Origin of the sequence: Amycolatopsis sp. NPDC051106, from assembly GCF_040682775.1 — a bacterium.
In the GTDB taxonomy this organism is placed as follows: domain Bacteria; phylum Actinomycetota; class Actinomycetes; order Mycobacteriales; family Pseudonocardiaceae; genus Amycolatopsis.
The window spans coordinates 1-56,242 of sequence record NZ_JBFBBQ010000003.1 but is presented as its reverse complement, the minus strand read 5'-3'; the positions used below and the strand labels follow the sequence as shown (position 1 = coordinate 56,242).

Sequence of the window (56,242 nt, the reverse complement as noted above, 5' to 3'; positions counted from 1 at the left end):
GTCGTCCCCGCTGCCCTCGCGGACGCCGGTGTTGCGGCCGAAGACGTCGAGGTCGCGCACGTCGGCAACCTCGCGGCGGAGCTGTTCACCGGCCAGGCCCAGCTCGGCGGGCTGCTCGTGGCCGCCGTCCCGGAGCTGGACGGCGTGCCGTCGACCCGGCACGAGGCCGCCTGCGCGTCCGGTAGCACCGCCGTCCTCGCCGCGTGCGCGGACATCGAGGCCGGCCGCTACGACCTGGCGCTCGTCGTCGGGGTCGAGCTGATGCGCACCGTCGACGGGCAGCGGGCCGCCGAACACCTCGGATCCGCCGCGTGGGCCGGGCACGAAGCCCTCGCCGCGAAGTTCCCGTGGCCCGCGCTCTTCGCCGACGTCGCTGCCGCGTACGACGAGCGGCACGGACTCGACCCCGAGCACCTCGGGCAGTTCGCTTCGCACGCTTTCGACCGCGCGACACGGAATCCGCTCGCCCAGGCCCGCGACTGGCGCTTCCCGGCCGGCGCGTTCGGGCCCGACGACGAGCTGAACCCGCCGATCGAAGGACGCCTGCGCAAGCAGGACTGCGGCCGGATCACCGACGGCGCCGCGGCTGTCCTGCTGGCCTCGCCCGCGTTCGCCGAGCGGCTCGGCGGCGGCTTCCCGCGCATCGCGGGTTTCGGGCACCGCACCGCGCACATCGGCCTCGCGGAGAAGCTTTCCGCAGGGGGTGAGTACCTGTTCCCGCACCTGCGCGGTGCGGTCGTCGACGCCTACGAGCGCGCGGGCGTGGCCGGGCCGGACGCGCTCGACGTCGTCGAACTGCACGACTGCTTCACGATCACCGGGCTGGTCGCGCTGGAGCACCTTGGCGCCGCGCCACCCGGGGGCGGGGGCAGGTTCATCGCCGACGGCGGCCTCGACACGGCCGGGATCAACCCCGGTGGCGGCCTGATCGGGCTCGGTCACCCGGTCGGCGCGACCGGCGTCCGGATGCTGCGCGACGCGGCCAGGCAGGTGAGTGGCGCCGCGGGCGAGACGCAGGTCGAAGGCGCGCGGACGGCGTTGACGCTCAACGTCGGCGGCTCGTTCACTACGGTGGTGACCATGATCGTGCAGGCGTCCGCATGAGGCTTTCGGTGTCGCTGGGGCTCTGGCAGGACCGCCCGCCGGAGGAGGCCCTCGAAACCGCGCGCGCCGCCGAGGCCGCCGGGTACCCGGAGCTGTGGATCGGCGAGATGGCGACGTGGGACGCGTTCGCTCTGGGGACCGCGATCGGTGCGGCGACGACGTCTCTTTCGCTGACCTTCGGGCCGCTGGCGGTGACCGTGCGGGACCCGGCGACGATCGCGATGGGCGTCGCGTCGGTGGCGGCGCTGACCGGCCGGACCACCGGCGTCGCGCTCGGCACGTCCAGCGACGTCGTGGTGCGCGGCTGGCACGGCCGGTCCCGTTCGCGCGCGGCGACCGCGTTGGCGGAGTCCGCGATCGCCGTCCGGCAGCTGGTCTCCGGCGAGAAGTCCACTGTGGACGGATCCGTGGTGGGTTCGCAGGGTTACCGGTTGCGGCTGGCAGCGCCGAAGTCGCCGCTGACGATCGCGGCGTTCGGCCCGCGTGCGCTCGACGTCGCCGCGCGGTACGCCGACCGGATGGTGGTGAACCTCGTCAGCCCGGCCGCGGCCGGAGATCTGGTGCGTGGTCTCCGTGCGGCCGCTTCGCGAGCCGGCACTACGCCACCGCCGGTCGCCGCGTGGGTGGTCGCCGCGGTGGATCCCGGTCCCGCGGAGATCGAGCAGCTGCGCCGCGGTGTCGTCGGTTACCTGGCGGCGCCCGGGTACGGCGAAATGTTCCGCGAGGCCGGGTTCGGCGATCTGGTGGACTTCGCGCGCACCCGTCCGCACCCGCGTGAGCTGCTGGCCGCGGTGCCGGTCGAGGCGATCGCGACAGTGGGTCTGCTGGGCTCGCGCGAGGACGTCGCCGCGAAGGCGCGGAAGTACGCGGAGGCCGGGATCGACGAGCTGGCGATCGTGCCCGCGACCAGCGACGACGATCCCGGCGGCGCGAAAACTCTCGTCGCGTGTCGATCCGCCGTCGTCCCGTTCGACGCGTAAGCATGAGCGAGCCGACGAACACCAAGAACCTCGACCGGAACGGGTCCGCGGCGCTGCCGTGGAGCAGGGCGCGCGATCTCCTCGCGACCCAGACCCCCAAGGAGGACCTGACGTTCTTCGTCGGGACCGTCCGCCCCGACGGCCGGCCGCACGCCGCCGGCGTCGGCGCGATCTGGGTGGACGACGCCCTCTACTTCGTCAGCGGGCCGGGCACCCGCCGGGCCCGCAACCTGGCGGCGAACCCGGCGTGCACCGTCTCGGTGCGCCTGAACGGCCTCGACCTGACCCTGGAGGGCGAGGCCGAGCACGTCGCCGATCCCGCCACCCTCGAGCGGGTCGCGGCCGTCTACCGCGAGGGCGGCTGGCCCGCGACGGTGACCGGCGGCGGGTACACGGCGCCGTTCATGGCGCCGAGCGCCGGGCCCGCGCCGTGGCTCCTGTACCGGCTCGTGCCCACCCGGGCGATCGGCGTCGCCTGTGCCGAGCCGTACGGCGCGAGCCGCTGGGACTTCACCCGCTGATCGCCGCCGCGACGAGCGCGCCGATGTGCCGCATGCCCGTGGCGTTGGGGTGCAGCGGGGCCGCGACCGCCGTCGGGATCACGCTCTCGAACCACTTGACGCCGGGCAGCTTGCAGACGTCGTGCCCGATCGACGCCGTCCGGACGTCGACGTACCGCGCGTCGTGCGCGGCGGCCTGCCGGGCGAGGGCGGCGTTCGTCTTGTCGATGCTGCCCTGGATGTAGTTCGCGTCGCGCGGGGTGAGCGGCGCGACCGGCCAGCACCCGTTGCGCGGCAGGTAGGTGCCGTAGCCGGCGACGAAGACGTCCGCGTTCGGCGCGTGCGCGTGGATCGCGTCCAGCAGCGCGCCCCACGTCGGTTCGAACGCGGCGATCCTCTCGGCCAGCTGGTCGTGCCCGCCGGCGGTGTAGCGGTCCACGCAGTCCGGGTTGAGGCCGGGGAGCAGGTTGATGCAGCTGGTCGCGGCGCCGACCAGGCCGACGTCGTTGCCGCCGATGGTCAGCGTGACCGTCTTCGTGGCCGCGCCGAGCGCGTCCACCTGCGGCGGGACCGGCCCGGTCTCCGTCGACTGCGGCGCGTACATGTCCGCCGTCGTCGCGCCGGAGCAGGTGACGTCCTCGAGCGGGACGCCGAGCTGCTTCGCGGCGACGTGCGGGTAGTCGGCCAGGGACCGCAGGCAGCCCGGGGACGAGAGGTCCGGGGGCAGGATCAGCGGGCCGGCCGCGGCCGAGTCCCCGAGCGCCACGTACTCCCCGGCGGTGCTCGCTTCCGCCGTACCCGCCGTCGTCGCCAGTGCCGCGACCAAGATCGTGATGAACGCCGTTGTCCTCACTCGCACGCCGTCCTCCTGACGTTGTGCCGATGGTTGGTCTCCGTGACACCATCGGCACCGAGGGTGCCGGGATTGACTGGGAATCCGGGCAGAGAACAAGGGGATCGGTTGTGACGGAGCACAAGGCCGGCGGGGACCTGGCCCTCGGCGGCCAGCGCGTCCACGAACGGCTCACCCGGGAAGAGCCGGAGCTGATCGCGCGGGTGCTGACGCGCATCCAGGCCGACGTCGCGGACTACCGGCGGCTGCCGGTGGAAGAGCTCGCCGGCGACATCGTGCGGATCACGCAGCAGGCCGTGCGCGCGTTCGCGCGGAGCCTGCGTGAAGACCGGCAGCTCAACGACGCCGAGCTGCGGCAGATCGGCGCGTCCGCGGTGCGGCGCGCCGAGGAAGGTTTCCCGCTGGAGGCCGTGCTGACCGCGTACCACGTCGGGGCGCGGGAGATCTTCGCCGTCGGCTCGGCCGAGGCGGGCAGCGCGGACGTCGCCGACCTGCTCGACGTCGCGGACCGCGTGCTCGCGTTCGTCGGCACCATCACCGGCGCCGTCACGCGGGAGTACTTGGAGGAGCTGCGCACGAAGGTCGGGCAGGAGCACACCGCGCGTCGCACGCTGCTTTCGGTGCTGGCCGACGGCGGCCCGGTCGACGTCGTCGCCCGCAGCGCCGGGATCACGCTGCCGGCGCGGTACCTGGTGCTGAGCGTCGAGCTGGGGCCGCACGCCGACGAGGCGTCCCCGGGCGTCGACGCGGACATCGCGATCCGCCGGAAGCTGCGGCGGTTCCTGGCGGCGTTCGAACAGTCCTGCGGCGACGGCGTTCTCGCGTCCCTGGACGGTCCCGGCGGGCTGGTGCTGCTGCCGCTGACCGGACGGCTGTCGGCCGTCTCGGAGTGGGGTGCGCTGCTGGACACGGCCGGGCGCGCGGCGGGGGTGGACGTGCTGGCGGCGGCCGACACGGCGACGCCGCCGGAGGTCCGGCTCGTGGCGGCGCGGACGGGTGAGGTGCTGGAGGTGCTGCGCTGGTTCGGGCGTCCGCCGGGGTTGTACCGCCTCGACGACGTCCTGGTGGAGTACCAGCTGACCCGCCCGGGCGAGGCCCGCGACCGGCTCGCGGCGGCGCTCGCCCCGCTGGACGCGCACCCGGAGCTGGTCGAGACGCTGTCGGCGTACCTCGAGCTGGACACGAACCGCCGCCGCACGGCGGCGCGCCTGCACGTCCACCCCAACACGGTCGACTATCGCCTCCGCCGGGTCCGCGACCTGACCGGCATCGACCCCCTCCACCCGGCCGGCCTCCCGCGCATCATCGCGGCCCTGGCGGCCCGCCGCGCCACCCCACCCAGCTGACCCGTGTCGACCCCCCAGTCACGCAAGCCGACCCTCCAGTCACGCGAGCCGACCCTCCAGTCACGCGAGCCGACCCTCCAGGTACGCGAGCCGACCCTCCAGGTACGCGAGCCGACCCTCCAGTCACGCAAGCCGACTCTCCAAGTACGCGAGCCGACCCTCCAATCACATGAGATGCCCTCCCAATCACGCGAGATGCCTCTCCAATCACGTGAGATACGTGCCCAATCACGCGAGTTACGTCCCTGATCACGCGAGTTACGGGCCCGCTCACCCGAGTTCGGCGTACCGGAACGGCGAACTCGCGTACCCAGACGGTCGACTCGCGTACCTGGAGGGTCGGTTCGTGTGACCGGGCGCGGGATTCGCGTGATTGAAGGCGGAACTCGCGTGATTGGGGAGCGAACTCGCGTGATTGGGGAGCCGACACGGCTGGAAGGCCGAGCCGAGCCGGGGCGAGGCAGCCGGGGTGAGCGGGTTACCGGGCCGTCACGCGCTCGATCGCTTCCACCAGCGTGGGCCACACCGCGCGCGGCAGGTTGTGGCCCATGCCCGGGATCACCAGCAGCTCTGCGTCCGGGATCGCCTCCGCCGTCGCCTTGCCGCCGCTGACGTCGATCAGCGGGTCGGCGTCGCCGTGCACGACCAGCGCCGGCAGCCGCACCGAACGCAGCCCCGCCGTCCGGTCGCCGGACGCCACCACCGCCGCCGCCTGGCGGAGCGTGCCCACCGGGTGGCGGGCGCGGTCGTAGTGCAACGCCGCCTTGGCCAGCAGGAACGCCTCGTCGTCGGGGTAGCCGGGCGACCCGAGCTTCCGGTAGCCGTCGACGCTGTCGGCGAGGGCCTGCTCGCGGGTCGTCGCCGGCGGCCGCGTCAGCAACGCCAGCGCCCACGGCTCGGCCCGCCCGACCGCCGGGTCGCCGGTGGTCGACATGATCGACGTGAGCGACAGCAGCCGCTCCGGGTGGTCGATGGCCAGCTGCTGCACGATCATCCCGCCCATCGACGCGCCGACGACGTGCGCCCGCGCGATGCCGAGCGCGTCGAACAGCCCGACGGCGTCGTCGGCCAGGTCCGAAAGGCGGTACGGCGCCGTCGTCAGGTCGCCGCCGGCCAGCGCGGCCAGGTCCGGCGCGGGAAGGTCGTCGAGCCAGGTGGAAAGCCCGACGTCCCGGTTGTCGTAGCGCACGACGAAGAACCCGCGGCCGGCGAGCAGCTCGCAGAAACCGTCCTCCCAGGTGATCATCTGGGCACCGAGGCCCATCACCAGGACCAGCGGCGGATCGCCCGGATCGCCGAAGGTGTCGTACTCGAGCTCGAGACCGTTGGCCTGTGCGCGTGGCATACCCCGATCCTGCCGTACCCGTGCGGAGCTGGCACCGGTCGTACCCGTGCGGTTACCGTTACGCCCCATGCCGACCTCATCCTCGGGTACCGGACAGCGCCCCCGGTCGCGAGCCGCGGCGGGACTGCCGGCGCTCACGGCCGACCGCATCATCGGCGCGGCGACGATCCTGACCGGCGAACGCGGCCTCGACAACTGGACGCTGCGGGAGCTCGCCCGCGCCGTCGAGGCCTATCCGGCGGTGATCTACCACCACGTCGGTGACCGGGACGCGGTGGTGAACGCCGTCGTCGACCGGGTGGTCGGCCTGCTGGAGCTGCCCGAGCCGCACCTGCCGTGGCAGGACTGGTTCACCGACCTGCTGGCCGGCCTGCGCGCGGTGCTGCGGGCCTACCCGGGCTGCGCGCGGCGGCTCGCGTTGTTCGGCCCGTCGGTCCAAGCGGCCACACGCAGCATCGACGCGGGCGTCGGCGTGCTCCTGAGGGCCGGTTTCGGCCGCGAAAGCGTGCTGGCCTACAACCTGCTGGTGATGACGGCGTGCCAGTTCGTCGCCATGGAGGACGACCGCGAAGGCGCGCTCGCGCTGCGGATCGACAACACCGAGGAGTACGCGAAGTACCGTGAGCGGACCGACCTGCCGGGGATGGCCGAGCTCGGTGCGGCGATGCACGACCTGATGGGCGATCCCGACCTCGCCTCCGGGTACTACGCGCAGTTGTACGACTACGCGGTCCGAAGGTGCCTCGACGGGCTCGCCCACCGGCTCGAAGAACTTCGCGAATCGGACGGCGAAGGTTGACAGCGACTTGACAGCGCTCCGGCGTACCGTGAGCGTGCGTCGGCGGTTCGTCCGCTGACCCGGAGCCCCTGGCGCCCTCCTCCCCCTCGTGGCGCCGGGGGCTTCGGTCTACCCGCGGGCGTCCGGGTCCGGCGGTTCCGCCTGGATCGCCGGGAAGATCTCGCCGACCAGCGTGACGAGCGACTTGGACAGCAGCAGGTGCACCTGGGCGCGGGTCAGGGAACCGCGCACGAGCCATTCCCGGCCGGCGGACTTCACCATCCCGCCGAACGCCCGCACGAGCGCGTTGAGTTCGGGGCCGTGCTCGCTTTCGCTGGAGAGCCCGACGGCTTCGAGCACGCGGTCGGCGGACTCCCGGTCGGCCTCTTCGAGGATGCGCTCCACCTCGAGGTCGCGCCCGATGCCCTCCGGCGCGATCGCGGCCAGCCACATCCGCTCCTGGCTGGTGACCATGTCGAGGAACCACTCGATGGCGACGTCGGCCCGCAGTTCGAGCGGCCCGTCCGGCAGGATTTCGACGGCGAGGCGTGGCACAGTCAGCGCCCGGCGGATGATTTCCAGGTACAGCTCGCGTTTCGTGCCGAAGTAGTGGTTGATCAACCCCCGCGCGACACCGGCCGCCGCGGCGATGTCCGAAGTGGACACTTCGGAGTAGGGGCGTTCACCGAACAGCCGCGCCGCGCAGGCGTAGATCTGTTCCTTCCGTTCGTCCGGTTCCAGTCTTCGCCATCTCGGCGCCGGCTCGGTGTTCATGGTCCCCATCGTCGCACGGCCGGTGGTGCCGGGCAGCTCAGTCTCCCGCGGTGGCACGATCGGGGCACGCTCAGTCCGGCAGCGTGATCGGGGCGAGGTCCGCGAAACAGTCGCCGGGGCCCGGGTTCGCGGGGTGCGTCTCGCCGCCGAAGTGGTGCAGCACGCCCCAAACCGCGTTGAGCGCCGTCTGCACCGCGCCCTCGGCCCAGCCTGCCGTCCACGACACGTCGTCACCCGCCAGGAACAGGCCGCGGTGACGCTCCGCTAGCTCGTCCTGCATGAAGTGCGTGAACAGCCGGTGCTGGTAGCGGTAGTGCCCGGGCAGGTTCGCCTTGAACGCGCCCATGAAGTGCGGCTCCGCTTCCCACGACACGGTCACCGGGTCGCCGATGATGTGCCGCCGGACGTCGATGCCGGGGTAGATCTCGCGCAGCGAACCGAGCATCACCTCGACGCGTTCGGACACCGAAAGTGGCAGCCACTTCAGCGAGTCGTCCGCCCACGTGTAGGACAGGCAGATCACGGCGGGTTTCGAGGGGTCGTCGCCGAGCAGGTAGGTGCCGCGGGGCATTCGGTCGGTCAGCGTCATGCTCATCGTGTCGCGGCCGGTCGCCGGGTCGCGGTCGAGCCAGAACGGCCGGTCGACCGGCACGAACACCTTCGACGACTCCATGTAGTGCGTGCGCTCGATCGCCGTCCAGTGGTCGATCGGGAACAGCGCTTCGTCGCATTCGATCTTGGACAGCAGCATCCAGCTCTGCGCGGTGAACACGGCCGCCGGGTACGTCCGGATGTGCCCGGACGCGTCGGTCACCGTGATGTTGTTCGGCGCCGTCCGGTGCAGCCGCGTGACGCCCGGCCGCGGCCCGCCTTCGTGCAGGGAAGCCAGCGACGTTCCCGCGGGCCAGTAAGCGATTTCCGAAGGCGCGTGGTCCCACAGCCGCAAGGGGAGCTGCCGGCTGCCCCCGGTGATGCTGCGGTGCTCGTCGTCGGCGCCGGTGTAGACGACGCGCAGGATTTCCAGGATCGAGTTGGGGAAGTCGGTGTCCCAGCCACCGGTGCCGAAGCCGACCTGCCCGAAGATCTCGCGGTGGCGGAAGGAGGCGAACGCGGGGGAGTCGCAGAGAAAACCGTAGAACGTCTGGTTGTCCAGCTTCGGGACGAGCTCGTTCCACAGCCGCTTGATCGTCTTCGCGTCGCGGTCGCGGATCGCCGTCTGCATCTCGGCGAACGACGCGTGCTCGGCCAAGGTCCGGTCCCAAGCGGCGGCGACGTCGGCGAACACCGCGGGCAGGTCGGCCGGTGTCCGCGCGTAGTGGCTCTGTCCTTTGAGGTCGACGACGGTGCTCGGCGTCTCCGGGGCGAGCGGGTTCGGGAACGGCGTCGTCTCGAGCCCGACCTTGTCGATGTAGTGGAACAGCGCGGTCGACGCGGGCGGGAAGCGCATGGCGCCCATCTCGGCGACGACGTCGTCCGGGCAGCCGGGGAACCGCACGGTGCGCAGCCGGCCGCCGATCTCGGCGATCTCGTGGACCACCGGCCGCAGGCCGAGTTTCATCAGCTCGTACGCGGTGACGATGCCGGACAGGCCGCCGCCGATCACCGCGATCTCGGTGCCGTGCCGGTGGGCGGGCACCGAGCCCAGCCCGGCGGGGTGGGCGAGGTAGTCGTCGTAGGCGAACGGGAAGTCGGGGCCGAACATCGTGATCGGGCGGCCCGCCGGCTCGTCGTGGTGGATCGCGGTCGGGACAGCGGAGGTCATGCGGTGGTTCCTCGGTACAGTTCGGGCCGCCGGTCGGCCAAGTGGGTGTTCTCCAGGCGTGACGCGGCGAGCGCGTCGCGGGTGACTTCGGCGGTGATCAGCGCGGGATCCGCCCCGGCGCGGGCCAGTACCTCGCCGGTCGGGGCGACCACACAGGAGCGTCCGCAGTAGGTCAGCTCCTGTTCGACGTCACAACGGTTGGCGTAGACGACGAACAGCTGGCTTTCGTAGGCCCGCGCCGGCACCAGCGCGTCGGCGACCAGTTCGTACGGGGTCATCAGCGCCGTCGGCACGACCAGCAGTTCCGTGCCGGCCAGTGCGTGCGCCCGCACCAGCTCGGGGAACTCGACGTCGTAGCAGATCAGCAGCCCGACGCGGACGCCGCCGACGTCGGCCTGCACCACCGGCTCGTCGCCCGGGGTGAACCACGCTTTGTCGAGGTCGCCGAACAGGTGCGTCTTGCGGTAGTTCGCCAGCCGCCGCCCGGTCGCGTCGACGAGCTGGACGCTGTTGTGGACGTTCCCGCCGTCGGCCTCCGGGTAGCCGTACGCGAGCGCGACGCCGGTTTTCCGCGCCAGCGCGGACATCCTGGCCGCGGTCGGGCCGTCGGCCGGTTCGGCCAGCTCGTGCGTCCGGGCGCCGATGTGGTAGCCGGTGGTGCTCATCTCGGCCGTGACGACGAGGTCAGCGCCGGCCGCTTCGACCGCGGCGGGCAGCGCGTCGAACGGGCCCTGGTGGATCGCGACCCTCATGCGAGCCTCGACCGCCGGATGCCGTAGCCGAAGTAGATCAGCAGGCCGAGTGCCATCCAGGCGCCGAAGACCACCCAGGTGGCGCCGTCGAGGCTGATCATCATGTAGCCGCAGCACAGCACGCCGAGCAGCGGTGTGACCGGGGAGAGCGGCACGCGGAACGAGCGCGGCCGGTCGGGCTGGCGCCGCCGCAGCAGCAGGACGGCGATGTTGACCAGCAGGAACGCGAAGAGCGTCCCGATGCTGGTGGCGTCGGCGAGCTTGCCCAGCGGGATGAACGCGGCCAGGACGGCGACGAAGGCCGAAACCACCAGGGTGTTGCTCCGCGGCGAGCCCGACTTCGGATCCACTTTGGACAGCGACGGCGGCACCAGGCCGTCGCGGGACATCGCGAACAGGATGCGCGTCTGTCCGTAGAGGACGGTCAGCACGACGCTGGAGATGGCCACGAGCGCGCCGACGGCGAGCAGGCCGGCCCAGAACGGGTTGCCCGACACGACCCCCAGCACGTGCGACAGCGCCGCCTCCTGGCCGTCGAACTCCTGCCACGGCAGCGCGCCGACGGCGGCCACCGCGACCAGGCAGTACAGCACGGTCACGATGCCGAGCGAGAGCAGGATCGCCCGCGGCAGGTCACGCTGCGGGTTCTTCGCCTCCTCGCCGGCGGTCGACGCGGCGTCGAACCCGATGTAGGAGAAGAAGAGCTTGGCGGCGCCGGCGCTCATCCCGGCCAGCCCGAGCGGCAGGAACGGCGTGAAGTTGCGCGCCTGCACCGCGGTGAACGCGATCGCGCAGAACAGCACGAGCGTGGCGATCTTGACCGCGACCATGACCGCGTTGGCCCGTGCGCTCTCCTTCGCGCCGGACAGCAGCAGGAGCATCGCGAGCACCACGACGACGATCGCGGGCACGTTGACGATCCCGCCGGAGCCGGGCGGCTGGCTCAGCGCGTCCGGGATGGCGAACCCGAAGGCGAGCCGGAGCAGTTCGTTGAGGTACTGCCCCCACCCGACGGCGACCGACGCCACCGAGACGCCGTATTCGAGGACCAAGCACCAGCCGCAGACCCAGGCGACCAGCTCGCCGAGCGTGGCGTAGGTGTAGGAGTAGGACGAACCGGACAGCGGGATCATCCCGGCGAGTTCGGCGTAGGAGAGGGCGGAGAAGAGCGCGGTGACGCCGGCGAGCACGAACGAGACGACCACGGCGGGCCCGGCCACCGGCACGGCTTCGCCGAGGACGACGAAGATGCCGCTGCCCAGCGTCGCCCCGATGCTCAGCATGGTCAGCTGCCCGAGCCCGAGCGACCGCTTCAACGTGCCATGATCACTCTCAGCGACCAGATCGGCCACCGGTTTCCGCCGCACCGTCGCGGCCCGCAGGTTCATGCCGACGACGGTATCTGCCGCCCCGGGCACACAAAACAGGGGAACATTGCGCGTACAGATGAATCACAGGTGATTCATTGCACAGACCACACAGATCATGGCGAATCATTCCGTCTGTACCAACTCGCCACTTTCCCTATGAAAGTGATGCGGAGGGGCCGCCTCCGCAACACTTTCATAGGGAAAGTGACGGGTTCGGGGGTTCGGCGGTCGGGAGCAGGAGGGTGAACGTCGGCGGGTCGGGACGGCTCAGGCGCAGCCGGCCGCCTTCGGCTTCGGCCAGGCTGCGGGCCAGCCGCAGGCCGATGCCGTGCCCGGACGCCGCCGTCGCGAACGGGTCCGTCTCGCCCAGGTCGGGGCCCTCGTCGGCGACGTCGATGGCCAGTGCCTCGCCGGCGTCGCGGGCGATCAGCGTCACCGTGCCCCGCCCGTGCGTCGCCGCGTTGTCCAGCAGGACGCCGAGCACCTGGCGGACCGCCGCGGCCGCCACCCGGGCCGGCGGCGGGTCCTGGCGAACGATCCGCACCGTGCGCCCGTGCGGCCCGAGCAGCGCCTCGCCGGCCTGCCGGATCTCCTCCAGAAGGGCGTCGAGATCGAGCTCGGCCCGCGGTGCCCGGCGTTCGCGGCCCAGCGCCAGGAGGTCCTCGATGGTGCGTTCCAGCCGGTCGGCGGACGCGATCCCGGCGCGGATCGCCGCGTGCGGGTCCGCGCCCGGCGTCTCCAGCGCCGCTTCCAGCTGCAGGCGCAACCCGGTCAGCGGGGTCCGCAGCTGGTGGGACGCCTCCGCGGAGAACGCGCGCTCCCGCTCGAGGGTCTCGCCGATCCGGGCCGCGGTGGCGTCCAGCGCCTCGCCGACCCGGTCGATCTCGGCGATCCCGGCGCGCGGGCCGCGGACGGTGAAGTCGCCGTCGCCGAGCTGCCCGGCCACCGCGGCCAGCTCCTCCAGGGGCCGGACCAGCCGCGCGGCGAACCGCCGGGCCAGCAGCCAGCTCACCCCGATCGCCGCGACCGCGAGCCCGGCCATGCCGAGCCAGGTCAGCAAGATCCGCAGCCGCAGCTGGGACAGCGGCAGCGCGGCCCGGACCACCCCGGTCACCCGGGAGCCGCTGACCACCGGCACCGCCAGCGCCATTTCGTCGTCTTCACGGCCGATGACGACGTCCTCCGCGGCCTCGGCCGCCTGCCGCTCGACCGGGCCGCCGACGGCGGGTCCGCGCCCGGCGAGCAGCCGCCCGTCCGGGGCGTAGACCCCGACCTCGGCTTCGCCGTCCTCCTCGTCAAGCGGGGGCACGGCCGGCCGCCGTCCGGCGTTCAGGTCTTCCGACACGGCGAGTGCGGTGGCGTCGGCGGCCCGCTCCAGGTCGACCTTCGCGTCGTCGTGGTGGTACTGCCACACCGCGATGCCCAGCGGCAGCGCGAACAGCACGGTCGCGACCAGGGCGGCCAGCACCGTCAAGGAGATGATCCGGCGGCGCACGGTCAGCCTTCGGCGAGCGACCGGGAGGGGTCCTCCAGCCGGTACCCGTGGCCGCGCAGGGTGGCGATCCGGGGCAGTTCGGCGCCGGGCCCGGCCGCCGCCGCGAGCTTGCGGCGCACCGCCGCGATGTGCACGTCAAGGGTCTTCGTCGAGCCGTACCAGTGCGCGTCCCAGACCTCGGCCATCAGCGTCTCGCGGCTGACGGCGATCCCGGGCTGCTCGGCCAGCCGCGCCAGCAGGTCGAACTCCTTGGCCCGCAGCACGACCTCGCGGCCGCCCAGGGTGGCGCGGCGGCCCGCGATGTCGACGGTCAGCTCGCCGACGGTCACCGGGGGCCGGGCCGCGGCCGGCGCGCCGCGGCGCAGGTGCGCGCGCACCCGGGCCAGCAGCTCGCCCAGCCGGATCGGCTTGGTGAGGTAGTCGTCGGCGCCGGCGTCGAGGCCGACGACGACGTCCATCTCCTCCTGCCGCGCGGTGAGGATGACCAGCACCGACGCGGGCAGCGCGGCCCGCAGCCGGCGGCACACCTCGACGCCGTCGAGGTCGGGCAGACCGAGGTCGAGCAGCACGAGGTCGAAGTCGCCGGTCTCGGCGGCCTGCAGGGCGGTGCGGCCGTCGCGGCGCCAGCACACCTGGTGACCGTGCAGTCGCAGGGTCGATTCGAGCACGCTGCCGATCGCCGCGTCGTCTTCCACCACCAGCAGGTTCGGCATGCCGGGAGCCTACGTTCTAGTCCGGCCGCCCACCGAAACCGATCCGCGAAATCCGGCGTGAGGCGTCCGTCACTCCCGCGCTCAGCCTCGCCACCGCCTCGGCCGTGAAGCGCGTGGTCGGGCCGGTGACGGCCAGCGCGGCCAGCAGCCGCCCGTCCGCGTCGGACACCGGTGCGGCGACGCTCGACGCGCCCGGTTCCGGCTCGCCGTGGCTGACCGCGGTGCCCTCGGCGCCGGCCAGCACCCGCCCGGCGGCCCCGCACCCGAGCGGCAGTTCGTCCCCGGCGTGCCCGACGTGCCGGATGGCCCGCGAGCCCTCCTCCTGGGCCACGCAGACGAGCACTTCGGTGCTGCGGACGTACAGGGAGACCGTCTCGCCGTGTTCGCGGGCGACGTCGCGCAGGACCTGGCGGACCGGCTCGGGCAGCTGCCACGCGGTGTTCGCGAGCTGGGCCCAGCGCAGCATCCCCGGCCCGACGGTGACCCGCCCGTCGGGACGCGTCCACAGCAGGCCGCGCTGTTCGCAGGTGGCGACCAGCCGCAGCACGGTCGTCTTCGCGAGACCGCTCGCGGCGGTGAGGTCCTTGACCGCCCAGGTCCGGCGGCGTTCGGTGAAGAAAGCCAGCAGGTCGAAGGCGCGCAGCACGCTCCGGACCGCTCCGTCGTCTTCCGCCATCGAGCGACCCCCGTCCGCCTGATGGGTCCAGCGTACCGGCGCCCGCGTCAGGCCACGTGACGCTCGAACGCCGCGACGCTCTCGGCGAGCACCTCCGCGCCCGGCCGGGCCCACAGCGCGGCGTTGAACACCTCGACCTCGATCGGGCCGGTGTAGCCGGCCGCCTCGACGTGGGCGCGCAGCCGGCGGTGGTCGACCGGGCCGTCGCCCGGCAGCGCGCGGCCCAGCAGCGGATCGGGCAGCGGCACGAGGACGTCGCACACGTGGAACCCGGCGATCCGCCCGGCGGCCGCGGCGATCGACTCCTCGATCCGCGGGTCCCACCAGACGTGGAACTCGTCGACGATCACCCCGACCTGCTCCGGCGGGTGCTCCACCGCGATCGCCAGTGCCTGGTCCACAGTGGACAGCACGGACCGGTCCGCGCACTGCATCGGGTGCAGCGGCTCGAGGCCGAGCCGGACCCCGCGTTCCCCGGCGTACGGCGCGAGCTCGCCCACGGCGTCCGCGACCCGCTGCCGGGACGCGGCGAGGTCGTTGCCCGCGATCCCGCCCACGACCAGCACGAGGACGCCGGCGCCCAGCGCGGCGGCTTCGTCGATCGCCTCCCGCGTCCGCGCCACACCGTCCACAGGGGCCCCTTCCGGCGTCACGCCGGTGAAGAACCCACCGCGGCACAACGAAGAAACCCGGACACCGTGCTCTTCGAGCAGGCGCGCGGCTTCGCCGACGCCGGTTTCCGCGACCTTGTCGCGCCACAACCCGATCCAGCCGACGCCGGCCGCGGCGCACCCGGCCACCGCTTCGGGCAGGGACCAGGTCTTGGTGGTGATCTGGTTGAGGCTGAACCGCGGATCCATCACGCCACCCCCGCGACCTGCAGCAGGGGCCGCATCCGGGCGACGGCCAGCTCGGGGTCGGTCAGCACGCCGGCCGCGTCGGCCAGCCGCAGCAGCGTCGCGAGGTGGGTGATCGTGCGCGCGGACTCGCTCCCGGCGAGCATCCGGAAGTGCTCTTGATGGCCGTTCAAGTAAGCGAGGAAGACGACGCCGGTCTTGTAGTGCCGGGTCGGGGCGCGGAAGATCTCACGCGCCAGTGGCACGGTCGGGTCGAGCAGGGCGTGGAACCCCGCGCGGTCGCCGTCGTCCAGACGACGCAGCGCCGCCGCGGCGACCGGCGCGATCGGGTCGAAGATGCCGAGCAGGGCTTCGCTGTGGCCCTGCTCGTCGCCGGCGATGAGCTCCGGGTAGTGGAAGTCGTCGCCGGTGTAGCAGGCGACGCCCTCGGGCAACGCTCGCCGGAACTCGGTTTCGACGCCGGCGTCCAGCACCGAGACCTTCACCCCGGCGATGGTGCCCGCGTGCTCGGCGCACAGGGCTGCCAGCTCACGGGCCGCGGCGCGGACGTCCTGGTGGCCCCAGTAACCGGCCAGCGCGGGGTCGAACTGCTCGCCCAGCCAGTGCAGCAGGACTGGGCCGCCCGCCCCGGACAGCAGCTTTCCGTAGGCCGCGTGGTAGTGGCCGGGGCCCTCGGCTGCCGCGGCCAGTGCCCGGCTCGCCATGACGACGGGCACCGCGCCCGCGCCGCCGACCAGGTCCAGCTGCTCGCGCCAGGCGTCCACAATGGACGCCGGAGTGGCCGGCCCGGCCGGCAGCTGGTCGGTGCCGACGCCGGCGCACCACCGCCGGCCGGCGGCGATCGCGCCGGTGCGGGTGACCAGCTCCCGCGTCGTGGCCCAGTCGAGGCCCATGCCGCGTTGCGCGGTGTCCATGGCCTCGGCGACGCCGAGCCCGTGCGCCCACAGGTGCTCGCGGAAGGCCAGCGTGGTGTCCCAGTCGACGGCGCCGGGTTGGTCGGCGAGCGCGTCCGCGACGACGTGCGCGGCGGCGTAGGCGACCCGGGACGCCGGCGGTTCGCCCGGTGGCCCGGGCGGCGGCGGCCCGGACGGTGACCAGTGCACGAGCCCGCCGCCGGGGACCGGGAGCAGGAGCATCGGAAGACCTCCGGGAGTCAGAAAGCGCTTTCTCCGCTCCACGGTAGGACCTGTGCCGAGGTGCGACAAGGCCCGACCGAGTGGGGTGGTGTCAGCGCTTGGGGCGCGCGGTGCTCTCCCGCAGCACGACCTCGCCGGAGAGCCGCACGGTCCGCGGCCGGGTGCCGCCGGCGCCCTTGATCGCCAGGTCCATCGCGCGTTCGCCGAGCTCCTCGAGCGGCAGCCGGACGGTGGTGAGCGCGGGAGCGAGGTCGCGGACCACCGGGATGTCGTCGAACCCGGCGAGCGAAATGTCCCCGGGCACGGACAGGCCCTCCTCGCGCAACGCCGTCATCGCGCCGATCGCCATCACGTCGGTGACGGCGAAGACGCAGGTCGGCAGCTTGCGCTTGCGGCCGGCGAGCAGCCGCTTCATCCCTTCGTAGCCGCCGTCCCGGGTGAAGGCGGCCTCGACGACGTCGTCTTCGTGCAGGCTGATGCCGTGGTCGGCGAGCCCGTCGGTGAACCCGGCGAGCCGGTCGACGACCGTGCTCAGCTTCCGCGGCCCGGCCAGCACGGCGAACCGCTTGTGGCCGAGCCCGGCCAGCGCCTCCGCCAGCGCGGCGGCGCCGCCCTTGTTGTCCGGCTGCACGGTGTCGATCTTGAGCCCGCGGTGGCGGCTGACCGCCGCGACCTGCCCGCCGCCGCGGCGGTAGGGCTCCAGCTCCGCCGCCATCGCGCGTTCCCACGCGCGGTCCTCGAACGCCGAGCCGATCAGCAGGATCGCCGCGGCTCGCTGGGCGCGCAGCGTCGAGACGTAAGCGACTTCGCGATCCGGGTCGCGGAAGGTGCCGGCCAGCATCACGAGCAGCCCGTTGTCCGTCGCCACCCGCATCACCCCGCCGGCGATCGCGGCGAAGTACGGGTCGCTGACGTCGTGGCAGATCACGCCGACCGTGCGGTGCGTGCCGCCGGCGAGCGCCTGCGCGTGCGCGTTCGGGGCGTAGGCCAGCTCGGCCGCGGCGGCGGAAACCCGCTCCCGCAGGTCGGCGCGGACGGACGCGGTGCCGTTGAGCACCCTCGACGCCGTCGCGAGCGAGACGTTCGCGCTGCGTGCCACATCTTCGAGTGTCACGTGCGGCCGGGCCTTCATGGCTGGCTCCTCCAAGGTCGGTCTCGGGTGTCTCCGCGTGCTCGGTCGGTGCAATCTACTGGGAGGGGGGTGGGCCGGGAGAAGCCGCTGGCTGGGGGACCTGACCCGTTCGAGTGAAAAGCGCGGGGGCAGCACTCGGGAGGATCGGCGCGGGCGGGTGTCCTGGTAACAAGGAGGATCCTCGAGTGGTGAGTACGCCACTTTCGACCGACCGCGAAAGGACGCACGCATGCTGTTCGGTGACGAGCACATCCGCCGCTACGAGGAAACCGACGGCGAGGTCGGCCACGAGTGGCAGGAAGGCGTCCCGACGCTGTTGCTGACCACGAAGGGCCGCAAGACCGGCCAGGAGCGCAAGCTCGCCCTGATCTACCAGGAGGACGGCGGCAACCCGGTGGTCGTCGCCTCCGCCGGCGGCGCGCCGAAGCACCCCGCGTGGTACCTCAACCTCGTCGAGACGCCCGAGGTCGGCGTGCAGATCAAGGCCGAGAAGTTCAAGGCCCGCGCCCGCACGGCCGAGGGCGAAGAGCGGGCGAGGCTGTGGGAGAAGCTCACCGCCGTCTGGCCGGACTACAACGAGTACCTCAAGAAGACCGACCGCGACATCCCCGTGGTCGTGCTCGAGCGCGTGTGATCTGCGCCGCGTTCGGCGCGAGGGCGAGCCGATCCGGCCGGTCGTCGGCTACGAATGACATTCATGAACCGCTGGACCGCCCTGGACCTCGAGGGTGAGCTGCTCACCCGACGCCAGATGATCGCCTACGGCCGGCGCTTCGCCCGCGCCGGCCGGGGCGCCTGGTACAGCTTCGCGATCGAGGTGGTCTGGCAGTTCCTCGTCCAGACGACCCGCTTCCGGGTGCGCGGCTCGCACCACATCCCGCGGTCCGGGGGTGTGCTGGTGGCGTCGAACCACCTGTCGTTCGCCGACCCGACGACGCTGACGGCGTTCTGCCTGGCCGCCGGCCGCGTGCCCCGGTACCTGGCGAAGGCGTCGCTGTGGAAGCTGCCGGTGGTGGGCCGCGTGATGCGCTCGGGCCGCCACATCCCGGTGTACCGCGGCGCGGCGACGGCGGCCGAGGCCTACCGCGACCTGGTCGCCTCGGTGCGGGCCGGCGAGTGCGTCGCGGTCTTCCCCGAGGGCACGTTCTCGAAGGACCCGGCCGGCTGGCCGATGCGCGGCAAGACGGGCATCGTGCGCGCGGCCCTGGAGACCGGCGCGCCGGTGATCCCGGTGGCCAACTGGGGCACCCACCACCTGCTGCCGTCGACGTCGTGGTTCCCCCGCGGGCTCCCGCGCAAGACGGTCGACCTGGTGGCGGGACCGCCGGTCGACCTCTCGGACCTGCGCGACCGGCCGCTCACCCGCGAGGTGCTGGAAGAGGCGACGGCGCGGATCATGGCGGCGGTGACGGCGCTGCTCGAGACGATCCGCGGCGAGGAGCGCCCGGCGGCCGCCTGAGGGCCGCGTCACCCCGCCCGGACCTGCCCGAAGGGGTAGTTTCGGGGGTATGAGTGCACAACACTTTGATGTCGTCGTGCTGGGGGCCGGAGTGGGCGGCTACGTCGCGGCGATCCGCGCGTCCCAGCTGGGGCTGAGCGCCGCGGTGGTCGAGGAGAAGTACTGGGGTGGCGTCTGCCTGAACGTCGGGTGCATCCCGTCGAAGGCACTGCTGCGCAACGCCGAACTGGCGCACGTCGTGACGCAGGAGGCGAAGGCGTTCGGCATCTCGTCCGACAGCCCGATCCGCGTCGACTACACGGCCGCCTACGAGCGGAGCCGGAAGGTCGCCGACGGGCGCGTCAAGGGCGTGCACTTCCTCATGAAGAAGAACAAGATCACCGAAATCGACGGGCACGGCACGTTCGTCGACGACCACACCCTCGAGGTGAACGGCTCGCAGGTGACCTTCGACCACTGCATCATCGCCACGGGGGCGACCACCCGGCTGCTGCCGGGGACGTCGCGCAGCTCGCGCGTGGTGACCTACGAAGAGCAGATCCTCTCGAGTGAGCTGCCGTCGAGCATCATCATCGCCGGCGCGGGCGCGATCGGCGTCGAGTTCGCCTACGTGCTGCACAACTACGGCGTCGACGTCACGATCGTCGAGTTCCTCGACCGGATGGTGCCGCTGGAGGACGCCGAGGTGTCGGCGGAGCTCTTCCGGCGGTACCGGAAGCTCGGGATCAAGGTGCTGACGTCGACGCGGGTCGAGTCGATCGACGATTCCGGTTCTTCGGTGCAGGTGACGGTGTCCTCGGAGAAGGACGGGAAGCAGGTTCTTTCCGCTGACAAGGTTCTGCAGGCCATCGGGTTCCAGCCGCGGGTCGAGGGCTATGGGCTGGAGAAGACCGGCGTCTCCCTCACCGACCGGGGCGCGATCGCCATCGACGGCCGGGGGCGGACGAATGTCCCGCACATCTTCGCGATCGGTGATGTCACGGCGAAGCTGATGCTGGCGCACGCGTCGGAGTCGATGGGTGTCGTGGCCGCCGAGACCATCGCCGGTGCGGAAACCATGGAGCTCGACTTCCCGATGATTCCGCGGGCTACTTACTGCCAACCTCAGATCGCCAGTTTCGGGTGGACCGAGGAGCAGGCCCGGGAGAAGGGTTTCGACGTTCGCGTGGCGAAGTTCCCCTTCACCGCCAACGGGAAGGCTCAGGGCCTGGGGGACGCCGGTGGGTTCGTCAAGCTGATCAGTGATGCCAAGTATGGGGAACTGATCGGGGGACATTTGATCGGGCCGGATGTCACCGAGTTGCTTCCAGAGCTCACTTTGGCTCAGCAGTGGGATTTGACCGTGCATGAGGTTTCTCGGAACGTGCATGCTCATCCGACTTTGGGTGAGGCTGTGAAGGAAGCTCTGCATGGGCTTGCCGGGCACATGATCAATATGTGAATGTGCGTCCTCGCCCCGATGCCTGAATTGTCACTACGGCCGCCGGGTCGCGTCAAGGCGGGAAAGCGTGCCTTGACCCGGCCCGGCGGCCGTGTACTGCGGCTTCGTATCGGGGCGGCGGGGGAAGTCTGGGCGGTGCCCCTCTTGGCGGATCTTGTGCGGTTGCGGGATGTTCTGTCGTGCAACAAAAATCTCGTTGACCTGCTCATGGTGGCGCGGGAACTCGGGCTGCCGCAGTGGTACCTCACCGCCGGTTGTGTTGTGCAGACCGTGTGGAATGTTCTCACCGGTCGTGAAGCCGTTGCCGGCATCAAGGACTACGACCTCTTCTACTTCGATGGTGGAGACCTGAGCTGGGGTGCTGAAGACCGGGTCATCCGGACCGTTGCCGATGCCTGTCAGGGTCTTCCGGTGGACGTCGAAGTTCGCAACGAAGCGCGTGTGCACCTCTGGTACGAAGCCAAGTTCGGTGTTCCTTGCCGCGCCTTCGCGAGCACCGAGGAGGCGATCGATGCCTTCCCGGCCGTCTGCTCGTGCGTCGGTGTCCGCCTCGAACGTGATGGCTCTTGGCACTTCTACGCTCCGCACGGGCTCGATGACCTCTTCGCCTTGGTCGTCCGCCCGAACCCGGTGCTCGCGCCGCGTTCGGTCTACGAACGCAAGGCCGCCCGGTGGAAACGGCAGTGGCCGGAACTGACCTTGGCTTAGACCTGGTCTCAAAACTTGGGCACACCGCGTGGCGGCGGTTACGTGAGTGGCAGGACGCCGGCGTGCGGGACCGGCTGCACCAGCTCGTGCTCGACGAGCTGTCCGACATCGACGAGCTCGACTGGACCAGAGGCTGCATCGACGCGGTGTCGGTGCGGTCGAAAAGGGGGGCGAGCCGACCGGCCGCAGCCCCACTGACCGGGGTAAAGCCGGCTTGAAGTACCACGTTCTGTGCGACGCGAACGGGCTACCGCTGCACATCATGTTGTCGGCGGCAAACGGTTCAAACGCCTCGGGCTGCGCTACGAACGCACCACGCTGGCGCTACTCACGCTGGCCTGCACCGTGATCAACGTCCGCCGGCTCATGAAGATCGAGCTCTGCGACCAGGTCGAACGCATCCATTCACTCGTTGGGGATACATCGGTAGCTCTGTGTCGTTGGGTGGGGGTGACTGGTGAGCTTCTGAGCGCGGAGCAGGTCCTCGGGTCGGCACGGGGCCCCCGTCACCACGAGGGAGATCGATCTCCCGGAGGAGGCTGCAGCCGCGTTGCTGACGGCACCATCGACGGGGATGAACGAGCACTCTCGTCGGGAAGTGATCAGCCATCGGTGGGGCCGCCTCGTCAGAGGCGTTCGATGCGGTCGGCCTGCGGGCCCCGGTCGCTCTGACGCACCGCGTACCGGACCCGGTCACCCTTCTGCAGCGGCTCCGACCCCATGATCACGGATGCGTGGGCGAAGAGATCGTCGCCGCCTGCGTCCGGGGTGATGAAGCCGAAGCCGCGGTCGGCGTCGTAGCGCGCGACGACGCCCTCGCCGCCTCGTACGGGCACGTCCCGCGCCGCCGGCCCTGCGGCCGCGGCAGGTGCCGACCGCTGCGGCGCCGTCTGGGGCTCGGCGCCCCGGACCAGGTGCACGTCGCGGGCCTGCGGCCCCTTGTCTCCACTAGCCACCTCGTAGGCGACGCGGTCGCCCTCCGCGAGCCACGTCAGCCCCTCGGCCAGGGCCCGGGCGTGAACGAAGACGTCCCCGGCGCCGGAGTCGGGGTTGATGAAGCCGAAGCCCTTGTCCTCGTCGTACCAGGCCACCGTGCCGTCGGCGCCGTCGGCGATACCGGCCGCAGCGGGTGAGCCGGCCCCTGCTCCCAGCGGGATCACGTGCCCGGCCTGCGGGCCGCGCTCGCCTTCGACGATCAGGAAGGCCACCCGCTGCCCCTCGGTGACCACGCCGCCGGTCACGATGGCGGAGCTGTGCACGAAGATGTCGGCGCCGCCGCCGTCCGGCGACGCGAAGCCGTACCCCTTGCCCGGCTCGTACCAGTTGATGGTGCCGAGCAGGCCCACGGCGCTGCCGGTGGCCGCATCGGCGGTGACGCGAACGTGCAGCGCCTGGGGCCCGCGGTCGTTCTCGCCGACCTCGAACACGACGGCTTGACCCTCGCGGAGCACTTTCGCGCCGCCGTCCCCGACGATCTCGGAGGCGTGCACGAACACGTCCGGCGAGCCGTCCTCGGGCGCGAGGAAGCCGAAACCACGTTCGGCGTCGAACCAACGGACGGTCCCTTGCGGCATTAAAGGCTCCAGGTCGAGAGGGCGGGCACTGGCCCCCAGTCTCTCTGACAGACCTCCGGTCCGTCGGGCCGGGTCCACAGGCGGGCGGTGCGGAGCCAGGGGCGGGCCGTTGGTTCACCTGGCGACACGCCGAGTTTCGAGACCAGGTCTTAGCTGTGGGCGACCGGTGGTACGTCGAAGCGGAGCTCTGGCCGGGCCCAGCGGACCTTCGGCGGGACCGGTGGGATCGTGCCCGTGCGCCTTGCTCCCATGCGGAGGTAGAACTGCAGCGCCGGCGGGTGTGAGACCACGCGGATGCTGCCTATTCCTCGCTTGCGAGCCTCCTCGAACATGTGCTTGACCAGGCGCGCTCCGATGCCGAGGCCCTGTGCTGAGTCCGCTACGAACAGGATGTCCAGCTCCGGGGGATCTTCGAGCAGTGCGTAGAAGCCGATGACCTCGCCGCCGGTCATGGCTGCGAAGGTCGGGTTGCCTTCGATGTACCCGGGAGTCACCTCGTAGCCGTCGAGGATGGATGCGTAGTCGCCCTGGTACGCCGATGAAGCGTGCATCAGTGCGGTCAACTCGCCGGCTTGGGCGGGCGTGGCTGCGAGGATTTCGGGCTGCCCCATACCTCCAGCCTACGGTGAACCCTTGACTTCAAGATTACTCGAAGTTTCAGACTGACGTCATGAAAGCCGTAGCGTTCACCGAGTTCGGCGGGCCCGAAGTCCTCAAAGTCCTCGACCTTCCCGAGCCGCACGCCGGGCCGGGTGAAGTGCGGGTGCGCGTCAAGGCCGCCGGTGTGCAGCCGTACGACGCCGCCGTGCGGGCCGGGTGGGAGCCGCCCGGCCTGGAGCTCAGCTGGCCGCGCGTGCCCGGCAACGAGTTCGCCGGCGTCGTCGACGAAGGCGATTTCGAGGCTGGTACCGAAGTTCTCGGCTTCACCGCCGTGCGGGCAGCCGCCGAATACATCGTCGTGCCCGCCACCGATGTCACGCCGAAGCCGCCGGAAATGCCGTGGGAGGTCGCCGGCGGGTTCACCGCCGGCACGCAGACCGCTTCGATCGCCCTGGAAGCGTTGCGGCTCCGGGAAGGCGAGACGCTGCTCGTCCACGGCGCCGCCGGGTCGGTCGGTACCGCTGCCGTGCAGCTCGCGAAACTCCGGGGCGCCCATGTGATCGGCACCGCGAGCGAGGCCAACCAGAACTACCTGCGCGAACTGGGCGTCACCCCCGTCGTCTACGGCGAAGGGCTCAAGGACCGCGTCGCCTCACTGGGGGTCGACGCCGTGCTCGACGGTGCCGGTGGCGTTGCCCTCGATCTGTCACTCGAACTGGTGACGGACCGGACTCGGATCCTCACTCTCGTCGACCACGGCCGGGCCGCCGAGCTCGGCGTGCTCGTCTCGAAGTCCGGACGCTCCGCCGCCCGGCTCGCGGAGCTGGCGGCCCTCTACGCGAAGGGCGACTTGCGGTTCCACGTCCGGCGCGCCTACCCGTACACCGAGGCCGAGGCGGCTCATCGCGAAATCGAGACCGGGCACGGCCGGGGAAAAATAGTTCTCATGTTTCCCTGAGTGTTCCAGTATGTGGACGGGTAGACGTTCCCGACTTTGGTCGGTGGACCACTGCCTGGTCACTACTTAGATTCTCCCCATTACACCCGGTTGGGTGTCATACGGCCGAGTGGCTCAGGGAGAAATCGATGGTGAGATTCAGCCGGGTCGCCGCGCACGCGGTTCCGCTGACGGTCGGCGCGTTGCTGCTGACGACGGGGGTTTCGGTGGCGCAGCCGTCCACGGTGGACGCGGCGGCCGCGCGCACCGAAGCGGGCATCAGCGCGCTCCAGAGCATCAAGAAGAGCCTGACCCCCGCCGAGCGCAAGCAATCGAGCCAGCTCGTCGTCGAGAAGCGGTTGCGGGCCGACCGGTCCCTCGCCGCGAAGCTGCCTGACTACCGCTCGGGCGTCGGCGTCAGCAGCGCCGGCACCGTCGCGGTCGAGATCGCCGCCACCGGTGACCAGGCCGTCGCGAACGCGGTCAAGGCGGCCGGCGGCGTCGTCCGCTACGCCGCGGGTGGCGCCGTCCGCGCCGACCTCCCACTGTCCGCCGTGGACGCGATCGCCGGCCGCGCCGACGTCGCCGAGGTCAAGCCCGCCGCGCAGGCGACCACCTGGAGCGAGCAGGGCAACCGGGACTTCCGGGTGGCCGCGCAGGCCGCCGCGGCGACCCAGGTTTCCGAAGGCGACAAGGCGCACGGCGCCGACACCGCCCGCGCCACCTACGGCGTCAGCGGTTCCGGCGTCAAGGTCTGCGTGCTCTCCGACGGCGTCGACTCGCTGGCCAAGTCGCAGAGCGCCGGCGAGCTGCCCGCGGTGGACGTCCTGTCCGGTCAGAAGGGCAGCGGCGACGAAGGCACCGCGATGCTGGAGATCATCCACGACCTCGCGCCGAACGCCGCGCTCGGCTTCGCGACCGCGTTCACCAGCGAGGCCAGCTTCGCCGCGAACATCCGCGCGCTGCGCACCACCGGTCACTGCACGATCATCGTCGACGACGTCGCCTACTTCGACGAGTCGCCGTTCCAGGACACGCAGGTCGCGCAGGCCGTCAACGACGTCACCGCGGCGGGTGTCCTGTACTTCTCCTCGGCCGGCAACTCGGGCAACGCGACCGACGGCACCAGCGGCTACTACGAAGGTGACTTCCGCGCTTCGTCGTCGAAGATCAGCGGCGTCACCGGTACCCCGCACGACTTCGACCCGAGCAGCACGACGCAGAACTTCGACGCGCTTTCGGCCGGTTCGCTCGGCAAGCCCGTGACGCTGTTCTGGTCCGACCCGTGGGGCAAGTCCGCCAACGACTACGACCTGTTCATCCTGAACTCCTCGGGCAGCGTCGTGGCGTCGAGCGAAAACGGCCAGTCCGGCTCGCAGAACCCGTACGAAATCGCGAGCGTGCCGACGACCGGCTCCGGCTACAAGGTCGCGGTGGTCAAGTACAGCGGCGCGGACCGGTTCATCGCGCTCAACGTGATCCGCGGCCGGTTCGTGGCTTCGGGTTCGCTCAAGGCGTTCAGCACCAACGGCGTCACGAACGGCCACTCGTCGGCGGCGAACGCGTTCAGCGTGGCGGCGGCCCCGGCCGGCCCGGCGTTCACGCGGCCGCTGGAGACCGGCGACCCGGCCAACCCGGCGGGCCCGTACCCGGGCCTGTTCAGCGCGTCGAGCAAGTGGGAGCGCTTCTCCTCCGACGGCAAGCGTCACCTGTTCTACAACGCGGACGGCACGGCGATCACGCCGGGCAACGTGTCCTCGACCGGGGGCACGACGCGGAACAAGCCGGACATCACGGCGGCGGACGGCGTGGCGACGTCGGTGGCGGGCTTCCAGCCGTTCTTCGGGACGTCGGCGGCGGCCCCGCACGCGGCGGCGATCGCGGCGCTGCTGCTGTCGGGCAAGCCGACGGCGACGCCGGCGCAGATCCGTTCGGCGCTGGTGTCTTCGGCGATCGACCTGGGCGCGCCCGGGTTCGACACGGTGACGGGCAACGGCGTGATCATGGCCGGCCCGGCGCTCGCGGCGCTGGGTGTCGCGGCCAAGTAAGCACCTGTGAAACGGGGGTCCGGCACCGGCCGGGCCCCCGTTTCGTCATTTTCCGGTGACCAGCAGGTGGAAGCCGAGTCCGCTGTGGGCGAACCGCTCGTGTCGCGACAACGCCAGCCCCGCCGCGGCCAAAGTCGCTTCGATCTCGGCGATCGGGCGGATGCGGAAGCCGTTGTCGGTGAGCATCCGGGCGCGGCCCATCAGCTCGGGGTCGCCGATGCCCAGCACGAACCGCCCGCCCGGCGCGAGCACCCGGGCGACCTCGGCGAACGCCGGGGCGAGGTCGTCGACGAAGTAGACCGTGTTCGTCGTGACGATCGCGTCGGCCGAACCGTCGTCGAGGGGCAACGCCGTCATGGACCCCTCGCTCAGGATCAGCCTGCCCGCCGTGATCTCCCGGCGGAAGGCCCCGCGTGCCCGGTCGAGCATCGTCTTCGAGATCTCCACCCCCTGCACGGTGGCGGCTTTCCGCAGCAGGAGGCCGAGGCCCAGACCGCCGCCGAAGCCGATGTCCAGGGCCCGTTCGGCGCCCGACAGCTCCAGCGCCGCGACGGCTTTCACCACCGCTTCGCGGTTCCTGCGGTTGAGCGCAGAGCCGACGAAGCGGCCGCGCAGGCCGCTAGGGTGGCCGAGTTGCCGGGCGAGACCGGCCTGGAAGCGATCGCGAAGACCCATGTGGGCAGTGTAGGAGGGGTGATGGTGAAGACGGCGGTGGTGACCGGGGCCGGATCGGGCATCGGGCGGGCGGTGGCGCGGGCGCTGCTCGAAGACGGCTGGTCCGTCGCTCTCGCGGGGCGGCGCTCCGGCGCCCTCACCGAAACCGCCGGCGACCGCGACGGCGCGCTCGTCGTGCCCACCGACGTCTCGGACGAAGAGTCGGTCGCCGCGTTGTTCGCCGCGGTCCGCGAGCGGTGGGGGCGGCTCGACCTGCTGGTCAACAACGCCGGGATCGGGGCGGCGGGGACCGTCGCCGATCTGTCCGTCGAGGACTGGAAGCGCACCGTCGACGTCAACCTCACCGGCATGTTCCTCTGCGCGCAGCAGGCCGTCCGGCTGATGAAGGACCAGGACCCGCGCGGCGGCCGGATCGTCAACAACGGCTCGATCTCCGCGCACGCCCCGCGGCCCGCCAGCGTCGCCTACACCGCGACCAAGCACGCGATCACCGGCCTGACCCGGTCGATTTCGCTCGACGGCCGCGCGTGGAACGTCGCCTGCGGGCAGATCGACATCGGCAACGCGGCCACGGAGATGACCGAGCGGATGGCGGCCGGCATCCCGCAGGCCGACGGCCGCATCCTCGCCGAGCCGACGTTCGACGTCCGGCACGTCGCCGACGCGGTGCGGTACATGGCGGGCCTGCCGCTGGACGCCAACGTCCAGTTCCTCACCGTCACCGCGACGACCATGCCGTTCATCGGCCGCGGTTAGGGGATCACCCGCGCCTTCCGGAACTCGTCGAACAGGCGGTAGAACATCTGCTCCGTCTCGACGTAGGTGTGGAAGCCCGCGCGCCGGGACTTCGACGTGTCGGCGAACATGTCGTAGTCCCAGCCGAACACGAAGTCGCCGAACGCCCACGACGCCGATACGTCCTGGTAGGACGCGGTCAGCCCGTGTTTCGTGGCAATCGCGGTCCATAGTGGACTTTTGTCGGCCATCACGTCCACAAGGGACATCCGCAGCGGCGGCGCCGCTTCCAGGCCGAAGTACGCCGCCAGTTTCGGCCACAGCTCGCTCCAGCGGAACAGGTCGCCGTTCGCGATGTTGAACGCGCCTTCCCGGCCGGTGGCCCAGACCGTCGCGTCGGCCAGCAGGCCCGCGTCCGTCATCTCCAGGAGGCTGTCGTACGCGCCGGGCTTGCCCGGGAACCGCAGTGGCAGGCCGAGCTCCTTCGAAATCGACGCGTACACCGCGATCACCAGCGCCAGGTTCATCGGGTTGCCCAGCGCCGTCCCGCCGACCACCGACGGCCGGATCGCCGACCACGTCCACGAGCCGGCGCGGCGCTCGAGGAACTGCTGCTGGTCGACGTTGAACTCCGGTGGCATGTGCCCGGCGTCGGTCTCGCGCGCGGGCGTCTTGAACGGGCCGAGGTGCGCGCCGTAGACCTTGTAACCCTGCATGAGGCTGACGTGCTCGAGGGCGGCCGGGTCGACGGCGTCGACGAGGTTCGTCAGCATCGCCAGGTTCGGCGGCACCAGTTCGGCCCACGTCGGCCGGTCCTGGTACGCCGCGTAGAAGAGGTGCGTGACGCCGGTCAGCGCCCCGACCTTGGCCCGGGTGTCCGCCGGGTCGAGCAGGTCGACGGCGAGCCCGCCGCGCCGGGAGAGACCGACGACGTCCCAGCCCCCGTCCGCCCGCAGGTGTTCGACGAGGTTCCGGCCGATGATCCCGTTCGCCCCGGCGACCAGGGCTGTCTTGCGTTCCATGCCCTCCAGGCTGGTCACGCGCTCGCGATAAGTCCAAGGCTTAGTTCTCACGGCTGCGATAAGCTTTCGTCATGACCAGTCTGCGGCAGCTCGAGTACCTGGTCACGGTGGTCGACACCGGCTCGTTCACGCGCGCGGCCGAGCAGCTCCACGTGACGCAGCCCGCGTTGTCGCACCAGATGCGGGCTCTCGAACACGGCCTCGGCGGGCCGCTGCTCGAACGGCTGCCCCGGACCGTCCGGCTCACGCCGATGGGCCGGGCGATGCTCCCGCACGCGCGGGCGGCGCTGGCCGACGCCGAACGCGCGCGCTGCGCCGCCCGCCTGGCGTCCGGCACGACGGCGGGGGAGCTGCAGGTCGCGACGGTCTACTCGATGAGCCTCGGCGTGCTGCCACCGGCGTTGCGCGTGTGGCGCCGCGACCGGCCCGGCGTCGACGTCCGGCTGATCGAGTTCCGGCACGCGGACGAGCTGCGGGAGGCGATGACGGCGGGCGAGGCCGACGTCGCGCTCGGCCCGCTGCCGCCGGCTTGGCCGGGGCCGGTGCGGGAGCTGGGCGTGGAGGAGTTCGTGGTCGTGCTGCCCGCCGACGGCGCTTCGGAGGACGACGCATCCGGCGAGGTCGACCTGGCGACGCTCGCCGACTGCGCGTGGGTGCACTACGCGCCGGGCAACGGCCTGGCGGAGCTGGTCGACGCGGCGTGCGCGGCGGCCGGGTTCCGCCCGCGCGCGGCGGTCCGCACCGAGCAGACGGCGGCGGCCCCGATCCTGGCGGCGGCGGGTTTGGGTCCGGCGCTGGTCCCGGCGAACGTGCTGCCGGCGCGTTTCGAGGGCCGGGTCCTGCGGCCGAGCGTGCCGGTGCGCCGGACGCTGGCGGCCTACACGCGAGCGGCGCCGGACCCGCTGACCACGGCGTTCATCGAGACCCTGGTCGAGCACGCCGCGGTCTGAGAAGCGCGCGTCGCCAGTCCGTCCGAAGCTCGGCGACGGCGCAGTGCCGGACCGCTGTCGACGTACGTCGGACGCGCGCCGCTAGAGGCGGTCGAGCCAGGGGTGCGCACCGAACGTCGTCCGGAGGGCGTCCGCGAGCCACTGCCGCCGGGAAGCGTCCAGGACCGGCAACGCGGCGGCGAAGTCCTGCTCGTCCTTCGGCCGGGTGTCGCGGGCCTTGGCGAACAGCTGCACTTCCGGTTGCAGGTAAGGGATCCCGTCCGCCGAGACGTTGCCGAGACCCGTGACCGCGCGGCGCACGGCGGGATTCCGCCGGGAGACCCACTCGTCACCCTCCGTCTCGTCGAGCATGACCTGGATCCGCCACGGCGCGGACGCCGACGGCCGGCACCAGACGTCGTCGACGCCGGCCGGCAGCACCTCGCCGCGGCGCCACGGCCGGAGCGTGCCGGGTGGGTCCGCCGCCCACCACTCCCACGACGCCAGCGCCTCCTGGACCGCGAGCTGGTCGCGCCGCAGGACCAGGACGTCGACGTCCGCGTGGTCACGGAACGCCCGCCCCACCGCGAGTTCGATCGCGTACCCGCCGGCGACCCACCACGGGACCGCGGCCGCCGAGAACAGCGAGGCCACTTCGGACAGGGGCGCCGGGTCCCACGTCACGAGACCCCGATTCCCGTCAATACCGGGCCGGTGAACGGCGTCGTCACGACGTCGTGGACGCGCGACGACCAGACCGCGTGGCCGTGGCCGGACCACAGCGGGGCCACCGGGAGGTCGCGCAGCAGCTGGTTCTCCGCCAGCCGGTACAGTTCGCCCGACTCCGCCGGGCTCGCCGCCGCGTCCGCGAGCGCCAGGTTCTGGTGGAACACCTCGTCGGTGTAGCCCGACTTCGATGCGAGCGTCGACAACAGCTCGTACGGGCTCGCCGTGGCCAGCAAGACGTCCAGAGTGGACGGACCGTCGACGGCGCCGGTGGCGGGGGAAGCCTGCGCTGTCACCGAAACGTCCAAGGACTTGTGCAGGCCGACCACGAGGGTGCGGGTCCAAGCTTCGGTCGAAGGTCCGAAGTAGACAGTCGCGCCGCCGGGGAAGGCCGCCTGCTGCAGGAGCGCCTTGCCCGCCGCCGCGTCGAAGCTGCACGGCCGGCACGTGCCCGACCGCTCGCCGGGCGCGTCCGCCGGGGGCAGCAGCGCCTTCGCCGGGTCGACCTGGTGGGCCAGCGGACCGGCTTCGAGGGCCGCGCGGTCGATGCCGAGGGCGAAGCCGTGGCGGACCGTCGCGTCGGCGAACCGCGGGTTCGCCACCGGGAACGCCAGGTAGCCCGCGCGCGGCAACGCCCACGTCGCGTGGTGGTCGTCGCCGAAGTCGGCGTGCATCGCGTCGTGCTTCTCGCCGGGCACCTCGGTGGCCAGGTCGAGCGTGCCCGCCTTGACCGCGTCGTACTGGGTGGCCGGATCGGCGACGCGCAGCTCGATCTCCTCGGTCTTGCCGACGCCGGAGCCGACGCGCTTCAGCGTGCCGCCCGAGCCGGGCCGCCACGGGCCGTCGAGCCGGTACGGGCCGTTCCCGACCGGTGCCACGGCGAAGCCCTTCCAGTCCCGTGAGGCGAGCACCGACGCGGGCAGCGGCACCAGGCCCGGCGCCGAGAGCAAGGCCGCCACCTGGCCGGACGGGCGGTCCAGGACGAGGGTGATCGTGTCCGGAGCGGACGCCACGATTTCGCGGGCCCGCAACAGCTTCGTCAACACCGGCGCGGCGGCCCACGGCGAAGCCGCGATCGTCCGCCACGTGTCCACATAGGACTGGGCGGTGACCGGGGTGCCGTCGTGGAACGTCGCCGGGCGCAGCTTGACCGTCCAGTGCACCCGGTCGGCGCTCTCGATCGACGCGGCCGCGCGCGGGGTGAGCTTCCCGGTCGCGGCGTCGTAGTCGGCGAGCGGGGTCCACAGCGCGCCGGTCACCAGCCGGCCCGCCTGGTCGGCGACGTCGGCGGGCAGCAGCGTCGCGGGCTCGCGGATCCCGGCGGACAGGACACCCGGCCGGGCCGGGTCGGCAGCGGAACAGCCCGTGACGGCGAGGGCCACAGCGGCGAGCAGGGTGAGCAGGCGCATGCGCCAGTCCTACCAGTCAGCCGCCAACCAAAGGCGCTTGTGTCCGGTTGATCTCCGTCGTACCGTTCCCGGGGAACACGCCTTCTGGGAGGTTTCGTGCGCACCTGGCTCCGGTCGTGCTTCGCCGCTGTCACCGTCAGCGCCACGCTGGTCGCGACCGGGCTCCCGGCCGCCGCCTGCGGCGAGGACGACAAACCCGCTGCTCCGGCCGCCCGCACCCTGGGCGATCCGGGCGCGATCAAGAACGTCAAGGCCGTCGGCAGCGTGCCGGACGCCGCCGGCGCCATCTCGATCAACTTCCTCGACTACGGCCGCCGCGACGTCATGGTCGTGTCCGGCGAGTTCGGGCTGAAGGTCTACGACCTCACGAAGAACCCGGCCGCGCCGAAGCTGGTCGGGCAGGTCAGCCTGCCGGGGCTGTGGGAGACCGAGGACACCGAGGTCGACCAGGACCGCAAGCTGGTGTTCCTCTCCCGCGACCCGCGCGCTTTCGGGGGCACCACGCAGACCGGCGAATCCGGCATCTACGTCGTCGACGTCGCGAAGCCCGAAGCACCGAAGATCATCAGCTACGTGAAGGCGCCCGGCGGGCACACCACCAGCTGCGTCGACGGGTGCCGCTACCTGTGGACCGGTGGCCCGTCGAAGGCCGCCGACCAGCCGGCCGACTGGGGCGGGCGGCCGATCTGGGTCACCGACATCCGCGACCCGCGGCACCCGAAGGTGAACCCGGAGCCGATCGAGCTGGCCCGCAACGACGGCAAGACCGACTACGTGCACGACGTCCAGGTGGACGGCAACGGCGTGGCCTGGGTGTCCGGGCGCGGCGGCGTGCGCGGCTACTGGACCAACGGGGTGCACCGCGACCCGCTGACGAACAAGGTCCGCCGCGCGACGGCGCACGAGCCGATCCCGTACGCGGGTGGTGGCATCGCCGAGACGGCGGCGCCCTCGCGGTTCATGCACAACAGCTTCCACCCGGCCGGCCACCGCGTCGGTGACGGTGCCTGGCGCGGCCAGGACCTGATCTACGCGACGGAGGAGAACTTCGTCGACGGCTGCGCGGGCGACGGCGTCCTGACGATCTCCTCCCTCGCGGGTTCGTACCACGGTGAAGGCTGGCGTTCGACGCCCGAGCAGCCGTTCCGCCTGCAGAGCGTCGGCACGTGGGGCGTCAACGGCCAGGAGGGCAGCGACCCGGCGTCCGACGACTGCTCCGCGCACTACTTCGACGTCCGCGGCAAGATCCTGGTGCAGTCGTTCTACGCGCAGGGCACCCGGTTCCTCGACGTCAGCGACCCGACGAACCCGCGCCAGATCGCGTACTACCGCCCGGGCGACGCGAGCGCGTGGGCCCCGTACTGGCACGGCAAGTACGTCTACGTCGCCGACAACGCCCGCGGCATCGACGTCCTGCAGCTCACGAAGTAGCAACGCGAGTCGTAAAGCCTCTGAAGGCCACCATGAGGGCATCCAGGTCCCTCATGGCGGCCTTCAGAGCATTTCAGGAGCGCAGCCACACCGCGGTGTCCGTGGGCAGGGAGCCGTCGAGCGGGCCGCTGGCCAGCAGGACTTCGCCGTCCGGCAGGGGCACCGGCGAGGCCGAGAAGTTCAGCGCGAACGTGAAGTCCGCGCCGATCCGGAACGCCAGCACACCCTCGCCGAGGGAGAGCCACTCCAGCTCGCCCGTGGGCAGGTCTCGCCGGATCCGCAGGCCGTCGCGGTACAGCGACAGCATCGACGCCGGGTCCGCCGCCTCCGCTTCCGCCGTGTAGGCCTTCCACTCCTCGGGCTGCGGCAGCCACGCGCCCCCGGAGCCGAAGCCGAACGGCGGCTCGTCACCCGACCACGGAATCGGCACCCGGCAGCCGTCGCGGCCGGGGTCGGCGCCGTTCGTGCGGGCCCACACCGGGTCCTGGCGCAGGTCGTCCGCGATGTCCAGGACCTCCCACAGTCCCAGCTCCTCGCCCTGGTAGACGTACAAACCGCCGGGCAGCGCGAGCGTCAGCAACGCCGCCGCCCGGGCCCGCCGGGTGCCCAGCTCCCGGTCGACCGGCAGCTCGTGCAGCCGGTTCGCGAAGCTGAACCCCGTGTCGCCCTGACGGCCGTAGCGCGTGACGTGCCGGGTGACGTCGTGGTTCGACAGCACCCACGCGGCCGGCGCGCCGACCTCGTCGTGCGCCCGCAACGTCCGGCTGATGACGTCCCGGAAGCGCGACGCCTCCCACGGGCAGACCAGGAAGTCGAAGTTGAACGCCGAGTGCAGCTCGTCGCGGCGCAGGTAGCGCGCCGCGCGGGACATGTCCGGCAGCCACATCTCGCCGACCAGCACGCGCTCGCCGCCGTAGCTGTCGGCGATCTTGCGCCACGACCGGTAGATCTCGTGCAGGCCCTCCATGTCGGAGAACGGCGTCTCGTCGCCATCGTCGACGTCGGGCAGCCGCGGGTCCTTGACCAGCCCGTCGGCGACGTCGATGCGGAAGCCGTCGACGCCGCGGTCGAACCAGAACCGCAGCACGTCCTCGAACTCCTGGCGGATGTCCGGGTTCTCCCAGTTGAAGTCCGGCTGCCGCGAGCTGTAGAGGTGCAGGAACCACTCGCCGTCCGGCACGCGCGTCCACGCCGACCCGCCGAAGCGCGACTTCCAGTTGTTCGGCGGCTCGGCGCCGTCCGGCCCGCGGCCGGGCCGGAACCAGAACCGTTGCCGCTCGGGCGATCCGGGGCCGGCCGCGAGCGCGGCCTGGAACCACCGGTGCTCGTCGGAGCAGTGGTTGGGCACGATGTCGATGATCACCCGGATGCCGCGCGCGTGCGCCTCGGCGATCAGGTCCTCCGCCTCGGCGAGCGTGCCGAAGAGCGGCTCGATGTCGCGGAAGTCGGCGACGTCGTAGCCGCCGTCGTCCATCGGCGAGGGGTACCACGGGGTGAACCAGATCGCGTCGATCCCCAGGTCGGCCAGGTGGTCCAGCCGGGCGCGGACGCCGGCGAGGTCGCCGACGCCGTCACCGTTGCCGTCCGCGAAGCTGCGGATGTAGACCTGGTAGATCGCCGCGCTCCGCCACCAGCCGGTCTTGTCGGTCACGAAAGTGCCCTCCTAGTCGTCGTGAAAACCCGGCTCAGCCCTTGATGCTGCCGGCGGTCAGCCCGGCGAGGATCTGCCGCTGGAAGGCCAGGAACAGCGCCACCATCGGCAGGCTGGCCAGCACCATCCCGGCGACGAGCACGTTGAGCGGCATGTCGATCGCCACCCGTTGCAGCATCACCGAGAGCGTCTGCTTTTCGGTGTCCGGGAACACCAGCAGCGGCCAGATGAAGTCCTTCCACGCGGTGACCACCGCGAGGATCGACACCACGGCCAGGATCGGCCGCGAGATCGGCAGGATGATCCGCCAGAGCGTGCGCACCGGCCCGGCGCCGTCGATGCGCGCCGCTTCGATCAGCTCGTCCGGGATCTGGTCGAAGAACCGCTTCAGCAGGTAGATGTTGAACGCGTTCGCCGCCGCCGGGAGCCAGACCGCGGTCGGCGAGTTGATCAGGTTGAGGTGCAGCAGCGGCAGGTCCGTCACCGTCACGTACGTCGGGACGAGCAGGGCCGTGGCCGGCAGCATGAGCGTGGCCAGCATCAGCCCGAGCACGACGTTGCCGAACTTCGGCCGCAGCTTCGACAGCGCGAACGCGGCCGGGACGTCGATGGCCAGCTGCGCCAGCCACGCGCCGCCGGCGACGATGAGCGTGTTGAGGAAGTACTTGCCCAGGCTCAGCTGGTCCCACGCGTCGGCGAAGGTCTCCGGGTGCCACTCGTGCGGGACGAGCGTCGCCGGCGTCTGCGCCAGCTCCTGCGGTGACTTCATCGCGCCGGTGACGACCCAGTACAGCGGGAACATGAACGCCAGCAGGAAGACCACGAGCGTGCACGCGAAGACGACGCCGTAGACGACCTTGCCGCGCGGGCTGCGCAACGCGCCGGGCGAGACGAGGGTTCTCATGACTGGTCCGCCTTCCGCGTCAGCCGGACGTACCACGCCGAGAACACGCCGAGCGCCACGAACAGCAGCAGGCTCATCGCGCTCGCCGAGCCGAAGTCGTTGTAGACGAAGGCGTAGCGGTACAGCAGCAGGAGCACGGTGACCGTCGAGTCGTCCGGGCCGCCGCCGGTCATCACGTACGGCTCGGTGAACACCTGCATCGTCGCGACGATCTGCAGCAGCAGGAGCACCAGCAGCACGAACCGCGTCTGCGGGAACGTCACGTGCCGCAGCCGCTTCCACAGCCCGGCGCCGTCGAGCTCCGCGGCTTCGTACAGCTCGCCGGGGATCGTGCCGAGCGCGGCCAGGTAGATGAGCGTGGTGCTGCCCATGTTGGCCCACGTCGAGACGAACACCAGCGACAGCATCGCCGTCGTGGAGGAGTCGAGCCACTGGCCGCCGGGCAGGCCGACCGCGCCGAGCGCGGAGTTGAAGAGGCCGGGACCCGGGTCGTAGAACCACTTCCACATCAGCGCCGTCACGACCGGCGGCAGCATCACCGGCAGGTAGACGGCGAGCCGGAAGAACGCCTTCGCGTGCCGGATCTCGTTGAGCAGCACGGCCGTGAGGAACGGGACGGCGAAGCCGAAGACCAGCGCCAGCCCGGTGAACAGCAGCGTGTTGCGCCAGGCGACGCCGAACAGCGGGTCCGCGAAGAGCCGGCTGAAGTTGTCGAACCCGACCCACGTCGGCGCGTTGACGAAGTCGACCTGCTGGAAGCTCAGCAGCACGCCGCGCACGATCGGGTACCAGGAGAAGAGCGCGAACACCACGAGCGCGGCGCAGAGCAGGCCGTACGCGGTGAGGTTCTCCTGGAGCTTGCGCCTGATCCGGGTCCGGCGGCGTTCCTCCGGGGAGGCGACCGGCCGCCTGGCCCGCGACGAAGACGTCGCGGGCCAGGCGAGGAGGCTACTTGACCTGGGCGAGGACACTGTTGACCTTCGCCGAAGCCGACGACAGCTGCTGGTCGATGTTCGCGTTCTGGTCCGTGAGCACCGCCTGCATGACGCTGTCGAGCGCGGCGTAGATCTGCTGCGCGTTCGGCGGCTCGATGCTGCCCTTGATCTTGCTGGTCGTGTCCACGTAGGACTGGTAGTTCTTCGCGGGGACGTTGGCGTACTTGGCCTTCAGCGCCAGCTGCTGCTCGCGGACCGAGCCCGTCCAGACGTCCGGGGTCGGCTCGGCGGGGAGGCCGACCGGCTGCTTGCCGTCGACGTACTGCTGGATGTGCTTTTCGAAGCGGTCCGGGTTGAGGTACTTCCACTGGATCCACTCGAGGCCGGCCTTGACCTTGTCCGGCGAGGCCTTCGGGTTGATCATGTAGCCTTCACCGCCGAGCAGCGTGCCCTGGCCGCCGGGCATGCCGGCGATGCCGTAGTCCTCGTACTTGCCGTTGAACTGCTTGACCAGCACCGGAACGTTGTCCGGGGCGGCCATGTACATGCCGAGCTGGCCGGCGCCCATCATGCGCTGCACGTCCGTGGCCTCGAGGAGCTGCTTGGCGCCCATCGAGTTGTCGGTCCAGCGCATGTCGTGCAGGTACTGCAGGGCCTGCTTGCCCTTGTCGTTGGCGAAGTCGGCGACCCACTTGTCGCCGTCCTTGCGGGCGATGTCGCCGCCCATCGAGTAGAGCCAGCCGGTCATGTGCCAGCCGCCCTGGTTGTTCTTGCTGTAGTCGGCGTACCCGACGACGCCGTTGCCCAGCGCGGAGATCTTCTTCGCGGCGTCGCGGACCTCGTCCCACGTCTGCGGCGGCTTGTCCGGGTCGAGCCCGGCCTTCTGGAACAGCGGGCGGCTGTAGACCAGGCCCATCGTGTAGTTCATCGTCGGCAGGCCGTAGAGCTTGCCGTTCGCGTCACGGAAGTTGTCGAGGAGTTCCGGCTTGATGTCGTTGATGTGCGGAACGCTCTTCGCGGCTTCCGTGATGTCGGCGGCTTGACGGCGCGCGATGATCTGCGCGGGGTCGGTGAAGTAGACGTAGTAGACGTCCTCGAGCTGCCCGCCGGCGAGCTTCGCGGAGAAGGTCTTCGGGTCCATGAAGCCTTCGTGCGGATCGATGTCGATGTTCGGGTGGGCAGCCTCGAACTCCTTGACGTCGGCGTCGAACACGCTGCGCTCGAACGGCTGGCTGGTCGGCGGCTGCCCGGTGACCGTGATCTTGACCTTGCCCCCCGCGGTCTCCGTGCCGGAGTCGCTGCCGCAGGCGGCCACCCCCAGGGCAAGGCCACCTGCGGCCAGCATGCAGAAGATCCGGCGGGGCACGGTTCGGGACCAGGGACTGCTCATCTCAAGCCTCTTCTCGGGTCGCGACGGCTGTCACGTGATTGCGGTCACTCTAAAGTGTGAGAGCAGATCGACGCAATAAGGCGACGAGAAGTTGCAAGTTACGAACAGGCCGCGAGCGCCCCAAGGTGGCCTTGGTTGCGTCTTACGCACCGAAGGCCGCCTTGGGTGCGTCTGACGCACCGAAGGCCACATTGGGGCGCCGGAGTCTGGTTGCGAAAAAAGGCGCGACGACCGGAGTCGTCGCGCCCTCGAGGGAGGCCGGTCAGGCGATGCGGCGGGCCGTCGAGCCCCGGACGACCAGCTCCGGTGCGAACAGCAGCTCCTCCGCCGCCACCTCGCCCCCGTTGATGCGCTTCACCAGCAGCTCCACCACCGCGCGCCCCATTGCCTCGATCGGCTGGCGGGTGGTCGTCAGGGGCGGGTCGGTGCAGTTCATCAGGGCCGAGTCGTCGTAGCCGACCACCGAGACGTCCTCCGGCACCGACAACCCCTGCCGGCGCGCCGCGCGGACCGCGCCCAGTGCCAGGAGGTCGCTCGCGCACAGCACCGCCGTCGCGCCGCGGGGGTACAGCCTGGCCGCCGCCGCGTGGCCGCCCTCGATCGAAAACATGCCGTGCTCGACCAGCTCGTCCAGCACCGGGAGCCCGAGCTTCGCCGCGTACGACTGGAACGCCGCGAGCTTGCGCCGGGACGGCACGTGGTCCGACGGCCCCAGGACCAGCCCGATCTTCTCGTGTCCGAGCGAGCTCAGGTGCCCGACGACCTGCTCGACGGCCACCGCATCGTCGCACGAGACCTGGGGGAGCCCGAGGTGGTCGACCGCCGCGTTGATGAGCACCGTCGGGAGCCGGCGCTCCACCAGGTGGTGGTAGTGCGTGTGCACCGCGTCCGCCTGGGCGAACAGCCCGCCGGCGAACACCACGCCCGACACCTGCTGCTGCAGGAGCAGTTCGACGTACTCCGCCTCGGACACCCCGCCCGCGGTCCGCGTGCACAGCACCGGCGTGAACCCCTGCTGCGCGAGGGCGTTGCCCATGATCTCGGCCAGCGCGGGGAAGATGGGGTTCTGCAGCTCCGGCAGCACCAGCCCGACCAGGCGGGCCCGCTCGCCGCGCAGCTGGGTGGGGCGTTCGTAGCCCATCACGTCCAGCGCGGTGAGCACGGCGGCCCGGGTGCTGGCGGACACCCCGGAGCGGCCGTTGAGCACCCGGCTGACCGTGGCTTCGCTGACCCCGACCTGGCGGGCGACTTCGGCAAGACGACGCGTCATGCGTGAAACTTTACAGCAACTGCGCGCAAAAGCATGACAAGCCCGTACCGGTCCCGGGGACCGGTACGGGCTTGCCGGACGACCGAGTTACGAAGCCGCCACTTCGAACTCGGACACCTGACCGGCGGGCCAGCCGGTGTTGCCGGTGAACGTCAGCCGCACGAAACGCTGGGACGTCGCCGTGAAGGACGCCGACGCCGTGTTGCCGGAAGCCGGGTCGAACGCGTACCCGCGGGAACCCACCAGTGTCGTGTACGAACCGCCGTCCGTGCTGCCGGAGATCGTCACCGTCTCGGTCCGCGCACCCCACGCCGACGACGGCGGCAGGCGCAGCGTCACCTTGTTGATCGCCGCCGCCGCGCCCAGGTCCACCGTCAGCGTCTGCGGGAACGCGTTGTTCGCGCTCTCCCAGTACGAGCCGGCATCCCCGTCCACCGCGTTCGACGGCGGGAAGCCCCCGACGGACGCCGACGCGCTGATCGCCTTGCCGCGCGCGAGGTTCGTGCCCGACTGCGGCGGCTGCGGTGGGCCCGAGTTCGGCGCGGGCCAGCTCGAGCAGTCACTCCACGTGCCGGTCCAGCCGCTGTTGCCCGACCCGCCGAACGTCATCCGCGGGATCGACGTCGGGTACGGACAGTTGTACGTCCCGGTCACACCGACGCCGGACGCGGTCAGGTTGCTGATCGACACCGACCCCTGCGTCTGCGACTGCGCCACGAACGTCCCGACGCCCTGCACCGAGACGCCGTCGATCGTGATGCCCTGGATCTGCTTGCCCTGCCCGTTGCCGTCGATGAACTGGATCGCCTCGTACGGGCTCTGGATCGCGGTGAACCCGGTGACCCGGATCGTGACGCCGGTGATCGCCTGGTCCCGCGCGTCGAACCACAGCGCGCCGACGCCGAACTGCCAGTTGGGGTCGAGCGCCCCGGCCCGCAGCGCGGTGTTGTTCGCCAGCGTGACCGTGCCCGCAAGCGGCACCGAGTTGAACCGGTTCGCCACCAGGTAGCCGCCGCCGAGAGCGTTGGTGTCCTGGACGAGGTTGCCGCTCACCGTGTTGTTCGACCCGCCGTACAGCGCGATGCCGTTGGCCAGGTTCGGCTGCACGATGGTGTTGTTGACCAGGCTGTTGCCCGAGTCGGCCTGACCGTTCGACCACAGGGCGAGCCCGTCGTCACCGTTGTTGCGCAGGTAGTTGTTGCGCAACGTCGAGTTCGTCACGGCGCCGTCGAAGTTCACGCCGTCGGCCTGCGTGTCCAGGATGCGGTTGTTCTCGATGGTGACGTTCGACGACGCGCCGTTCATCAGCCACAGCCCGCACTTCGTGTCCTGGATCCAGAGACCCGACACGACCGAACCGTTGCCCAGGACACCGTGGAAAGCATTGTCCGGGCTGCCGTCGTTGCGTTCGGTCACGTCGCCGAACACCGCGAAGTCGTACAGCTTGATGTTCCCGGACGCGCTGCCGTTGTTGAAGATGTTGTTGCCGTGCAGCACCGTGTACCACTGGCCGGCACCGCGAACGGTGGTCTGGTCGATCTGCAGCGCCGAGCCGATCTCGAACCGGCCCTGCGGAACCCACAGCTCCTTACCCTGCGAACGAGCCGCGGACAGGCCGGTGCGGAACGCCTGGGTGTCGTCGGAGGAGTCGTTGGCCGTGGCGCCGTAGTCCGTCACCGACAAAGCGGCCGACGGCTTCGAGCCCGCACCGCCGACCTGCTCGAAGTCGGCGAGGTCGATGGTCGCCTGGCCGACGTCACCGGCACCGGCCTGCACCCGGACCTTCGCGCCCGCCGCCAGGTTCTGCCCGAGCAGCAGACGCGCGTCGTCGAAGAAGTGGTGCGTCTTCGAGCCCGTGATGAAGCCGGTGTCCACATAGGTGTAACGCGAGGTGACGGGCAGCGCGAGCGTGGACCCGTTGACGGACACCGAAAGCCTGCCGGACGAACCGTCGGGCAGGTTGTAGTGGACGTTGATCGAGTTGGCCGCCGCGGGCAGGGTGAACTCGACGTACTGGCCGGTGGTGATCTTCACAGCCTGCCGCCCGGAGGCTTCCGAGGCGATGCTGCCCTGCGTGTAGTCGGGACCGACGGCCGAGCCGTTCGTCGCGGAGCACTCGGCTTCGACGGTCCGGAACGGCACGCTCGCGCCGCCGGACGCCGTCGTCGGGCAGGTCGCGGCCGCGGCGGGGGTGCTGCCGGAAAGCACCGTCAAGCCGGATGCGGCGAGCGCAACGGCCAACAAGGCCGGAATGCGGGACATCGTCATCACCTCTCAGGACGAATAGGCTTCGAGTTCGGACAGCTGCCCGGCGGGCCAGCCGGTGTTGCCGGTGAAGGTCAGCCGCAGGGTGCGCGCCGACGTCGCCGGGAACGTGATGGTCGCGGTGTTGCCGGACGCCGGGTTGAACGTGTAACCGGCGGCAGTGACATGGCCGTCGACCGCGATCGTCTGGGTCCGCGTGCCCCACGCCGAGGACGGCGGGAGCTTCAGCACCAGCCGCGAGACCGAGACCGTGCTGCCGAAGTCGACGGTCAACGTCTGCGGGAACGCGTTGTTCGCGCTCTCCCAGTACGAGTTGGCGTCCCCGTCGACCGCGTTCGAAGCCGGGAACCCACCCTGCGAACCGGAGGCCGTGACGCTCTTGTGCAGCGCCAGGTTCCCGGTCGGCTGGGTCGGCGTCGTCGTGGTGGTCGGTGGCGTGGTCGGAGTGGTGGTGCCGCCGTTGTCCGAGCCGTAGACCGGCGTCGGCCACGAGCCGCAGAACGTCGTCGACCAGCCCGAGTTGCCGCCCTGGTCGGCCAGGCCGGTCAGAGCGTCCGGGCCCATGCAGTTGTAGACGCCGGCCCGCCCGACCCCGGTCGCGACGACGTTCTTGACGGACCCCGAAGGCTTGGCCTGGATCTGCCACGCGAAGGTGCCCGCCCCGGTGATCCGGACGTTCGTGAAGTGGACGTCCGTGGTGGCGCTGTCGATGAACTGGATGGCCTCGTAGTTGTTGTCCTGCAGGTCGAGGTCGGTGACGTCGATCCGGCCGGTGATCGCCGAGTCGCGGCCGTCGAACCACAGCGCGCCGACGCCGAACTGCCAGTTCGAGTCGAGGACGCCGGTGCGGATCGCGGTGTTGCGCGCGACGGTCGTGGTGCCGGAGAGCGGCACCGCGCTGAACCGGTTGGCGATGTGGAGGCCGCCACCCTGGTCCTGGTTGTCGGCCACGACGTTGTCGGACACGGTGTTGTCGTGCCCGCCGTAGATCGCGATGTTGTTGGCGAGGATCGGCAGCAGCACGGTGTTGAAGGAGAACGTGTTGTGGTGGTCGGCGTCGTGCTCGGACCACATGGCCAGGCCGTCGTCACCGGTGTTGCGCAGGAAGTTGTTCGTCACCGTGGCGTTGCTGATGCCCTGGTGCAGGTTCAGCCCGTCGGCGGTCTGGTCGAGGATCCGGTTGCCGGCCACGGTGAGCCCGTCGAACGGCCCGTCGAGCCACAGCCCGACCTTCGTGTGCTGCAGCCACAGGTTCTGCACGACCGAGCCGCCGCCCAGCGCGCCGCCGATGGCGTTGGACTGGTCGCAGTCGACGCGGGCGTCGACCTGGCCGATGATCGCGAAGTCGTACAGCTTCACGGCGCTGCTGGTGCCCGGGACCGCGGCGTTGCCCGGGTACGTAGACGTCCCGCAGCTCGCCGGTTCGCCCTTGCCGAAGATGCCGGCGCGCGGCCCGGTGAGCACCGAGTACCACGGCCCGGCGCCGCGGATCGTCACCTGGTCGACGGTGATGTGGTGGCCGAGGGTGAAGGTCCCGGACGGGATCCAGACTTCCTTGCCTTGGCTGCGAGCCGCGGCCACGGCCGAGTCGAACGCCGAAGCGTCGTCGCTCGTGTCGCCGGCGGTGGCGCCGTAGTCGGTGACGGACACCGAGTTCGCCGGCCGGGTGGCCGCGGCGCCGACCTGCTCGAAGTCGGCCAGGTCGATCGTCGCCGGCGTGACGTCGCCGGCGTCGACCTGCAGCTTGATCTTGGTGCCGGCAGGGTACGACGTGCCGATCAGCGCGCGGGTCTCGTCGTAGAAGTGGTGCGCGTGGCCGTCACCCGGGTTGTTGGTGAACGGGTACGAGCCGTAGTACCAGGCCCACTTCGACGTCAGCGCGATGTCCCGGTTGTGAGCACCGCCGACGTACAGCGAGATCGTCCCGTTCGCCGCATCCGGGAGGCTGTAGCGGAAGTCGATCGAGTTCGCCGGGGCGGTGAGCGTGAATTCGACGTACTGGCCCTGGCCGGACAACGTCACGGCTTTGCGACCGGACGCCTCGCCGGCGAGCGTGCCCGCGGCGCGGTTCGGGCCGATGACCGAGCCGTTCGTCGCGGCGTTCTCCGCTTCCTGTTCGAGGAAGGGCACGGTCGCGCCGCGGCCGGCTGCGAGCGCCGATCCACCGGCGGGCACGGCGGCGATCGTCAGGCCGGCCGCGGCGGTCACGGCGGCGGCGAGAGCGGCGAACCTCTTGGCCCGGAAGCGATCCGGAGCCTTTGCGGGCGCGCTGAAGACAGAGCTGGGAGACATGGGCGGCACTGGCCTTTCCGCAGCAGGGTGGGGACCTCTGTGACCGGGATCATACGAATCCTGGACAAGAAATCGCAATAGTTGAACGAACTTACGCAACTTTGCGACAGGAAGTGACGGCTGCGCCGGATGCCCGACGTTCGCTTACGCCCGGCGGAGCAACGATCTCGCGGTCGGAGGCGCGCTGATAGTTTTCCGTCATGAGCCAGCGACGTGCGGACGGCAGCGCCGGGGACGCGGACTACGGCGCGATCGGCGGGGTCTACACCGACTACCGCAAGCCGGATCCCCGCATCGGCCAGTACCTCCTCGACGCGCTCGGGGACGCGCGGACCGTGCTCAACGTCGGCGCGGGCGCCGGTGCCTACGAACCCGAAGACCGTGAAGTGACCGCGGTCGAGCCGTCCGCGTCGATGCGCGCGCAGCGCCCGGCGGACCTGCCGCCCGCGATCGACGCCGTGGCCGAGAAGCTCCCGTTCCCGGACCGGGCGTTCGAGGGCGCGATGAGCACGTTCAGCGTCCACCAGTGGAACGACCTGTGGACCGGGCTGAAGGAGCTGCGCCGGGTCACCCGCGGCCCGGTCGCCATCCTGACCTGTGACCCGGCCCTGCTGCGGCGGTTCTGGCTGCTCGACTACGCGCCCGAGGTGATCGAGACCGAGGCGCGGCGCTACCCGTCGGTCGACGACATCGCCGACGGCCTCGGCGGCCCCACGTCGATCGTCCCCGTGCCCATCCCGATCGACTGCACGGACGGCTTCAACGAGGCCTACTACGCCCGCCCGGAACGCCTGCTCGACCCGGGCGCGCGGCTGTCGTGCTCGGCGTGGAGCTTCGTCGACGACCGCGTGCACCACCGCTTCGCCGGCGAGCTGCAGCACGACCTCGACGACGGCACGTGGGAACGCCGCTACGGGCGCCTGCGCGAGCAGCCGACGTTCGAAGGCTCGCTGGTCCTCGTCGTCTCGGACCCGACGGCGTGACGCCGCCGCCGTTCGACCCGGAGCTGGCGCCGGTCGTCGAAACCCTGCGCGCTCTCCGCCCGCCGCTGGCTTCGCTCGAGGACATCCCCGGCCGCCGCGAGCTGAACGCCGCCGAGCACCGGACCGTCGAGGAGCTGGCCGCCGCGTACCCGGCGTACCAGGTCACCGAGGAGTACGCGGGGGACGTTCCGCTGCTGGTGATGACTCCGGCGACGAGCGCGGGTGTCCTGTACTACGTGCACGGCGGCGGCACGATCGTCGGCAGCCACCTCGGCCAGGACGTGCCGAACCTGCTGGACTGGGCGGGCGGGACGGACCTGACGATCGTCTCGCCGGGCTACCGGCTGGCGCCCGAGCACCCGTACCCGGTGCCGGTCGAGGACTGCTACGCCGGTCTCTTGTGGACGGTCGAGCACCGCGCCGGCCCGGTGGTGCTCGGCGGTATCAGCGCGGGCGGCGGGCTCGCGGCGGCCACGGCCCTGCTCGCCCGCGACCGCGGCGGCCCGGAAGTCGCCGGCCAGCTGCTGATCTGCCCGATGCTCGACGACCGCAACGACACGCCGTCCGCCGTCGACCTCGACGGCCGCGGCCTGTGGGACCGCACGGCCAACAACGTCGGCTGGACGGCCTACCTCGGTGATCGCCGCGGCACGGACGACGTCCCGGCGTATGCCGCCGCGGCTCGCGCCACCGATCTTTCCGGGCTGCCGCCGGCCTTCCTGGACGTCGGCACGGCGGAGACGTTCCGCGACGAGGTCGTCGCCTACGCGAGCCGGATCTGGCAGGCGGGCGGCGAGGCCGAGCTGCACGTGTGGCCCGGGGGTTTCCACGGCTTCGACGCGCTGGCCCCGGAAGCGCAGGTCAGCCGGGCCGCGCGCGCTGCCCGGCTGACCTGGTTGCTCAAGCGCCTGCCAGGAGCTCCTGCAGCTCGTTGACGGCCGTCGCGAGCTCGTTGGCGAAGCGGTACATCTCCGCCGAGACGTGCTTCGGCGTGCTGAGGTAGATGTTCCAGCGGTCCGGCAGCAGCACGTACGCGATGCCGATGCACTGCGGGCTCGTCGAGCCGAACCCGAAGTACCGGATGTTGACCGACGGCGCCGAGCTGGTGCTCAGGTAGTCGTCGCGCATCTTCAGCCAGCCCGGCGAGCTGTACAGCGCCGGCACCGCAGCGTCGCCCCGGCGCTTCCCGATCAGCTGCAGCTCCCACAGGTGCTGCTCCGGTGCGTCCCCGGCCTGGCACTCCTTCGCCCGCGCGACGTGCTTGGCCGCGGCCGTCCGGAACGCTTCGCGCTTCTCGCCGTCGGAAGCGTCCGGATCGGTCAGGACGTCGGCGAAGCGCACGACCTCCGGCGTGACGACGCGCATGGCCTCGGTGCGGCCGTTCCGGAACTGCCGGGTGGCGATCGACTCGTACGTCGCGCCGGTCAGGCCCTTCGCGCGGCGGTGCGCCAGCTGGTACGCCATCTGCGCGAAGGCGTCCGGCGACATCTTCAGCTCCTTCGCGCGGTCGGCGCCGAAGCCGAACGACACGGTCTGCGTCGCCGTCGCGTCCGCGTACGCCTTGAAGGCCGCTTCGGCAGCACGGGCGTCTTCGCGCAGGGCGTCGGTCAGCGCGAACTCGACCACCTCGTAGCCGGGGACACCCTCGGCGCTTTCCCGGGGCGCCCGCGAACCGCTCAGCAGCGCGTCGGTGAAGCCGAGGATCGTGGTGCCGTCGAGTTCGCAGTGCTCGACGTTGATGCCCGCGGTGCCGTCCTCGAACACGATCAGCGACACGGCCTTGTCGTACCACCGATTCGCGCCGTACAGCAGCCGGTCACTCGCTTCCTGGTCGCCGGACGGCGTGAAGTCGTCCAGGCACAGGCAGAACAGCGCCGTCTCGATGGTCTCCAGCGCGGCGGCGTTCCCGGCCTCGAGCAACGCGGCCCGCGAAGCCGCCCACTCCGCGCGCGCCTTCGTCGTGAAGTGCCCGGCGGAAACCTCGGTGACGCAGTCGTCCTTGAGGATCGCGCGCAGCCCGTCCGCGAGCTGCGCCGGCGAGTACGGGCGGCCGTCCTCGGCGAGGACGTCCAGCCGGAACGGCGTGCCCTGCCGGAACACGACGATGTGCCGCTCGGGCGACGGGAACCGCGTGCGCGCGGTGTCCAGCAGCTCGCCCGGGATGCGGGTCGCCGAGAACAGGTACTTGTGCTGCACCATCGACTGCGGCGCGCCGCGCAGCAGCACCGGCGGCACCAGTTCCTCGTCGAGCTTCAACTTGTAGTCCACGGCGGCCGCGGTCAGCTCGGCCGCGCGCTCCACCTGACCCAGCGGGGAATCCTGGAACAGGAAGAAGAAGTTGGCGTTGAGCGCGATCCGGTCGCGGCGGCCGAGGTAGCGGTACGGCCAGAAGGTGTCCAGCCAGCTGTGCACCCCCGGCGACCGGTCGTACTCCTCCAGCGCGGCCTGCCACCCGTGGGCGGGGCTGCCGGGCGCGAGGAAGTCCTCGACCGCCGCTTCGGTCTCCGCCAGCTCGTCCGGCGTCAGCAGCGGGCCGCACCACTCCAGGAAGCGGCGACCGCTGTCGGCGAGGGTGGGCACGGGGACGCGGGGAAGCCGGTCCTCGTTGCCGAACGTGCGGGGGGACCATTCCGGACTGCTCACTCTGTCATCCTCGTTCGTCGGGTGCTGCGTCTTCGGAAGCTACCGCGTTGAGCGTGGACGCGAGCCCGGCGGCCGCGCCCTTCTTCGGCCGGGAAACGTACAACTGCGCGTACAGCCACCCGTCGGCTTCCAGGCCGTCGGGGTCCACACCGGCGCCGGCCAGCGTGTCGAGGATCTGCGCCTGCTCTTCGGCGGAGGCGAACCGCCGCTGCCGGTACACGCCGTCGATGGCCGCGGTCTCGTACCCCAGCCCGGCCAGGCTCTCGGCGACCGGGTCGTAGGAGAACATCCGCAGCACGAAGTGCGCCATCCACGGCCGGGAACCGCGGGCGATCCGCGCGATCGTCTTCTCGGTGACGTACCCGACGCATCCGGTCGAGACGACGAGGTCCACCTGGTCCAGCAGCGCCTGCTGCTTCGGGTCCGGGTCGTAGCGCTCGAAATCGGCGTAGATCGCCTCGTCGAGGAACCCCGCGGACCGCGCGTACTCCAGCGCCGCCCCCGCTGCGTCGAGCCCGAAGAACCGGGGGCCGTCGGGATCGGCGTGGGTGTGGACGAGCTGCCGGTCGCGCTCGAGCAGCGCGGCACGATCGAGGTTTTCGACGCCGGGCGCGGTGTACTGCTCGTACAGGTCGTCGATGCTCGCCTCGCACCGCAGCAACGCGCTGTTGACGCCGTAGGAGCACCCGACGTCCAGCACGGTCGGCCGCGCGATTCCGCGTTCGGCCTGGTATTCCTCGATCAATTTCGTGAAGTACGGCTTCGCCAGTTGCGGAATCTGGTAATCCACGCGCTGCAACGTTCCGAAGAACGGACGGGGGTCGGGCGCGGTGTAGATGTGGTCGAACGAGATCTTGCCGGTCGAGTCGAAAGGCACGGGCCAGGCTCCTAGATCTAGTCGAGCAGGGCGTCGCCCCGCACGGCGCGATCGGCCAGATGCTCGGGCAGGACCCGGCCGAAGAGCTGCCTGGTCCGCTCCGGGCTGCCGATGACGCCGGGGCGCTCGCTGTAGGCGAAGATCGCGGAGTGCCGGGCGATCTTCCCCTCCACCCTAGTGACCCGATGCAAGGCGAAGCGGCCTTTGAACACCTGAAGATCGCCCGGACGCAGGCTCAGGCGCTGGACCGAACGGGTGTTTTCCCCGGAAAGCACGGCCCGCACGTCGGCGAAGTTCTCGGCTTCGGCGGAGCGGATGTTCGGGCAGTATTCGAACGTCCCGCCGTCGCGCGCCGCCTGCGTCAGCATGCTGACGGTGTGGGAGTTCGTGTCGAAGTGCCACGGGTGCGCGCGGCCGGGCGCGATCACGTTGAGCGTCAGCCCGGAGAGCGGATCGGCGAGCTCGTGCAGCTGCGGCAGCCCGAAGCAGTCGGCGATGAACCGCTGGAACACCGGGCTGGTGTAGAGCCGGCCGATGAGCGACGACGCCGGGATGTGGTCGCGGGCGACGAAGGCGTTGCCGCGCTCCATGATCGTCCGGCCGGGGTGGTTTTCGGGCAGGGCCGCGTCGATCGCGGTGTTGTAGGCGTTGACCTTTTCGATCTTCGTGTACGCGTGCGGCTCGAGCGCGGCGCACTCGGCGCGCAGGACTTCCTGCAGCTCGGGCCGGACGAAGTCGGCGAGGACGCTGCAGCCGACGGCGGCCAGGTCCGCGCGGGTGCGGTCGACGGTCGCCCGCCAGGCGGCGCTTCCGGGATCGGTGAGCGGGTAGCGGTCGGTGTCGACCATTTCCAACGCGGCCACGGAGGTGCTCATCGCAGTCCCTTCCGGCGGGTGAAGCTCCGGTGCTTGCCCTGGTCGTGAAGGGAAAGAGGTAGCACAGATCCGGGAGGGTCAACCGTCGGTTTGTGAGCGGTGACACAAGGTCATCAATTGCCGATTTCGGTCGCCCACGAGCTGACGGTGACGGTGTCCGTGGTGCCGAGGTCGGTGTCCAGCGGCTGCGTCTGCGCGGGCTCGCCCGGGACGGGGACCACCGAGATCGCGGCGCCGGAGTGCTGGTCGCCGGACGTCACGGTGGCCGACCAGGCGAGCACGGCCACGACTTTCCCGCCCGGCTTGAGCGTGACGTTCTGCGGCCCGAGGTCCCGCGCGAAGTACGACGTCCCGTGCTCGACCTTCACCTCGAGCGGCGAACCGTCTCCGGCGAGGATCTTCAGGTCCGGGTAGCCGGTGACCTTCCGCGGCGCGCTGTCCCGGTTGGTCAGCGTCAGCACGCTCGCGCGGTGCCCGAGGCCGGCTTCGACCTGACCGACCGAAAGCGACAGTCCGGTCGACGGCGGCGGCGCGTACGCCGGGCTCGGCGTCGTCGTGGGCGCGGGCACGGGTGGGGGAGGCGGCGGCGTGCTGCACCCCGCGAGAAGCGCGACGAAAAGAAGTGGTGCGAAGCGAGAAACCCCCATGGACCGGAAGAGTAGCGGGCACCCCGGAGCCGGGCGCCCGCTACGACTGTGTCAACCGGGGCTCCGCCCGGGGCCGGGGGAACCCCGAACGGTTTTCTACGGCGTGAGCAGGGGCAGCAGGGGCTTGCGCACGGCCGTCGCGACGCCGTCCGAAGCCTCGGCGGCGGCGATGCGCTCGGCCGACGGCCGGCCGTAGCCCGTCGTGCGCTGCACCAGCGGGCGGCCCAGCGGCTCGACCATCTCGCGCATGTCGCTGATCGTCTTGTACGACCCGTTCGACGCGCCGGCCATCCGGCTGATCGTCTCCTCCATCAGCGTGCCGCCGATGTCGTTGACGCCGCCCTGCAGCACCGCGCGGCTGCCCTCGGTGCCGAGCTTCACCCAGGAGCTCTGGATGTTGTCGATCATCCCGTGCAGCAGCAGCCGGGCCAGCGCGTGCACCGCCCGGTTCTCGTTCTGCGTCGCGCCCGGGCGGGCGAGCCCGGCGAGGTAGATCGGCGAGCTCTGGTGGATGAACGGCAGCAGCACGAACTCGCTGAACCCGCGTCGCCCGTGCTTCTCCAGGCCTTCGCGCTGCAGCCGCGCGAGCAGCTTGAGGTGCGCGACCCAGTGCGCGGGCGTGTCGACGTGGCCGTACATCATCGTGGACGTCGTCGGGAGCCCGATCTCGTGCGCGGTGGTGACGACCTTGATCCACTCCGACGTCGGCAGCTTGCCCTTGGTGAGCACCCAGCGGACGTCGTCGTCGAGGATCTCGGCGGCCGTGCCCGGCAGCGAGTCGACGCCGGCTTCCTTGGCCTTGATCAGCCAGTCCTTCAGCGACAGGTTGGTCCGCGAAGCGCCGTTCACGACCTCCATCGGGCTGTAGGAGTGCAGGTGGATCTCCGGCTGCCGGCGCTTGACCTCGGCCGCGAGGTCGAAGTACGCGGTGCCCGGCAGGTCCGGGTGGATGCCGCCCTGCATGCAGATCTCGGTCGCGCCCGCGGCCCACGCCTCGTCGACGCGGTCGCCGACCTGCTCCAGCGAAAGCGTGTACGCGTCGGCATCGGTGCGACGCTGCGCGAAGGCGCAGAAGCGGCAACCCGTGTAGCAGACGTTGGTGAAGTTGATGTTCCGCGTGACGACGAAGGTGACGTCGTCGCCGACGGTCTCCCGGCGCAGGTCGTCGGCGAGCTTCGTGAACGCGTCGAGTTCCTTGCCCTCGGCCGACAGCAGCGCCAGCGCGGCGTCGTCGGACAGCCCGGCGGGGTCCTTTTCCGCGCTGCGCAAGGCTTCCAGCACGGTGGAATCGAACTTCTGCGGCCCGGTCTTGATCCGGTCGCCGATCTCCTTCCAGTCCCCGTAGACCGAGTCGAAGTCACTGCGGCGGTCTTCCGTCCGGCCGGTGGTGTCGATCTCGGTGTGCAGGTCGGTGCGGCCGGACTGCTGCCAGCCGCCGTCCGGCTCCTGCCACGGGATGCCGACGGGCATCGCGCCCTCGCGGGCCATCCCGGTCTCGTAGTCGACGAGCGCGGCGACGTGCCGCGTGATCCGCGGGTCCAGCCACGGCTCGCCGGCCTTGACGTACTCCGGGTAGATGGTGAGCCGTTCCTTGAGCTCGAAGCCCGCCTTCTCGGTGCGGCGCGCGAGCTCGTCGATCTGCGGCCACGCGCGTTCCGGGTTGACGTGGTCCGGGGTCAGCGGCGAGACGCCGCCCCAGTCGTCGATGCCGGCGCGGATCATCAGGTCGTACTGGTTGCCGATCAGGTTCGGCGGCGCCTGGATGCGCATCTTCGGACCGAGCACCAGCCGCGCCACGGCGATGTTCGCCGCGAGCTCTTCGAGGTCGGCGTCCGGCGTCGCGCGCATCTTCGTGTCCGGCTTGGCCCGGAAGTTCTGCACGATGACTTCCTGGATGCCGCCGTAGGTCTTGGCGACCTCGCGGATCTCGAACAGCGCGTCCGCGCGCTCCTCGTGCGTCTCGCCGATGCCGATCAGGACGCCGGTGGTGAACGGGACGCTGCTGCGGCCGGCGTCTTCGAGCACCCGGAGCCTTACCGCGGGGTCCTTGTCGGGTGACCCGTAGTGCGGGCCGCCCTTCTCGCTCCACAGCCGGGTCGCGGTGGTCTCCAGCATCATGCCCATCGACGGCGCGACCGGCTTGAGCCGCTGGAAGTCCTGCCAGGTCAGCACGCCCGGGTTGAGGTGGGGCAGCAGGCCGGTCTCCTCGAGCACCCGGATCGCCATCGCCCGGACGTAGGACAGCGTGTCGTCGTAGCCGTGCGCGTCCAGCCAGTCGCGGGCGGCCTTCCAGCGGTCCTCGGGCCGGTCGCCGAGGGTGAAGAGGGCTTCCTTGCAGCCCATCTCCGCGCCCTTGCGGGCGATGTCGAGGACCTCGTCGGGGGAGAGGAACGGCGATTCGAGCCGGCCCGGCACCGTGACGAACGTGCAGTAGCCGCAGCGGTCGCGGCACAGGCGGGTCAGGGGGATGAACACCTTGCGGCTGTAGGTGATGATGCCCGCGCGTCCGGCCTCGGCCAGGCCCGCGTCGCGGATGCGGGAGGCGTACTCGGAAAGCTTCCCTAGGTCTTCGCCGCGGGCGTGCAGCAGGACGCTCGCCTCGGCTACGTCGAGTGTCTTCCCGTCACGCGCCCGGGCGAGCGCACGGCGCATCGCGGAGGCGGTCGGGGTGGTGGCGTCGGGTTCGGGTCCCATTCCCCCAACGCTAGGACCGTCCTCGCGGGACCAGCCAGTGTGTGTTCCGCACCCGGCTCACCCGATCGGTGCGCGTGATCGTCGTCGCAGGTCAGCGCGGTGGCACGGTTGTCGATCAGCTTCCCGGCGTGTATTACCTAAAGGGTGGCATCGGTGGTCGGGAAGAAGATCGGCGGACGGACGTACTACTACCTGGCGGAGTCCGGCCGGGTCGACGGCAAGCCGCGGGTGGTGACCCAACGTTACCTCGGGACGGCCGAGGAGATCGCCCGCGCCGTCCCGGGCGGCGAACCCGCGTCGGCGTCGTACCGGACGTACGGCGACGTCGCGGCGGTGTGGGCGACCCTTTCGCGGCTCGACTTCGTCCGGCGCGTCGACGACATCGCGGGCCCTCAGCGCGCGAAGCCGTCACTGGGCCTGACGCTGGCGATCGCCGTGCTGCACCGGGCGACCGCGCCTGCGACGCCGATCGGCGAGTGGTGGGCCTCGGGGGCGGCCGCCGATCTCGTGCGACCTCGGGTGTCCACAGTGGAAGGACTCTGGCGGGCGCTGGAACGCCTCACCCCGGACCGCATCACGCGCATCGAAGACGCCGTCGCGTCCGCCGTGCTGGACACGCTCGACGACCACGCGGCGCTCGCCGTCGACGTCCCCCAGTTCGCCGCGTTCGCCCCGGCCGACTGCACGCTGCCCTCGGCCTGCCGGGGCGTGCTCGCCGGCGCGGGCCTGCGGGTGACCCGCGACGGCGCGATCCCCCTGGCGTCGCGGGTGTACCGGCGCGACGACGGGACCGCGCCGACGTTCGCCGCGCTGACCGCGGAGCTGGGCCCCGCGACGCTCGTCTTCCACTCCGGTCAGGCGGCCCAGCTCGACCTCGGTTCACGCAGCGGGTTCGTCGGCTCGCTGCCGCTGACCGACCAGCCCGAGCTGCTGACCCAGCCCGCGTCGGCCCGCAAGCGCGTCGACCCCGAGCGGTTCGCCGGGCTCACCGCCCTGGACACGCACGCGGTCGTCGACGGCGTCCGGCGGCGGGTGATCCTCACGCATTCGGCGACACTGCACGCGGCGCAGTCCCGCGCGTTCGCCGACGAGCTGGCCACCGCGACCCGTGAGCTCGACGGCCTGGCCGAGGCACTGGCGGCGGGCACTCACCGCGGCGACCGCGCCCAGGTCCACGCCGAGCTCGGCCGGGTCACGCGCGGCCGGCGCATCGAACGCGTCCTCACCGCGGTGCTGAGCGGGAACCGGCCCGGCGAGATCCGGCTCGAACGGCGGATCGACTCGGCCGCGCTGGCCCGCCTCGACGACGAGTTCTTCGGCAAGCAGGTGCTGGTCACCGACCGGGACTGGCCGATCGGGGACGTCGTCACGGCCTACCGGGCGCGCACGCACCTGGAGTCGACGTTCCGCTGGCTCACCGGCCCGGCCGTCACCGGGCCGACCCCGCGCTGGGAGTGGACGCGGCAGCGGATCGCCGCGCACGGGCTCGTCTCGGTGCTCGCGGCGACCGTGACCCACCTGATGCGGCGGGAGGCCGACCGGGCCGGGATGAACCTGTCCGTGCGGGAACTGCTCGACCAGCTGGCCGGCATCGGCGAGCTGGTGCTGCGCTACCCGTCCACCGGCGGGCGGCCGCGGGCGAAGCGGCTGCCCACCGAGCGGGACCCGGGTCAGCAGGCGTTGTTCTCGCTGTTCGAGTCTCAGCTTCCGCGGTAGATCTGCAGCGCCGAGAAGCTCTGCACCACCGGCATCAGCTCGATGACGTTGATGTTCACGTGCGCCGGCTGGTTCGCGGCCCAGAAGACCGACTCGGCGACGTCGTCCGCGGTCAGCGGCGTGGTGCCTTCGTAGACCTTGTCCGCCTTGTCCTGGTCGCCGGCGAAGCGGACCTTGGAGAAGTCCGTGCCGCCGACCATGCCGGGCTCGACGTTCGTCACCCGGACGCCCGTTCCGTGCAGGTCGCTGCGCAGGTTGAGGCTGAACTGGTGGACGAACGCCTTGGTCGCGCCGTAGACGTTGCCGCCGGGGTAGGGGTAGGTGCCGGCGATCGAGCCGATGTTGATGACGTGGCCGCGGCCGCGCTCCACCATGCCGGGCAGCAGCGCGCGGGTGACGTGCGCGAGGCCGCGGACGTTCGTCGCGATCATCTCGTCCCAGTCGGCCAGTTCTGCCCGGTGGGCGGGCTCGAGGCCCTTGGCCAGGCCGGCGTTGTTGACGAGGACGTCCACCTCGCGCCAGTCCGCGGGGAGGCTGTCGATCTTCGTCTTGACCGCTTCGGGGTCGCTGACGTCGAGCTTGAGCGTGAGGACGGCGTCGCCCAGCTCCCCGGCGAGCTTCTCGAGCTTGTCCTCGCTGCGGGCGACGGCGATCACCCGGGCGCCCTCGGCGACGAACCGGCGGGCGATGGCGTCACCGAAGCCGGCGCTGGCGCCGGTCACGAACACGGTCTGGTGGGTCATGGCTTGGCTCCGCTTGTGGTCAGGAAGGTGCTGAGCGCTTCGTTGAACTCGGTCTCGCGCTCCAGGTTAGGCAGGTGGCCCGCGCCGTCGATGACCACCAGGGTCGAGGCGGGGATCTCCCGGTGGATGAGCCGGGCGTCCTCCACCGGGGTGAACTCGTCCTCACTGCCGACGACCACCAGAGTGGGGACGTCGATGTCCTTGAGCGTCGGCGTGTGGTCAGGGCGCTCGGCGCGTCCCCTGAGCGCGGCCGCGGCTCCTTCCCGGGGAGCGTCGCGCATCATCTTCATGACGTGCGCTTCGACGTCCGGCCTGCTCGCGCGGGTGCTCTTCGAGATCATCTTGGGGAGGACCTCCTCGGCGTAGCGGTGCATGCCCTCCTCGGTGATCCGCGCGGCGGTGTCGATGCGGGCCTGCTTCGCCTCCGGGGTGTCGAGGCCGGGGAAGGTGTCGGCCAGGAGGAGGGCTTCCGCCCGGCCCGGGTGGTCCCGCACCAGCTGCATGACGATTTGGCCGCCCATGGAGAGGCCGCCGAGGACGAACCTTTGGAGGTCGAGGTGGTCGGCCAGGTCGATCAGGTCGTTCGCGAAGACGTCGAGGGTGGTCTTGGTGTCCGTGCACGTCGATTCGCCGCTCTTCGATTCGCCGTAACCGCGGAGGTCGGGGACCACGACGCGGTGGCCACGCTCGGCCAGGTACTCGGCCTGGGGACGCCACATCGAGCGGTCGAAGGGGTGGCCGTGGACGAGGAGGACCGGCCGGCCGTGCTCCGGGCCGAGGTCGTCGTACGCGAGGGTCATGCGGCCGACGCTAGGCGGAGCTTTGGCGCGGTGCAATACGGCGCAATGTACTCGGAGCAATGTTCCTTCGCGGCTTTTTCTTTGGCGCTCCGGGGTCCGCAGGTGCACACTGGGCTTCAGGCGGGCTTCGTCATGGGGTCTGACCTGCGCTGATCTTGTTAAGGGACCCCCCCTGTTTTCGAGGGTTTCCGGGCATGTAAAGTTCTCCAAGTCGCCAGGGAAACCGGGCGGCCGCCGGGACACGAACCAAGCTCTCGCTCGAAGCGATTGAGTGGGTGTCCCACCAAAAA

49 protein-coding genes and 2 pseudogenes (1 of these 51 cut by a window edge) are annotated in these 56,242 nt (G+C 71.2%); 18 read left to right on the top strand and 33 right to left on the bottom strand.

Annotated elements, in window-relative coordinates; genetic code table 11:
• The 3 genes in view from AB0M83_RS03535 to AB0M83_RS03525 are tightly spaced (at most 2 nt apart) and all read left to right on the top strand, a layout consistent with a single transcriptional unit that may run on beyond the window.
• Positions 1-1,104: the 3' portion of an acetyl-CoA acetyltransferase gene (locus AB0M83_RS03535; RefSeq protein ID WP_364511858.1), read on the top strand. 90 nt of this gene lie to the left of the window's left edge; only the last 1,104 of its 1,194 coding nucleotides appear in the window; its start codon lies off the left edge, out of view; the stop codon is at positions 1,102-1,104.
• Positions 1,101-2,084 (top strand): LLM class F420-dependent oxidoreductase, encoded by a 984-nt coding sequence (locus AB0M83_RS03530; protein ID WP_364511855.1) that lies wholly within the window; start codon positions 1,101-1,103, stop codon positions 2,082-2,084. Before AB0M83_RS03535 ends, AB0M83_RS03530 begins: the two co-directional genes overlap by 4 nt.
• Positions 2,085-2,086: 2 nt before the next feature.
• Positions 2,087-2,605 carry a pyridoxamine 5'-phosphate oxidase family protein gene (locus AB0M83_RS03525; protein ID WP_364511853.1) on the top strand — a complete coding sequence of 173 codons (519 nt, stop codon included), beginning with the start codon at positions 2,087-2,089 and terminating at the stop codon, positions 2,603-2,605.
• Here the strand turns inward: AB0M83_RS03525 and AB0M83_RS03520 are convergent.
• Positions 2,595-3,437, bottom strand: coding sequence for an SGNH/GDSL hydrolase family protein (locus AB0M83_RS03520; RefSeq protein WP_364512358.1), 843 nt, complete (start codon positions 3,435-3,437; stop codon positions 2,595-2,597). The two genes, AB0M83_RS03525 and AB0M83_RS03520, sit on opposite strands and share 11 nt — an antisense overlap.
• Positions 3,438-3,547: 110 nt before the next feature.
• On the opposite strand from AB0M83_RS03520, the gene AB0M83_RS03515 reads away from it, so the two are divergent.
• Positions 3,548-4,783, top strand: a complete 1,236-nt coding sequence (locus AB0M83_RS03515; RefSeq protein WP_364511850.1) for a helix-turn-helix domain-containing protein — start codon at positions 3,548-3,550, stop codon at positions 4,781-4,783.
• Between the two features lie 478 nt (positions 4,784-5,261).
• On the opposite strand, the gene AB0M83_RS03510 is transcribed toward AB0M83_RS03515, so the two are convergent.
• Complete coding sequence (locus AB0M83_RS03510; protein WP_364511847.1) at positions 5,262-6,128, bottom strand: alpha/beta hydrolase; 867 nt, start codon at positions 6,126-6,128, stop codon at positions 5,262-5,264.
• A 67-nt stretch (positions 6,129-6,195) separates the two neighbouring features.
• Between AB0M83_RS03510 and AB0M83_RS03505 the strand changes: the two genes are divergently transcribed.
• Complete coding sequence (locus AB0M83_RS03505) at positions 6,196-6,927, top strand: TetR family transcriptional regulator (protein WP_364511845.1); 732 nt, start codon at positions 6,196-6,198, stop codon at positions 6,925-6,927.
• A 108-nt stretch (positions 6,928-7,035) separates the two neighbouring features.
• Here AB0M83_RS03505 and AB0M83_RS03500 read toward each other — a convergent pair whose 3' ends face one another.
• The 10 genes from AB0M83_RS03500 to AB0M83_RS03455 all read right to left on the bottom strand — a co-directional run bounded on the left by AB0M83_RS03500 (position 7,036) and on the right by AB0M83_RS03455 (position 17,573).
• The gene (locus AB0M83_RS03500) at positions 7,036-7,680 is read right to left on the bottom strand and encodes a TetR/AcrR family transcriptional regulator (protein WP_364511843.1); all 645 of its coding nucleotides are present in this window, start codon (positions 7,678-7,680) and stop codon (positions 7,036-7,038) included.
• Positions 7,681-7,750: 70 nt separating this feature from the next.
• Entirely contained in the window at positions 7,751-9,442 is a 1,692-nt protein-coding gene (locus AB0M83_RS03495) for an NAD(P)/FAD-dependent oxidoreductase (RefSeq protein WP_364511841.1), read from the bottom strand.
• Positions 9,439-10,194, bottom strand: coding sequence for a carbon-nitrogen hydrolase family protein (locus AB0M83_RS03490; protein ID WP_364511839.1), 756 nt, complete (start codon positions 10,192-10,194; stop codon positions 9,439-9,441). Before AB0M83_RS03490 ends, AB0M83_RS03495 begins: the two co-directional genes overlap by 4 nt.
• Entirely contained in the window at positions 10,191-11,582 is a 1,392-nt protein-coding gene (locus tag AB0M83_RS03485) for an amino acid permease (RefSeq protein ID WP_364511837.1), read from the bottom strand. The genes AB0M83_RS03490 and AB0M83_RS03485 overlap by 4 nt, the downstream gene beginning before the upstream one ends.
• 175 nt (positions 11,583-11,757) lie before the next feature.
• Positions 11,758-13,059 carry a HAMP domain-containing sensor histidine kinase gene (locus AB0M83_RS03480; protein WP_364511834.1) on the bottom strand — a complete coding sequence of 434 codons (1,302 nt, stop codon included), beginning with the start codon at positions 13,057-13,059 and terminating at the stop codon, positions 11,758-11,760.
• Between the two features lie 2 nt (positions 13,060-13,061).
• Positions 13,062-13,772 carry a response regulator transcription factor gene (locus AB0M83_RS03475; protein ID WP_364511831.1) on the bottom strand — a complete coding sequence of 237 codons (711 nt, stop codon included), beginning with the start codon at positions 13,770-13,772 and terminating at the stop codon, positions 13,062-13,064.
• Between the two features lie 16 nt (positions 13,773-13,788).
• Complete coding sequence (locus AB0M83_RS03470) at positions 13,789-14,448, bottom strand: IclR family transcriptional regulator (RefSeq protein WP_364511828.1); 660 nt, start codon at positions 14,446-14,448, stop codon at positions 13,789-13,791.
• 47 nt (positions 14,449-14,495) lie between these two features.
• Positions 14,496-15,308 carry a sugar phosphate isomerase/epimerase family protein gene (locus AB0M83_RS03465; protein WP_364511825.1) on the bottom strand — a complete coding sequence of 271 codons (813 nt, stop codon included), beginning with the start codon at positions 15,306-15,308 and terminating at the stop codon, positions 14,496-14,498.
• Positions 15,308-16,441, bottom strand: coding sequence for a DUF993 family protein (locus tag AB0M83_RS03460; RefSeq protein ID WP_364511822.1), 1,134 nt, complete (start codon positions 16,439-16,441; stop codon positions 15,308-15,310). Before AB0M83_RS03460 ends, AB0M83_RS03465 begins: the two co-directional genes overlap by 1 nt.
• A gap of 91 nt (positions 16,442-16,532) precedes the next feature.
• On the bottom strand, positions 16,533-17,573 hold the full coding sequence (locus tag AB0M83_RS03455) for a LacI family DNA-binding transcriptional regulator (protein ID WP_364511819.1): 1,041 nt from the start codon (positions 17,571-17,573) through the stop codon (positions 16,533-16,535).
• 229 nt (positions 17,574-17,802) lie between these two features.
• Here AB0M83_RS03455 and AB0M83_RS03450 point away from each other — a divergent pair, with 229 nt between their 5' ends.
• From AB0M83_RS03450 to AB0M83_RS03430, 5 genes and pseudogenes are all read left to right on the top strand, one after another.
• The gene (locus AB0M83_RS03450) at positions 17,803-18,207 is read left to right on the top strand and encodes a nitroreductase family deazaflavin-dependent oxidoreductase (RefSeq protein ID WP_364511816.1); all 405 of its coding nucleotides are present in this window, start codon (positions 17,803-17,805) and stop codon (positions 18,205-18,207) included.
• Between the two features lie 63 nt (positions 18,208-18,270).
• Entirely contained in the window at positions 18,271-19,032 is a 762-nt protein-coding gene (locus AB0M83_RS03445) for a lysophospholipid acyltransferase family protein (protein WP_364511813.1), read from the top strand.
• 49 nt (positions 19,033-19,081) lie between these two features.
• Positions 19,082-20,473, top strand: a complete 1,392-nt coding sequence (gene lpdA / locus AB0M83_RS03440; protein WP_364511810.1) for a dihydrolipoyl dehydrogenase — start codon at positions 19,082-19,084, stop codon at positions 20,471-20,473.
• Between the two features lie 144 nt (positions 20,474-20,617).
• Positions 20,618-21,181, top strand: a complete 564-nt coding sequence (locus tag AB0M83_RS03435; RefSeq protein ID WP_364511807.1) for a nucleotidyltransferase family protein — start codon at positions 20,618-20,620, stop codon at positions 21,179-21,181.
• 17 nt (positions 21,182-21,198) lie between these two features.
• Positions 21,199-21,461, top strand: a pseudogene (locus AB0M83_RS03430) (IS5/IS1182 family transposase); the annotation flags it as partial.
• Between the two features lie 346 nt (positions 21,462-21,807).
• Here AB0M83_RS03430 and AB0M83_RS03425 read toward each other — a convergent pair.
• From AB0M83_RS03425 to AB0M83_RS03415, 3 genes and pseudogenes are all read right to left on the bottom strand, one after another.
• Positions 21,808-22,527 (bottom strand): cold shock domain-containing protein, encoded by a 720-nt coding sequence (locus tag AB0M83_RS03425; protein ID WP_364512355.1) that lies wholly within the window; start codon positions 22,525-22,527, stop codon positions 21,808-21,810.
• Between the two features lie 30 nt (positions 22,528-22,557).
• Positions 22,558-22,755: pseudogene (locus tag AB0M83_RS03420) on the bottom strand (cold shock domain-containing protein); the annotation flags it as partial.
• A gap of 149 nt (positions 22,756-22,904) precedes the next feature.
• A complete protein-coding gene (locus AB0M83_RS03415; protein ID WP_364511804.1) occupies positions 22,905-23,366 on the bottom strand; it encodes a GNAT family N-acetyltransferase in 462 nt (153 codons plus the stop codon).
• A 59-nt stretch (positions 23,367-23,425) separates the two neighbouring features.
• Between AB0M83_RS03415 and AB0M83_RS03410 the strand changes: the two genes are divergently transcribed.
• Positions 23,426-24,313 carry an NADP-dependent oxidoreductase gene (locus tag AB0M83_RS03410; protein WP_364511801.1) on the top strand — a complete coding sequence of 296 codons (888 nt, stop codon included), beginning with the start codon at positions 23,426-23,428 and terminating at the stop codon, positions 24,311-24,313.
• A gap of 128 nt (positions 24,314-24,441) precedes the next feature.
• The gene (locus tag AB0M83_RS03405) at positions 24,442-26,340 is read left to right on the top strand and encodes a S8 family serine peptidase (protein ID WP_364511798.1); all 1,899 of its coding nucleotides are present in this window, start codon (positions 24,442-24,444) and stop codon (positions 26,338-26,340) included.
• A 45-nt stretch (positions 26,341-26,385) separates the two neighbouring features.
• Here AB0M83_RS03405 and AB0M83_RS03400 read toward each other — a convergent pair whose 3' ends face one another.
• Complete coding sequence (locus tag AB0M83_RS03400; RefSeq protein WP_364511795.1) at positions 26,386-27,015, bottom strand: class I SAM-dependent methyltransferase; 630 nt, start codon at positions 27,013-27,015, stop codon at positions 26,386-26,388.
• A gap of 21 nt (positions 27,016-27,036) precedes the next feature.
• Here AB0M83_RS03400 and AB0M83_RS03395 point away from each other — a divergent pair, with 21 nt between their 5' ends.
• A complete protein-coding gene (locus AB0M83_RS03395; protein WP_364511792.1) occupies positions 27,037-27,771 on the top strand; it encodes an SDR family oxidoreductase in 735 nt (244 codons plus the stop codon).
• Here AB0M83_RS03395 and AB0M83_RS03390 read toward each other — a convergent pair.
• Positions 27,768-28,772 carry an SDR family oxidoreductase gene (locus AB0M83_RS03390; RefSeq protein ID WP_364512352.1) on the bottom strand — a complete coding sequence of 335 codons (1,005 nt, stop codon included), beginning with the start codon at positions 28,770-28,772 and terminating at the stop codon, positions 27,768-27,770. The genes AB0M83_RS03395 and AB0M83_RS03390 overlap by 4 nt on opposite strands.
• 71 nt (positions 28,773-28,843) lie before the next feature.
• Here AB0M83_RS03390 and AB0M83_RS03385 point away from each other — a divergent pair, with 71 nt between their 5' ends.
• Entirely contained in the window at positions 28,844-29,722 is an 879-nt protein-coding gene (locus AB0M83_RS03385; RefSeq protein WP_364511790.1) for a LysR family transcriptional regulator, read from the top strand.
• An 81-nt stretch (positions 29,723-29,803) separates the two neighbouring features.
• Here the strand turns inward: AB0M83_RS03385 and AB0M83_RS03380 are convergent, their stop codons facing one another.
• The gene (locus tag AB0M83_RS03380) at positions 29,804-30,385 is read right to left on the bottom strand and encodes an amino acid transporter (RefSeq protein WP_364511787.1); all 582 of its coding nucleotides are present in this window, start codon (positions 30,383-30,385) and stop codon (positions 29,804-29,806) included.
• Positions 30,382-31,836, bottom strand: a complete 1,455-nt coding sequence (locus AB0M83_RS03375; protein ID WP_364511784.1) for an ABC transporter substrate-binding protein — start codon at positions 31,834-31,836, stop codon at positions 30,382-30,384. Before AB0M83_RS03375 ends, AB0M83_RS03380 begins: the two co-directional genes overlap by 4 nt.
• A 96-nt stretch (positions 31,837-31,932) precedes the next feature.
• Between AB0M83_RS03375 and AB0M83_RS03370 the strand changes: the two genes are divergently transcribed.
• A complete protein-coding gene (locus AB0M83_RS03370; protein WP_364511781.1) occupies positions 31,933-33,267 on the top strand; it encodes a hypothetical protein in 1,335 nt (444 codons plus the stop codon).
• A gap of 73 nt (positions 33,268-33,340) precedes the next feature.
• On the opposite strand, the gene AB0M83_RS03365 is transcribed toward AB0M83_RS03370, so the two are convergent.
• The 7 genes from AB0M83_RS03365 to AB0M83_RS03335 all read right to left on the bottom strand — a co-directional run bounded on the left by AB0M83_RS03365 (position 33,341) and on the right by AB0M83_RS03335 (position 43,974).
• Complete coding sequence (locus tag AB0M83_RS03365) at positions 33,341-34,918, bottom strand: glycoside hydrolase family 13 protein (RefSeq protein WP_364511778.1); 1,578 nt, start codon at positions 34,916-34,918, stop codon at positions 33,341-33,343.
• Positions 34,919-34,952: 34 nt separating this feature from the next.
• A complete protein-coding gene (locus tag AB0M83_RS03360; RefSeq protein WP_364511775.1) occupies positions 34,953-35,822 on the bottom strand; it encodes a carbohydrate ABC transporter permease in 870 nt (289 codons plus the stop codon).
• Positions 35,819-36,793: a sugar ABC transporter permease gene (locus tag AB0M83_RS03355; protein ID WP_364511772.1), complete on the bottom strand. Its 975-nt coding sequence runs from the start codon at positions 36,791-36,793 to the stop codon at positions 35,819-35,821. The genes AB0M83_RS03360 and AB0M83_RS03355 overlap by 4 nt, the downstream gene beginning before the upstream one ends.
• The gene (locus AB0M83_RS03350; protein WP_364511769.1) at positions 36,771-38,147 is read right to left on the bottom strand and encodes an extracellular solute-binding protein; all 1,377 of its coding nucleotides are present in this window, start codon (positions 38,145-38,147) and stop codon (positions 36,771-36,773) included. The genes AB0M83_RS03355 and AB0M83_RS03350 overlap by 23 nt, the downstream gene beginning before the upstream one ends.
• Positions 38,148-38,409: 262 nt before the next feature.
• Entirely contained in the window at positions 38,410-39,417 is a 1,008-nt protein-coding gene (locus AB0M83_RS03345; protein ID WP_364511766.1) for a LacI family DNA-binding transcriptional regulator, read from the bottom strand.
• 87 nt (positions 39,418-39,504) lie between these two features.
• Positions 39,505-41,685 (bottom strand): discoidin domain-containing protein, encoded by a 2,181-nt coding sequence (locus tag AB0M83_RS03340; RefSeq protein ID WP_364511763.1) that lies wholly within the window; start codon positions 41,683-41,685, stop codon positions 39,505-39,507.
• 6 nt (positions 41,686-41,691) lie between these two features.
• A complete protein-coding gene (locus AB0M83_RS03335) occupies positions 41,692-43,974 on the bottom strand; it encodes a discoidin domain-containing protein (protein WP_364511760.1) in 2,283 nt (760 codons plus the stop codon).
• A 200-nt stretch (positions 43,975-44,174) separates the two neighbouring features.
• Between AB0M83_RS03335 and AB0M83_RS03330 the strand changes: the two genes are divergently transcribed.
• The gene (locus AB0M83_RS03330; protein ID WP_364511757.1) at positions 44,175-44,957 is read left to right on the top strand and encodes a methyltransferase domain-containing protein; all 783 of its coding nucleotides are present in this window, start codon (positions 44,175-44,177) and stop codon (positions 44,955-44,957) included.
• Complete coding sequence (locus AB0M83_RS03325; protein WP_364511755.1) at positions 44,954-45,892, top strand: alpha/beta hydrolase fold domain-containing protein; 939 nt, start codon at positions 44,954-44,956, stop codon at positions 45,890-45,892. Before AB0M83_RS03330 ends, AB0M83_RS03325 begins: the two co-directional genes overlap by 4 nt.
• On the opposite strand, the gene AB0M83_RS03320 is transcribed toward AB0M83_RS03325, so the two are convergent.
• The 5 genes from AB0M83_RS03320 to AB0M83_RS03300 form a co-directional block, all read right to left on the bottom strand.
• Positions 45,858-47,600, bottom strand: coding sequence for a choline/carnitine O-acyltransferase (locus tag AB0M83_RS03320; protein WP_364511753.1), 1,743 nt, complete (start codon positions 47,598-47,600; stop codon positions 45,858-45,860). The genes AB0M83_RS03325 and AB0M83_RS03320 overlap by 35 nt on opposite strands.
• 4 nt (positions 47,601-47,604) lie before the next feature.
• Complete coding sequence (locus AB0M83_RS03315) at positions 47,605-48,477, bottom strand: class I SAM-dependent methyltransferase (RefSeq protein ID WP_364511751.1); 873 nt, start codon at positions 48,475-48,477, stop codon at positions 47,605-47,607.
• A gap of 17 nt (positions 48,478-48,494) precedes the next feature.
• Positions 48,495-49,352: an arpA protein gene (locus AB0M83_RS03310; RefSeq protein ID WP_364511748.1), complete on the bottom strand. Its 858-nt coding sequence runs from the start codon at positions 49,350-49,352 to the stop codon at positions 48,495-48,497.
• 113 nt (positions 49,353-49,465) lie between these two features.
• Complete coding sequence (locus AB0M83_RS03305; protein WP_364511746.1) at positions 49,466-49,999, bottom strand: DUF4232 domain-containing protein; 534 nt, start codon at positions 49,997-49,999, stop codon at positions 49,466-49,468.
• Positions 50,000-50,095: 96 nt separating this feature from the next.
• Positions 50,096-52,693, bottom strand: a complete 2,598-nt coding sequence (locus AB0M83_RS03300) for a bifunctional FO biosynthesis protein CofGH (RefSeq protein ID WP_364511743.1) — start codon at positions 52,691-52,693, stop codon at positions 50,096-50,098.
• 153 nt (positions 52,694-52,846) lie between these two features.
• Here AB0M83_RS03300 and AB0M83_RS03295 point away from each other — a divergent pair, with 153 nt between their 5' ends.
• Positions 52,847-54,409, top strand: a complete 1,563-nt coding sequence (locus AB0M83_RS03295) for a transposase (RefSeq protein WP_364511741.1) — start codon at positions 52,847-52,849, stop codon at positions 54,407-54,409.
• Here AB0M83_RS03295 and AB0M83_RS03290 read toward each other — a convergent pair.
• Both AB0M83_RS03290 and AB0M83_RS03285 read right to left on the bottom strand, forming a co-directional pair.
• The gene (locus AB0M83_RS03290; RefSeq protein ID WP_364511739.1) at positions 54,394-55,152 is read right to left on the bottom strand and encodes an SDR family oxidoreductase; all 759 of its coding nucleotides are present in this window, start codon (positions 55,150-55,152) and stop codon (positions 54,394-54,396) included. The genes AB0M83_RS03295 and AB0M83_RS03290 overlap by 16 nt on opposite strands.
• Positions 55,149-55,952: an alpha/beta fold hydrolase gene (locus tag AB0M83_RS03285; RefSeq protein WP_364511736.1), complete on the bottom strand. Its 804-nt coding sequence runs from the start codon at positions 55,950-55,952 to the stop codon at positions 55,149-55,151. The genes AB0M83_RS03290 and AB0M83_RS03285 overlap by 4 nt, the downstream gene beginning before the upstream one ends.
• Positions 55,953-56,242: the final 290 nt, after the last annotated feature.

Excerpts from the sequence above, each read along its gene's own strand:
- AB0M83_RS03530 (WP_364511855.1), top strand. The coding sequence starts at position 1,101 with ATGAGGCTTTCGGTGTCGCTGGGGCTCTGGCAGGACCGCCCGCCGGAG.
- AB0M83_RS03525 (WP_364511853.1), top strand. The coding sequence starts at position 2,087 with ATGAGCGAGCCGACGAACACCAAGAACCTCGACCGGAACGGGTCCGCG.
- AB0M83_RS03510 (WP_364511847.1), bottom strand. The coding sequence starts at position 6,128 with ATGCCACGCGCACAGGCCAACGGTCTCGAGCTCGAGTACGACACCTTC.
- AB0M83_RS03505 (WP_364511845.1), top strand. The coding sequence starts at position 6,196 with ATGCCGACCTCATCCTCGGGTACCGGACAGCGCCCCCGGTCGCGAGCC.
- AB0M83_RS03500 (WP_364511843.1), bottom strand. The coding sequence starts at position 7,680 with ATGAACACCGAGCCGGCGCCGAGATGGCGAAGACTGGAACCGGACGAA.
- AB0M83_RS03495 (WP_364511841.1), bottom strand. The coding sequence starts at position 9,442 with ATGACCTCCGCTGTCCCGACCGCGATCCACCACGACGAGCCGGCGGGC.
- AB0M83_RS03490 (WP_364511839.1), bottom strand. The coding sequence starts at position 10,194 with ATGAGGGTCGCGATCCACCAGGGCCCGTTCGACGCGCTGCCCGCCGCG.
- AB0M83_RS03485 (WP_364511837.1), bottom strand. The coding sequence starts at position 11,582 with ATGAACCTGCGGGCCGCGACGGTGCGGCGGAAACCGGTGGCCGATCTG.
- AB0M83_RS03475 (WP_364511831.1), bottom strand. The coding sequence starts at position 13,772 with ATGCCGAACCTGCTGGTGGTGGAAGACGACGCGGCGATCGGCAGCGTG.
- AB0M83_RS03470 (WP_364511828.1), bottom strand. The coding sequence starts at position 14,448 with ATGGCGGAAGACGACGGAGCGGTCCGGAGCGTGCTGCGCGCCTTCGAC.
- AB0M83_RS03465 (WP_364511825.1), bottom strand. The coding sequence starts at position 15,308 with ATGGATCCGCGGTTCAGCCTCAACCAGATCACCACCAAGACCTGGTCC.
- AB0M83_RS03460 (WP_364511822.1), bottom strand. The coding sequence starts at position 16,441 with ATGCTCCTGCTCCCGGTCCCCGGCGGCGGGCTCGTGCACTGGTCACCG.
- AB0M83_RS03455 (WP_364511819.1), bottom strand. The coding sequence starts at position 17,573 with ATGAAGGCCCGGCCGCACGTGACACTCGAAGATGTGGCACGCAGCGCG.
- AB0M83_RS03450 (WP_364511816.1), top strand. The coding sequence starts at position 17,803 with ATGCTGTTCGGTGACGAGCACATCCGCCGCTACGAGGAAACCGACGGC.
- AB0M83_RS03445 (WP_364511813.1), top strand. The coding sequence starts at position 18,271 with ATGAACCGCTGGACCGCCCTGGACCTCGAGGGTGAGCTGCTCACCCGA.
- lpdA (WP_364511810.1), top strand. The coding sequence starts at position 19,082 with ATGAGTGCACAACACTTTGATGTCGTCGTGCTGGGGGCCGGAGTGGGC.
- AB0M83_RS03415 (WP_364511804.1), bottom strand. The coding sequence starts at position 23,366 with ATGGGGCAGCCCGAAATCCTCGCAGCCACGCCCGCCCAAGCCGGCGAG.
- AB0M83_RS03410 (WP_364511801.1), top strand. The coding sequence starts at position 23,426 with ATGAAAGCCGTAGCGTTCACCGAGTTCGGCGGGCCCGAAGTCCTCAAA.
- AB0M83_RS03405 (WP_364511798.1), top strand. The coding sequence starts at position 24,442 with ATGGTGAGATTCAGCCGGGTCGCCGCGCACGCGGTTCCGCTGACGGTC.
- AB0M83_RS03400 (WP_364511795.1), bottom strand. The coding sequence starts at position 27,015 with ATGGGTCTTCGCGATCGCTTCCAGGCCGGTCTCGCCCGGCAACTCGGC.
- AB0M83_RS03395 (WP_364511792.1), top strand. The coding sequence starts at position 27,037 with ATGGTGAAGACGGCGGTGGTGACCGGGGCCGGATCGGGCATCGGGCGG.
- AB0M83_RS03390 (WP_364512352.1), bottom strand. The coding sequence starts at position 28,772 with ATGGAACGCAAGACAGCCCTGGTCGCCGGGGCGAACGGGATCATCGGC.
- AB0M83_RS03385 (WP_364511790.1), top strand. The coding sequence starts at position 28,844 with ATGACCAGTCTGCGGCAGCTCGAGTACCTGGTCACGGTGGTCGACACC.
- AB0M83_RS03375 (WP_364511784.1), bottom strand. The coding sequence starts at position 31,836 with ATGCGCCTGCTCACCCTGCTCGCCGCTGTGGCCCTCGCCGTCACGGGC.
- AB0M83_RS03360 (WP_364511775.1), bottom strand. The coding sequence starts at position 35,822 with ATGAGAACCCTCGTCTCGCCCGGCGCGTTGCGCAGCCCGCGCGGCAAG.
- AB0M83_RS03350 (WP_364511769.1), bottom strand. The coding sequence starts at position 38,147 with ATGAGCAGTCCCTGGTCCCGAACCGTGCCCCGCCGGATCTTCTGCATG.
- AB0M83_RS03345 (WP_364511766.1), bottom strand. The coding sequence starts at position 39,417 with ATGACGCGTCGTCTTGCCGAAGTCGCCCGCCAGGTCGGGGTCAGCGAA.
- AB0M83_RS03340 (WP_364511763.1), bottom strand. The coding sequence starts at position 41,685 with ATGACGATGTCCCGCATTCCGGCCTTGTTGGCCGTTGCGCTCGCCGCA.
- AB0M83_RS03335 (WP_364511760.1), bottom strand. The coding sequence starts at position 43,974 with ATGTCTCCCAGCTCTGTCTTCAGCGCGCCCGCAAAGGCTCCGGATCGC.
- AB0M83_RS03330 (WP_364511757.1), top strand. The coding sequence starts at position 44,175 with ATGAGCCAGCGACGTGCGGACGGCAGCGCCGGGGACGCGGACTACGGC.
- AB0M83_RS03310 (WP_364511748.1), bottom strand. The coding sequence starts at position 49,352 with ATGAGCACCTCCGTGGCCGCGTTGGAAATGGTCGACACCGACCGCTAC.
- AB0M83_RS03305 (WP_364511746.1), bottom strand. The coding sequence starts at position 49,999 with ATGGGGGTTTCTCGCTTCGCACCACTTCTTTTCGTCGCGCTTCTCGCG.
- AB0M83_RS03300 (WP_364511743.1), bottom strand. The coding sequence starts at position 52,693 with ATGGGACCCGAACCCGACGCCACCACCCCGACCGCCTCCGCGATGCGC.
- AB0M83_RS03290 (WP_364511739.1), bottom strand. The coding sequence starts at position 55,152 with ATGACCCACCAGACCGTGTTCGTGACCGGCGCCAGCGCCGGCTTCGGT.
- AB0M83_RS03285 (WP_364511736.1), bottom strand. The coding sequence starts at position 55,952 with ATGACCCTCGCGTACGACGACCTCGGCCCGGAGCACGGCCGGCCGGTC.